Source organism: Nostoc sp., from assembly GCF_036917755.1.
In the GTDB taxonomy this organism is placed as follows: Bacteria; Cyanobacteriota; Cyanobacteriia; order Cyanobacteriales; family Nostocaceae; genus Nostoc.
This window is the reverse complement of record NZ_JBALFC010000122.1, coordinates 1-42,906: the sequence shown is the minus strand read 5'-3', so window position 1 is coordinate 42,906 and position 42,906 is coordinate 1. Positions and strand designations below refer to the sequence as shown.

The window sequence follows — 42,906 nt, the reverse complement described above, 5'->3', positions numbered from 1 at the left end:
ACCCTCAGAAGGTCAACGTCCACCCTCAGAAGGTCAACGTCCACCCTCAGAAGGTCAACGTCCACCCTCAGAAGGTCAACGTCCACCCTCAGAAGGTCAACGTCCACCCTCAGAAGCTCAACGTCCACCCTCAGAAGCTCAAATAGCAATATTTAACAGCAAACCACTGCTTTTAAATGTTTCTATACAAATGGTATTTCTACCCTAAAGAGAGGTGATTTCCAAATGCAGACAAAGTACAATCGAAAATAAACTTCACAAGCTGTTTATGCAATGGGGTAATTTTCTAGCCAAAGAAGCTGCTACTCATGGCTTATCTCTAAAGCAAACCGCAGCTTTTATAAAATATTTTAAGACTGAAAATTTAGGTAAAAATGATGCTCAACTTGCCAGCGAATTAAACGTTGAAGTTGCTGCTTTTAGAAAGTGGATGAGTGAGGTATACGACAAGTTCGCCCAGAATTATCCTGAGTTAGCTATTTCCAACAGTCGGGGCAAACTAAAAAAGTTACAAGCTTACCTGAGCGCGAAATATAATAGCGAATTGGATGTCCTCAAACCATTGGCGGCGATGAAATTATTAAAATCGCTGGTGGTTCGGGAACGACTGCAACAAGAAGCTTGGGTTGCGAGAAGAATTTGTAAATTTTTGCAATATTTGCCTTTAGCTTTAGAGTTAGTGGGGCGATATCTGGATAAAATGCCAGATTTGTCTCTGGAAACACTGCTGAAACGACTAGAGGAAAAGCGACTGGAACATGAAAAACTCCACCCACAAGGGGATGGAGTTTTTGGGCATGGGGAATGGGGGATGGGGCATGGGGAAGAGTCACCAATGCCCAATGCCCAATTCCCAAAGTCGGCGGGCGACTATCCCTCTCCACCCACAAGGGAATGGAGTTTCCCGCCAACTTTTAATGAAGCAGTAGTCAATGCTAACTCATTGATGGATTATGAATCCGGTCTAGCTGAAGCATTTGAATTGAGTTGGGAACATCTGGATGAGAATGCCCAAAACTTTGGCTGTTTGCTAAGTTTGTGTGCATTAGCTGACATTCCCTTATCTCTTGAGACGATACAAGATGAAAAAAAACAACAACTCAATGAGAAAGCCATAGCCGATTTACTAGAATTGCATTTGCTACAACGGAAAAATAAAGAAACTTATCGTTTAAATCCACTGATTCGGCAACTTATCCAGATGAAGTTGGATAAGTCAAGTGAGGCGGATGAAACAAAAACTAAATTTGCAGCAATGATGCTAGAGGTAGCAAAGTTAATTCCGCAACAGCTTAACCCTGAAGATATTCTCAACCTCACTCCACATATCCCGCACATTACAGAAGTTGCAATCCACCTATCCCAGTATCTAAGCGATAAAAATCTAATTACTTTATTGACCAAATTAGCCTGGTTTTATCAAGGTCAAGGACTTTATCAGCAAGCAGAACCTTGGTTGCGACAGTGTGTAGAAATCACTCAAAATCCTCTTGGTTTAGAACATGCCGATGTCGTTGCTAATCTGAACAATTTAGCATTACTCTACGAATCTACAGAACGCTATAGTGAAGCGGAACCTTTGTATCAGCAAGCTTTAGAACTCAGCAAACGTTTGCTGGGAGATAACCATCTTGATGTCGCCACTAGCCTGAACAATTTAGCAAGAATCTACGAATTCACAGGACGCTACAGCGAAGCTGAACCCTTGCTTGAGGAAGTTTTAGAACTGAGAAAACGCCTGCTGGGAGAAGAACATATCGATGTCGCCACTAGCTTGAGCTATTTAGCATTACTTTACGAATCTACAGGGCGCTATAGCGAAGCCGAACCTTTGTATCAGCAAGCTTTAGAACTGTGGAAACGCCTAGTGGGAGAAGAACATCCCAATGTCGCCACTACCCTGAATAATTTAGCAGCATTGTACTGTTATACAAAACGATACAGCGAAGCCGAACCCTTGTTTGAGCAAGCTTTAGAACTGAGAAAACGCCTGCTGGGAAAAGAACATATCGATGTTGGCACTAGCCTGAATAATTTAGCACAACTCTACGAGTTTACAGGACGCTACAACAAAGCCGAACCCTTGTATCAGCAAGCGTTAGAACTGAGTAAACGCCTGCTGGGACATAACCATCCCGATGTCGCCATTAGTCTGAACAATCTAGCAGCACTCTACCGTAATATAAAACGCTACAGGAAAGCCAAACCCTTATTTGAGCAAGCTTTGAAAATTTGTGAACGGACTTTAGGTGTAAATCATCCTACTACGATGACAATTCGGGCAAATTATGCGAGCTTTTTAACAGAAGCATATCACTAGCGATCGCTGCGCGTAATTCGTAATTCGTAATTCGTAATTAGTTAAAATAATATCCCCCTCTCCACCAGCAAAGAAGAGGGGTTAGATTCTACTTACATCCTAAAGACTCACGCGTATTTACACCAGTTTTAGAATTGACACCACTAGCCTTAACACAAAGTTTTTTCACTTGTATTCCATCTAAAATGGCATTCGTAAAATCAGCCCCTGTAATATCCACGCCATCAAAACTAGAACGCAGCATCATTGCATCAGTCAACACAGCATCACTTAAATCAGCATTCTTAAACCTGGTTAAATAGGCTATGCCTTCACTAAAATCAGCACCATGCAGATTTACTCCCTCCAATACGCTACCGTTAAACACGCCACCACGTAAATTAGTATTGCTAAAATTAGCATTCTCAAATTTGAGATTGGTAAACTCAGTACCAATTAAACTTTGACCAGAGTAATCTTTGCCCTTGAGTTGATCATTAGCTACAGAACGGGTAATACTTGAAGAACTTGCAGCTTGCGCCGATAGGGGAAACAAAAAAAGAACCGTAGCTAAGACAAAGCTAACTAAGAATCGCCAATATTTCATAATCTCTTCTTAATAAATCTCAACACTTCTACCATTAACTATTAAAGCTTACAGAAGAGGAAAAGAGAGTGGGGAGTAGGGAGTAGGGAGTGGGGGAGGAGGGGAGATGAGGGAGATGAGGGAGATGAGGGAGATGAGGGAGAATAACTAATGCCCAATGCCCAATGCCCAATGCCCAATGCCCAATGCCCAAATTCGATATACAAGTCTGTAAAAGGGGAAAGCATCTCGTAGGATGATAGATGTTGAGGTGCGATCGCAAAATAATTACCTGTGGCTAATCAAGAAGACAACGCCCAATCTTTGGCGCGAACCCCTTTATATCAACTAGGTGTAGAACTCAAAGCCCGCCTTACCAGCTTTGGCGGCTGGGAAATGCCCGTGCAATTTAGCGGCATTAACCGCGAACACGAGGCTGTAAGAAATACAGCCGGAATGTTCGATATTTCCCACATGGGCAAATTTACCCTCCAAGGTAAAAACCTCATTTCCCAACTCCAGCCTCTAGTCCCTTCAGACTTGAGTCGTTTGCAACCCGGTCAAGCACAATACACCCTATTGTTAAATCCCCAAGCCGGAATTATTGACGACATCATTGTTTATTATCAAGGTGAAGACGCCACTGGGACACAGAGAGCATTTATCATAGTCAATGCGGCAACCTCCAGTAAAGATAAAGCATGGCTATTGCAACATCTTGACCTAGATAAAGTGCAATTCCAAGACCTTTCACCAGATAAAGTCTTAATTGCCGTACAAGGCCCAAAAGCGATTAAATATCTCCAGCCCTTAGTGCAACAAGACTTACAACCAATCAAAACCTTCGGACATTTAGAAGCAACGCTACTAGGTAAACCTGCCTTCCTGGCCCGCACAGGTTACACCGGCGAAGATGGCTTTGAGGTAATGGTAGATCCAGATGTGGGAGTAGAATTGTGGCAAAGTCTCCATAATGCTGGTGTTATCCCCTGTGGACTCGGTGCGAGAGATACCCTGCGGCTAGAAGCGGCGATGGCACTTTATGGACAAGATATTGATGACACCACCACACCTTTAGAAGCCAGTTTGGGGTGGCTAGTTCACTTAGATACCAAAGGCGAATTTATTGGTCGGGAAGTTTTAGCACAGCAAAAAGCTACTGGAGTGCAGCGCCGATTGGTAGGTTTACAAACCCAAGGACGCAACATTGCCCGTCACGGCTATCAAGTGTTATCCGCAGGTAAAATTATCGGAGAAGTTACCAGTGGCACTCTGTCACCCACACTTGGTTATCCCATTGCCTTAGCCTACGTTCCCACCCAGCTAGCAACGGTTGGTCAGCAGCTAGAAGTCGAAATTCGCGGCAAAGCTTATCCAGCAGTTGTAGTTAAACGTCCCTTTTATCGGTCAAAAAATCGTGTCGCCAACTGATAAGCGCCGAGGTTTTTGAGGAATAATGTGTTGTAAGTTACTCAATCTACAGTCAGGTTCATTACCAGTAGACTTACGCAAAAGTACACCCTGTAGGGGCAATTCATGAATTGCCCCTACCTGAAAATCATCCTTTTCGGCTATTGTTTGCGTAAGTCCTGACCAGATATGGGTTGGATGACTGTTGGGGTAATAATTTTTTGATAAGGGAGAGGAAGTGATATGTCTTTTGAATATCCTCAAGATTTCAGATACCTGGATTCTCATGAATACGTGCGACTAGATGGCGAAATTGCCACCATTGGCATTACAGAGTTTGCCGTACATGAATTGGGTGATATCGTCTTTTTGGAACTGCCAGAAATTGGTGACGCTCTTACCAGGGGAGAAAACTTTGGCACAATTGAATCAGTGAAAGCCGTTGAAGAACTGAATTCACCAATAACAGGCACAGTTATAGAACGCAATGAAGCCTTAATTAATTCTCCCGAACAAGTATCAGAAGACCCCTACGGGGAAGGGTGGTTTTTGAAAGTGCGCGTCAATGACTCTGCCGAAGTTGAGGATGCTTTGACAGCAGATGAGTATCGCGCCCTGGTAGAAGGGGAGTAGGGAGTGTGTAGAGACGCGATTAATCGCGTCTGTAGCAAGTAGGGGAGTAGGGAGTGGGGAATGAGAGGAATAAGAGGGACAAGGTAAAATTGTCTCCCTCATCTCCCTCATCTCCCACTCCGCCCAAAGATAAGTCATGAAATTTAGATGAACTGAAAAGTTACATCTACTTATTATGAGTATTTATTGCAAAATATTAAATAGTACCATCTGGAGAGTAATTTGTGGTATCACACGCCCCGATTCTCAAGTCTAATGAGCAGCAAGTGCTGGACGGAAAAAGTCAAAAGTTAAGTAGTTTTGCGCCAAGACACATTGGCCCTAACTCCGATGACATCCAGCAAATGCTTAAGGTTTTGGGGTTTCCCAGCCTGGATGCCCTAATTGACCAAACAGTTCCACAGACAATCAGGCTGAAGCAACCGCTAAAGTTACCAGAAGCAGAAAGTGAGTACGCAGCACTGGCATCATTAAAAAAAGTTGCTGCCAAAAATCAGGTTTTCCGCTCATACATTGGTATGGGATATTACGACTGCATCACCCCACCTGTGATTGGGCGTAACATTCTAGAAAACCCCGGTTGGTATACTGCCTACACTCCTTATCAGCCAGAAATTGCTCAAGGGCGATTGGAAGCGCTGCTGAATTTTCAAACCCTGATTATCGATTTAACAGGTTTGGAAATCGCCAATGCCTCGTTACTCGATGAAGCCACAGCAGCAGCTGAAGCGATGAGCCTAAGCTATGGTGTCTCCAAAAATCAGGCAAATGCCTATTTCGTCTCTGGTGATTGCCATCCCCAAACTATTGACGTGTTGCAAACACGGGCGAAACCATTAGGGATTAAGATCATTGTCGGCGATCATCAAACATTTGATTTTGATCAACCAATTTTTGGGGCTGTTCTGCAATACCCTGCAAGTGATGGCACCATTTACGACTACCGCGCTTTTATAGAAAAAGCCCATGCTAAGGGTGCATTGGTAACGGTAGCAGCAGATCCTTTAAGTTTAACTTTGCTGACCCCTCCTGGGGAATTTGGCGCTGATATTGCTGTCGGCAGCACCCAGCGCTTCGGTATTCCGTTGGGGTTTGGGGGACCTCACGCGGCATACTTTGCTACGAAAGAAGAGTATAAGCGACTGGTTCCAGGGCGAATTGTCGGAGTATCAAAAGATGCTCAAGGTAAGCCTGCATTGCGTCTCGCCTTGCAAACCCGCGAACAGCACATCCGCCGCGAAAAAGCTACTAGTAATATCTGTACTGCACAGGTGCTACTGGCGGTAATGGCGAGTATGTACGCGGTGTATCATGGCCCGGTTGGACTGAAACAAATTGCTGAAAATATCCACTCTTTGACGGTGTTGTTAGCAGCAGGACTGAAGCGTTTAGGTTACAAAGTCGTTTCAGAATCTTACTTTGATACGCTGCGAGTAGAACTGGGAAGACGCAATTTAAAAGATATTCTGGCAGCTAGCGAACAACTTCAAATTAACCTGCGAGTTTTTGATGCAACTGCTGTTGGTATCTCGCTAAATGAAACAACTACACCAAAAGACTTAATTGACCTCTGGCAGATTTTTGCTGGTACAGATGATTTACCCTTCACACTAGAAGAATTAACTTCTCCCTCTCTTCCCCATCTCTCCCTTTCCCGCACAAGTACATATCTCACCCACCCAGTCTTTAACCGCTATCACTCAGAAACTGAGTTATTGCGCTATCTGCACAAGCTAGAAAGCAAGGACTTATCGCTAACTACATCGATGATTCCCTTGGGTTCTTGCACAATGAAGTTGAATGCGACTGCTGAGATGATTCCGGTAACTTGGGAGGAATTTGGCAAGATTCATCCATTTGCACCTTTGCCCCAAACACAAGGTTATCAAATCCTGTTTAGGCAACTTGAGGCATGGTTAGCTGAAATTACTGGTTTTGACGGAATTTCTCTGCAACCAAATGCTGGTTCTCAAGGGGAGTATACGGGACTTTTGGTGATTCGTCAGTATCACGAAAGTCGGGGTGAAGCACACCGTAATGTTTGTTTGATTCCCACCTCGGCACACGGGACAAACCCAGCGAGTGCGGTGATGTGCGGGATGAAAGTAGTGGCAGTTGCCTGTGACTCACAAGGTAATATTGATGTTGATGACCTGAAGAGTAAGGCAGAAAAACACAGCAATCAACTCGCCGCCTTAATGGTGACATATCCCTCAACTCACGGTGTTTTTGAGGAGCCAATTCAGGAAATCTGCGCTGTTGTTCATAGTCACGGTGGACAAGTTTACATGGATGGGGCAAATATGAATGCCCAAGTGGGAATTTGCCGTCCTGGGGATATTGGCGCGGATGTCTGTCATTTGAATCTGCACAAAACCTTCTGTATTCCTCATGGTGGCGGCGGCCCTGGTATGGGACCCATTGGCGTTGCTTCTCATTTGGTGCCATTTTTGCCCGGACACCCTGTTGTGGGGAGTGGAGAAGAAATTTCTAATTCCCAACGTATTGGTGCGGTTGCTGCCGCGCCTTGGGGTAGTGCTAGTATTTTGGTGATTTCTTGGATGTACATCGCCATGATGGGTGCTGCTGGTTTAACCCAAGCAACTAAGGTGGCGATTCTCAACGCTAACTATATCGCCAAGAAACTGGAATCGTACTATCCGGTTTTGTATCAGGGGAAAAATGGTCTAGTTGCCCATGAATGTATTTTAGATTTGCGATCGCTCAAAAAATCAGCTGCGATCGAAATTGATGACGTTGCCAAGCGTCTGATCGATTATGGTTTCCATGCGCCGACTGTCTCCTGGCCTGTAGGGGGTACAATCATGGTGGAACCTACAGAAAGTGAATCTAAACAAGAGTTAGATCGTTTCTGTGATGCGTTGATTTCTATTCGCCAAGAAATCTCCGAAATAGAATCAGGTAAGGTGGATATCCAAGATAATGTTTTGAAGAACGCACCCCACACTGCCGAAAGTCTCATCACTGGAGAATGGCAGCATCCTTATTCTCGTGAACAAGCTGCCTATCCTGCACCTTGGACTCGTGAGTATAAATTCTGGCCGGCTGTTGGTCGCATTGATGCAGCGTTTGGCGACAGAAATTTTGTTTGCTCATGTCTGCCAATGGATGCTTATTAGAGGATGTTTGTAAAGATATCAAGTTGTATAAAGATTCCTCCTAACCTCCCTAAATTTGAGGATGTTATTGAGAGTTAAAGTTGTAATTACTTGATAATTTTACAATCGTGCCTATCCCCCAAGAACCCCGACTTCTTAAAGAAGTCGGGGTTCTGAATGATATATATGATTAAAGATGAGAAATTATGGAAGAAAACAGGCCATGATTACTAAAGAAGAAATTACTATCAAAGTTCCCTCTGAGGTAGCAGAGGCATACCGCAATGCCACGGAAGAAGAACCGGAACAATTGCAACTTAAGATTACGGCAATTATGCAGTCTCAATTTACAACGAAAAGACTTGAGTCGATTGCACATTTGAGAAACACAATGGATAAAGCTAGTCTTGAAGCACAAGAGCGAGGATTAACGCCTGAAATATTAAAATCGATTTTGAATGATGACAAATAATCGACGGTGCGATCGCATGAAATAATCATGTAATGGAAAAGTTTATTTTCTCCATATATCCCCTTTAAAATGTTGGGGATATGAATACTGCTTATTCAAATACTCTACAAACTGGTATAAAGTTTAACATCACTAAACTTACGAAACTTTTTTAAGAAACAAAGCTTATGGTGGGAATGCGTAGGCGTAGCCCGTCGAAGACATAGCTTTGACCCCTAGAAAATAAATCAAGTGAGAAATCTGATTCTTTCCTTAATACATTAACTAAGGTTTTTATCAAGAGTAATTTAGATGCGTTTATCGTGATAGAACTTACGCAAAATTACAACATATAGGGCAATACAGTTCAGTTAAGCATTTCTTCCTTCTCTTCCTTCTCTTCTTTGCGTCCTTTGCGCTCTTTGTGGTTCGTTAAAAAAATGACTTTTACAAAGAGTTTTAGCCTTAACTGAACCGTATTGACATATAGGGGCAATTCATGAATTGCCCCTACTCACTCCTAACTCTTCTAATTCTTTTTGTAAAGATAAAGGCTGATAACCCAATGCAAATGCTTTGGAACTATCTAAAGAAACATCTACTGGTCTAGGTGCTGCCATTTTCACATCTTGTTGTCGGCAGGATTTAAGTCCGGTGGCGGGAAGTTGAAATACTTCCACTAATAGCTGTCCAAAATCATAACGCGAAATCCGCTCTTTGCCACCTAAATGAATGATGCCGTTAACTTTTTCTAATGCTAATAAAAGTCCTTTGGCGGCAGTTGTTCCACTTACTGGTGTGCGAAATTCATCTATAAATAAACTTAGTTCTTTTTCGGCTTTTAAAGTTTGAATAAATGGCTGAATAAAGCTTTTAGCTGTAGGTGTTGCTGCACCAAACATCAACGGCATTCGACACACTGCGGTCATCGGATATCTTTCTAGCATATCTGCTTCTGCGATCGCTTTCTGCTCACCGTAAAGATTCACAGGACACACGGCATCTGTTTCTCGATAGGGGGCATTTAAACCATCAAAAACTAAGTCGGTTGAGGTAAAAGCACAAGGAATAGAATTATCCGCGCAAAGTCCGGCAATATTGCAGGATGCTATAACGTTAATTGCGTGCGATTCTTCGGGGTGGGTTTCACAAAAATTTGGTTGCGAATGTGCAGCAGTATGAATAACTGCTGTTGGTTTTATATCATTAAATATACGCTGCAATTCCTGAAAATCTGTTAAGTTCACTTTTAGCATTTTGATGCCAGGAATCTCTAAAGGATGGGATAAATAAGTGCCATAAATCTCCCATTCTTGTCTTGCAAGCTGGCAAAGATGCCATCCTAAAAAACCACTTGCTCCGGTAATTAACAATTTTTTCATGTCTAATTGTAAACCGCTCAATAAAAAATCCTTGTCACAGCAAGCTTATATTCTACACTGAGTGGTGATGACAAAATACTATTGCAGTAATTCCTGAAAGCGCTTTTCACTACGCACTTTGCTAAAGTCTGGGTCAGTTTTTGCTAACTTCTTGTATTTATCAGGAACAAGCTGGATTGCTTTGTCTAGGTTCTCAATTGCTAATTCCAGATTGCTTTGTAAAGCATAAGAGCAAGCTTTATTATAATATACTTGGTGCAAATCTTGCTTGATAGCGATCGCTCGATCATAAGATGCGATCGCATCTTGGTAGCGGTGCAGCTTTGTCAAAGCAATACCTCGGTTAATTAAGGCTTCATATTTGTCGGGTTTGATGGCGATCGCTTTGTCGTAAGATGCGATCGCGTCTTTGTAGCGTTGCAACGATGTTAAGGCTATGCCACGATTATACCACGCTTCATATTTGTCCGGTTTGATGGCGATCGCTGTATTGTAGGATGCGATCGCGTCTTTGTAGCGTTGCAACGATGTTAAGGCTATACCACGGTTAATCCAAGCTTCAGAACTCTCAACTTTGATAGCGATCGCTTTGTTATATGCTTTTATGGCATCTTCATAACGTTGTCCATCTAATAAATGATTGCCTTGATGAAAGAAATCTTCTGCTTTTTGTGTAGCCTTCGCTTCTCTCAAAAGTTGGGTTACATTACTTTCTTGCACAACTTGCGTAGTATTTTCTGTCCATGAGTTTGCCCCACCACTACAGCCAAATCCAAAGAAAGCTATTAAGCCAGATGCCACTAAGCAGCGCCGAAAAACCATACTCTACCTACAAAACTTATAAAATGATGTTAAAAGTTGTTCATTTTTTGAACATTATCAAAATACACTAGTTTTTACCCATTAATTTCTTTATTTTTTGAGAAATAACTTTGCTGACGATGCATAGAAGCTTCTGAAAATCAAGTGTACGTTACATTATCATATTAAATAGACATAAAGCAATTGCTTAGAGTCTATTTCAGCCAAAAAACGATTATTGGTGTTGCTATATAGGTAGACATCCCACTTGTGTGGTAATTTTCTCTCCAAGTAACAAGGGTGCGATCTGAGACTTTGTTCAGCCTTTAACTTTAATATAAACAGATTTTTACGTAACATTTACTTTAATAGAGTTTAATTTAGAGCAGTTTTGATGTAGAGACTAATAAAGTATAGGACTTACGCAAAATATCTCTGAAACTCTGATTTCTCCCTGTACTCTGCGCCTGGAGCGGTTCGTTATTCCGTAACTCGTGCGTAAGTCCTAAAGTAGTTTCATTGCACGAAGCCTGTAATCTTAAGATGGGCTATATAAAGATTTATAGCTAAATTTCCAGAATTCCTGGAACTTAAGTAAAATACTTAATTAAATTTCGTGGCGAATGAAATTAGGTAAAATTCTGCGTTACTCCGCGTTTCAAAACGTTACGATTTTACGCAAAGCTGTAATAAAACTAAATTTCAAATAAGAGTATTGTTGCAAATGATATCTAAAGGATTGTAACCATGAAAAAAAGTTTTTTTGCACTAGCATTAACCCTATCAGCGCTTCCTATATCTATTTCTACATCAATTAATCCTGCGATCGCACAATCAACTCCTGTTGAATCAACTGTTTCAATACGAGCATTTAATCTTCCTAGCTTCTATATTCGTCATCGCAATTTTCTTGGCGAAATTAGCCTTATTTCAAGTTCTCTAGACAGAGCAGACGCAAGATTTAGAGTAAGGTTGGGGTTAGCGTCTTCTAATTGTGTTTCATTTGAATCCTCAAATTTTCCAGGATACTACTTAAGACATCAGAATTTTAGGATTAGATTAGATCGTAATGACAATACTGCACTGTTCAAAAATGATGCAACCTTTTGTATAAGACCAGGTTTAGCAAGTTTAACAAATGTTTCTTTTAGGTCATATAATTTTCCTGGTTACTATATACGCCACAAAAACTTTGAGCTTTATATTGACCCGTACAGCACTGATAGTGTGTTTTTAAATGATGCCACTTTTACATTACTAGCACCGTTCAATCCCTAGTTAGAGTAGCTATAGCAATCCGATCTAAGTTGCAAAAATTACTGTTTTTAACGAACCACAGAGAGAAAAATCAACATAAATTTTTACAAATCATTTAGGACTGCTATCACTGCTATATAGGCTTAACTAATCCCAAACACCGACTCGACGGTTGACTTAATCGAATCGCGTGCATCCTTCAAAGTTTGACTAATAGGATGTTTTGCCTGCAAAAATGCGCGCGCACAATTGCGTCCCGGCATTCCCGAAATCGAACCACCTGGATGAGTCCCTGCACCAGTCAAAAATAGATTATCAATTGGCGTTTTGTAGTTCGCTATTTCTGGCAAGGGACGGAAAAATACCATCTGATCTAGAGTCATGTCAATATGGTAATAATTCCCTTTGTATGCACCTAATCTTTCTCCTAGTTCTGCTGGACTTTCTACACGACGGGCGATAGTTGCATTCTTGACATTCGGTGCATAGTCTGCCAACTTATCAATCACCCGATCTGCAACTTTGTTTTTCAATTCATCTGTCCAACCAGTACCTTTCAAACCTGTCCCCTCTGCACCCGCAATTTGATAAGGGGCGAAAAACTCAATCCATACGGTGTGCTTACCTGGAGGTGCTAACGTGGGGTCTAAATAACTAGGCATCACTAGATACATTGATGGATCAGCATCAGGAATCTCTCCCAAGGTACATTTACTATGAGCCTGTTCTACATGAGCCACGGAATCTGCAATCAAGATAGAACCGACGAGATATTCATCTTTGTGGGCGTGGTGTGGAAAGTGCAGTGGTTCGTCTAAAGCCAAATCTATTTTGAGGATGGTTTCGTTGTTGTTAACGATGCGGCGTTCTAATCTTTCCCATAAATTTGGATCGGCTCCATCAACATCGCTTTTATCAGTCATTTGCAAAAATAACCGCTTGGCATCAATATTAGAAATAACCCCGTATTTAGCTCGATATTCTTTACCGCCAGCAACCCGCACACCCACAGCTTTCCCATCATCAATTAAAACTTTTTCAACATGCTGATCTGTGAGAATAACGCCACCTTTACTTGTGACTAAATTCACCAAAGCTTGCACAAGTGCGCCAGTTCCGCCGCGAGGTCTGGCCATCCCCGGATTATGACGCATTGCCATCATAATTGCACCAATGGCAAGGGTTTTTTGTGATGGCGGCGCACCAAGTTCTGCTGCTAGTCTGGCTAGTGGCGCTTTCAGAAATTCTTCATCAAACCACTCGTTAAGTAAATCTTCAGCGCTGGTTAACATGGTGCGAATAAAGTCCAGCGTTTTGTTTGGAGAACCAATAACCGAAAATAAATCTTTCAGTTTGGTGATGTCGTAGTTACCAAGGATGTCTATAATTGATTTTGGCGGTGCATTAAACATGGGAATCATTGCACCTAGCGATCGCTGCCAAAAGTCTACAAATTCGGCGTATTTTTTGGCATCACGTTCACTATAACGGGCGATTTCTGCACAAGTCTTTTCTACCGACTTATGTGCTAAGAAATACTTGCCATCAGGATGAGGACAGAAAACAACTGGATCGCACTCCAAATAATGCAAGCCGTATTTTTCTAGTTCTAATTCCTCAACAACTGGCCCCAAATGAATAAATTCATGGTCAATAGCACACAAGTTAAATTTAAATCCTGGAGCTTCTTCGGGTAAACATTCTTCAGTTGTTGCTGCACCACCTGGAACAGAACGCTTTTCTAATAAGAGGACGCTATAACCAGCTTTTAGCAAATAAGCTGCACAAACGAGGCCATTGTGTCCAGCACCGATCAGGACAACATCATACTCTTGCATACGTTGTTATTTTGAAATAAATAAGTAACTTTCAAAAGCTTATAAAACTTTTAATAAATTTACATCACTCCCTAGTTACAAAAATTATCTTTTACTCCTGTCAATACTACTAAGGAGATAGTATGTCTGACGATGATGGTATTTGCTTCACTTCAGTTTGTACCATAGGTATTAAACTAGCAATTTCTAATTTTATATCTTTAGTAGAAAACGTTATATAGCAATCCTATCTGAGTTGTGAAAATTACTGTTTTAACGAACCGCTCCAGGCGCAGAGAGCGCAGAGAGAGAAATCAACATAAATTTTCACAAATGATTTATGACTGCTATATCCTCCGATTCAAAATATGCTACATTCATCAGTTGTTTGGTTACTCACCGGACAACTGGAAGTCGCGCCCCAGGTGCATCAAGTCGGGAAGCCCGCTCTTACCGCCTGGCTCCCCAACGCACTGGCTTGGCTACACAAACAAAACCCCAACTCTTGGAGACGCTACGCGAACGGGGAATTCAAAATTCAAAATTCAAAATTCAAATCCCCATAATTACAGCTATTTTCAGGTAAATAGACCACGCGGTAGGGGCACAGCATTGCTCATTGGTGTCAACTTAACGTGAAAGCCAGTCTATAAGCAGCTTTTAAGATTGTCTCGTTTGTCTCGTTCCCAGTCTCTGACTGGGAATGCATTCCGAGAGGCTCCGCCTCAAGACTTGCGGCAGAGCCGCAACGATCTGCATTTCCAGCCAGAGGCTGGAAACGAGGTTTGAAAAGGGTTTTGGCTTAAGTTGACACGCATGAGCATTGCTGTGCCCCTACGATAAATGTGGTTCAAATACATGATTTCTGCTGTAAAGCATAGGTAACTTTTGACATCCGCCTTGCGGTACTAGTACAGCACGGCGTAAATAAGCCATCCCAACGGGAAAGCCAGTCGCCTGGGTCGGGAAACCCTCCCGCAGCGCTGGTTCACCATTTGTAATGTCTGAAACCCTTGCTAAAACGTAATTACGTTCGCGTAGCGTGCCGGAGGCTCTATTACGAATTACGAATTACGCGTTCGCGTAGCGTCTCGTAGAGAAGCGGTGCTAGTGGTATCTAGCGGTTCCCCGGAGTACTATAGTTTGATATGACTGTAATTGTCCAAACAGGGGAGTACGGATAAATCCTGATGTTTTTTGAGTAGTTAAAATTGCTTCGGTTTGGACAGTAGTTGGTGGATTCCCGATAGCTAGGTTGATAATTGGTACCAGGAAGCTCAGTTTGACTGTATTTCCTCCAAGGTCAGGGTTTGGTGGTTTGCTAATAATTATCGTCACTAGTGTACCGATATCAGTAGCTAATGTCTGAATTTGATCCCCACTGAAATGCTTGGAAATGTTTTGAGTTTTGTAATCAAGCTGTGGAACTCCATTGACAATTGAATACTTGATGTGAGTACCTTCGCCCTCAAGTTCAAACTCATTTGGTCGTTGTACAACAATTGCTTGTGCTGGCTTTGTGGATTTGGTCATCAAAAAAGATACCAGCGATGTCGCGGTTAAGCCAGTCACAAAGGTGAGAGCAGTTTTGAGAATTTGACGGCGGGGCAAATTTGGTAATTTCATAATATATATATAGTGTTTCTCGTTTGTATGCAATAGATTTTGACCTCACTTCCATTCCTCTCTCCTAAAAGGAGAGAGGCTTTGAATTTTACTCCCCTTGCCGGACAAGGGAAGGGGTTGGGGGTTAGGTCTCTTGAGAAACGGTATAGATGGGAGTTGAAAATTTGCTGAACGCAACCATCAACCCCCCGAAGCATTAAGCAGTGGTTGTCTGTAGGATGGAAGACTTCACCTGACGTTGACTCTTGACAACCATCTGGATGGGACGATCTGGGCCTGTGATCAAACCACGGCGTTTAGGTCGCACTTCACTATTATCAACTAACTCTAATTCGAGGCTGGAAAGGATTTTAGCAAGTGCTAGCTTCATTTCCAACTGGGCAAATGCTAGCCCAATACAGCGCTTTGCACCACCCCCAAAGGGCAAATATTCATAGGGAGAAAATTGCCGTTCTAAAAAGCGTTCTGGCTTGAACTGCTTAGGTTCTGGATAAATATCTTCTCGCTGGTGGGTCAAATAAATAGAACCAAGTACGACTGTACCCGGTTCTAGTTCGTAACCGCCCAGTGATATGGGTGTTCTTACTATTCTGGGAAAGGTGAATATAGCTACTGGGTAAATGCGTAATGTCTCGGAGCAAACAGCGTTGAGATAGGGTAACTTGAAAATGATGCTGGGGTCTGGGTCATCGCCCAAGCTATCTAATTCTTGTAGTAGCTTTTGGCGCACTGATGGTAGTTTGTGAATCCAGTATAATGCCCATGCTAGCGCTGTAGCTGTGGTTTCGTGACCGGCGACTAACAGAGTCATCAATTCATCGCGCAACTCTTCATCGGTCATGGGTTGATCGGCTTCATCCCTAGCAGCCATGAGTAAGCTGAGAATATCTGTGCGTGATGAATCTGCTTGTTCTCGACGTTCCCGAATTTCCTCGTAGATGAGTTCGTCAACTTCTTGCTGACGGCGCATCTGTTTTCCCCAGAAGTTAATCGGGCCAAAATCCCTTTGTAAAGCTGGAAAATAAGTCAAAGCCACACTTAACCGAGAACTAGCCTTTTCTAAAAGATCACCCAGAAATTGCTGTAGTTTTTCGGCGCGAGTCCCTTCATGTAGCCCAAACACAGCTTGCATGATCACCCGCAGGGTAATAACTTGGGTGGCAGACCGAATATTAAAGGATTTACCTATCTGGTATTGGCTGATAACTTGCTTGGTGACATCGATAATCACTTGGCTATAGTTTCGCATGCTTTCGCCGTGAAAGGGAGGCATTAACAACTGGCGTTGACGCTGGTGTTCTGCGCCGCTAATGGTAATCACAGAATGCTTGCCCAGCAAACGTTCAAGCCGCGGATCGCCAGGCGCTTCTAATTGCTTGGTATCATTTGTCAAAATTTGCTGTAGTGCTTGGGGGTTGCTGACAACCACCATAGGAGGAGAATTTCTCTCTAATTTAATAGTAAAAATCTCCCCATAGCTTTTGGCGCAAGCCTCCATAAATGTCATCGGATTGGTGATCCAGCGCACCAGCTGTAAAAGTGCTGGGATTTGCGCTTCATTTGGTAATTTCATAATTTTTTTTGCTACTGAAACTAACTGAAATTTTGCTGGCGTGACTATTTAAATTACTTATTCTAACGTTGTAAAAAAGCAATAAACTGTTACAACCTCGAAGATGTAAAATTTTTGTTAAATTCAACAAGCATCTACAGTTTCACTTAATCGTCAAAAGGTACTCAGCATGACTGCAATCTCCCCAAAGGCATCTTCAGCGCTTCCCGATTTTTCGGAAGGGATTCAATATTTTGGTGAAGCGTTACCAGATTTTGAAACTTATGGTGCAACACCTGCTATTGAGTTGGGCAAAATAGCGATCGCATCTCCCACAGATTCCACAGCTGTATATCAAACTTTACTTGCTGCCGATGCCCTCCGCTACCTGACTTTGCAAGTTACCGCGAGTAAGGCTTCTGGGCATCCCGGCGGATTCGCTAGCCAAGCAGAAGCTTACGCATCTCTTGTCATGCTGGGATACAAGAACATTATTACTGAAGTCGGACACCACGCCCCTGGATTTTATAGTGCCATGTTCTTGGATCGATCGCTAGAGGATATGGGAATTTTTACAGTCCAACAATTGCGCGATCGCTTCCGAGAAAAGCACGGACTCTTAGGACATCTTTCTGGTTTTATCCCCGGTATTCTCGCACCTGCGGGGCCTTTGGGACAAGGACAACACTTTGCAATGTCGGCTGCACTGTTACACAAAGATAAGTTGTTCCCCTTTACAGTTGGTGATGGTGGATTGGGTGAGCCTTATATTGTAAGTGCGATCGCGCATTTCCATACTGCTTATCCTGCTGTCACCAACTTTTTGCCGGTGTTGGTGTGGAACGGTTACAGCCAAGAACATCACAGTATGGTTTCCCTAAAAACCAATGAACAGATGCAAGCATATTGGCAAGGTAATGGTTTTGATGAAGTCGTGTTAGTGGATGCCAAAGATTTCGACGATCAAAACCAACCAGGGAATTTCGTTGATAGTACTGCCTTTTCCTTCGAGAAGCGGCTAGCATTTACTCAAGCAGTACTTTCGGGTGTAGATCAAGCCGCGCGATTTGCACTGGGCGGAAAACTTACCGTCTTCATTATTAAACAACTTAAAGGTGCAGGAGTCCACGCGCGGGGTGCAAAATCTCACAACCTTTATCCCAAAGATACGCTAGATGCACCTCATATTGTTAGTGCATTGCAAACCCGTGCTTTATCAGCCGAGGCTTGGCAATTAGTCAGAACAAATGCAGAACGCGCTGGCGGTGGGCCAGCAGCAAAAACTGTGGTGACAGAATTTGAGTTCCCATTACCAGAATTAGGCGAATTACCTTTAGAAGAATATCCAGTTGGAGGTGAACCCAAAGTTTCCACAACCGCAATGGGACGATTGGTAGGAATAGTTGGAAAGAAAGATCAAAATTTCCTTGTCACCAACGCCGATGGTAACGAAGCATCAGGAATTGCCAACATCAACCAAGCATTAAAAATTATCCACCCCACAACCGACGATTTATATTATCAAGCACCAAATGGACAAGTTTATGAACCATTGAGTGAAGATGCTTGTGCCGGTTTAGCTGCGGGTTTGGCGTTAATGGGTGCGAGAACTTTGTGGTGTTCCTACGAATCTTTTGCTATCAATGGATTACCAATTTGGCAAACTGTTACCCAAGCAATGGCAGAATTACGCCGTCAAACTCCCTCGACTATTACTTTATTCACAGCAGGCGCATTAGAGCAAGGGCGCAACGGTTGGACTCACCAACGTCCAGAAATTGAAGCTTACTTTGCTTCGTTGATGCGAAATGGAAATGTTTTTCCATTATTTCCCCCTGATGCTAACAGTATTCAAGTCTGTTATGACTGGGCGTTGAAAACTAAGAATAAGGGAATTGTGATTACTGCAAGTAAATCGCCGTTGCCAATTCGCACAACTTTAGAACAAACTCGCCAAGGGTTACGCGATGGTGCGGTGCTGTTACATGAAGTCGCTGGTGATAAACAAGTTGTATTTGCTGTAATTGGCGATTTAACATTAATACCAGTATTTGAAGCTGCTGCTTTCTTGGAAACTGAAGGTATTGGCGTGAAGATAGTTACTGTGATCAATCCTCGGCAATTGTACCGTAGTCACGATACTGCGTGGGAGACTTGTTCCCAAGCGGAAGGCGGTTTCTTGGATGATGCGAAATTTGCCGAATTATTTGATGGTGATGCGTTAATTGCGGTGACGGGTGGTGCGGCGGCGATGCTGGAACCAATTTTGTTACGTAGTACAGCCAAGCGTGATACTTTTGCGTGGAAGCGTGGGGAAACTACAGCCAGTGCTGGTGAGTTGATGGCGTTTAATGGATTGACTGCTGAGGCGTTGACAAAACGTGCGATCGCGTTAGTGCATTAAAGGTAAAATTGTTTCTACTTTTATCGCATTTATACGTATATTAACGCTGAAAATGGCGTTGGAATGCGTATATTTGCGTTTTTTTTTTGAAGAGAACTTAGCAGACAGAAAAATGGGCGTAAATTTGCTGAAATCCGTTAACAAAAGTTAGTTTACGAGTCGCAAAAGCTGGTTTAGAAGTCGCAAAAGCTGGTTTAGAAGTCGCAAAAGCTGGTTTAGAAGTCGCAAAAGTTAGTTTAGAAGTCGCAAAAGTTAGTTTAGAAGTCGCAAAAGCTGGTTTAGAAGTCGCAAAAGTTAGTTTAGAAGTCAGAAACTTAGTTTACAAGTCGCAAAACTTGATTTTTGAGCTAGAAGCGGGATACTTTTATCTGGAAGCGTGGGGAAATTACAGCGTGACTAAAGTATAATTTAAAATATATATCTTTTATTTATGGGTGTCTAATTTTGCTAGAAAACATCCAGATATCTGAACTACCATCAGTTTATTTACTTGACAAAGATCGTCTTCCTAATTGTGCAGCTATTTACTTTGTATTTGACAGTAAAGGTCAGATTATTTATATAGGTAGAACTCTTAATTTAGTTGAAAGATGGAAAGCACATCATAGATTTAATCAGCTAAAAAGATTTAATCGAAAAAATACCCTTAGTATTAGTTGGTTTACTTGTAGTAGTGATATAGGAAATCTATCAAATCTCGAAAATGAGTTTATCAAGTTATACAAACCACCCCTTAATTGGTCTAAAGTAGTAGTACCAATTAGAAAAATAACTCCAACCGAAACTGCTTTACAGCAAAGTCTTCAGCAGCTAGCCAAGTTTAATGTTATGATAGTTGGTTTTGATCCAATATCAGATGGAGAACCACCAACAATATATTTAGTATATCCTGTTTATGGGATGAAAGGATTTTCTGGAAGTATTAGAACTGCATTAAAAAACATTAATAAAAAGGCTAGTTCGCTAAAGTGGAAAGAATACAAAACTTATCCTAAATCTTTAGGTAAATTCGGTTTTTGGGAGACTGAATACAACGGTTTAAGAATAGATTTATCTCCATTTGATAGTTTAGTTTACTTCATGGAACATTCAAACCGTCGGACTCTAGCTGGAATAGAACTTATGGCATTTAGTGGGGAACAGCTAGAATTAATTTTAGATAAAAAAGAAGAAAACGATGAGAATACATCAGGTTTAGAAGCATTAGAAGATGATCCTATTCCAGTAGAAAATGTTTATAAAAATCAACCTTTAAATAGTAATTACAAAAATAAAGTTGAAGTTGAACCTTGGGAGGAATTAGAACCAATGGCTGAAGGTGAAGTTAGAATAATGACTCGTCAGTTTGTTTATGTGGATGATATAGAAATAGAAGTATGTACTAACGACAATGGAAAGCATTTTGTTAGACACAATGTTTACTGGTGGATAATGCACAATCAGAAAAATCCTAGTCCTGAGTATAACAGAATAATAGAAAATACCAAAAATTCAGTTGATAGACTACCTACTATCAGATGGTCTGGTTATAAATTTAGATTTGAGATGATTAGGTTTAGTGAAGATGATGTAGAAGTTGAGAGTATATTATTTCCACTAGCTATGTTTGAAGACCTAATGAAAGACAAGTCAAGGTTTAATAGTCAAGTTCTAGAACAAATTTTAAAGGGTGAGTATATATCAACTCACCATGACAAAGGAAGTATAAAACTACTTGTATGGCTACAATCTAATTCTATATCTTCGCTGCTTAAAACCAATAATAGTAAGTAGATTGAGTTGAGCAAAGCCAACAATATAATGATTCATATTCCCAACTTCTAAGACGGAGATTTTTTCATGACATTAGCATACATGATTACAAAAAGTAATAAAGATATAGAAATTTTACAGAAATTACTGCCGAAACATCTGAGTCAAGATATCAAATTTATCGCAGGTGAAAGTTCTTACAGAGCGCGTTCTTTAGGTACTTCACTTCTTGCTGCTCATAAAACACCTGTTGCTCTTGTCTTAGATGCAGACACAGATAACGAATCTCAAATATTTGAAAAACGTGATTTAATTAATTATGTCTTAAGGCAAGTATCATCTGGAATTCCCTTTCAAGTATTTCTTGGAGTTCCCCAATTAGAAATTGTATTTCTCCAAAATAAATCATTAATTGAGAAAATAGCACAACGCCAATTTAATGATTTAGAATGGCAGTTATCTCAAAGTAAACCTAAAGAGTTTTTAGAGACAGTATTTGGTAATAATCAAGAAATAAACGCTAGAATATTTAGCAATATAAATGATGAAGAAATTAGGATACTACAACGACATCCATTAATCCAAGAAATAATTACTTTCTTATCATCGTTGATTACGTCTTCTGTTGTAATTAATTAGCCATCAATATAGGATTAATTTATTAGCTGCGATCGCGCAATTTATTTTCTACCAATGGGACGTATTTGTATGCTGTGGAGTGAAACAACTGCCACAGTTTTCCCATCTAATATGACAAATTCAACCTCATATCCTTTGCCACCCTGATGTACTAAAACAACTGTGCCTATATCACCCTGTTCTAAACTATATTCTGGAAGATCACTAGTTAGAATAACCCTATCAAGTTCTTGAATCATTGTTCTCTCCGTTTTAGTGGGTATGAAGTAACAAACTCTTTTTGAGCGTTATATTTATTCTAGACCTCAACTATCCAAGATTAATTTATTATGAAATTTCAAGTAATTTTTACCTTTGATGCAGAATATGAAGGCTATGTTGCTGAGGTTCCTGAACTTCCAGGCTGTGTGAGTCAAGGCAAAACACTAGATGAGGCAATTAAAAATATTAAAGATGCCATTACGGGATATCTCCACGTTCAAGCTAAACATGGCAAATCTTATATTGTTAAGGAGTCGCAAGTGTTTATCGGGGAAGTTGTAGTATAAATGGGACGTTTATCAAATATCTCCGGTAAGGAAGCTCTGAAGATTTTTGAAAAATTTGGTTATGTATTAGATCACCAAACGGGAAGCCACATGATACTTTGGTGTGAATCAAAACCAACTTTATCAATTTCCGATGATTGGGAATTAGCACCTGGGTTACTTATAAGTTTGATTCGACAGGCAGGAATTACAGTTGATGAATTCCTCAAAAACAAATGAACTCAGAGACAACCATCATTATATTAGTCAGAATAACCCTATGAAATTCTTGAATCATCGCTGTTAATCTTACAGCCTCAGCCAACTATAATGTACTTAAGATTTTACACAAGGATGCAACCATGACTGACTCTCAAAGGATGGTTCGCTTAAACTTAGATTTGTCACCTGAACTAAATCAGATATTAGACGAACTAGCAAAGAAAATAGGCACAAATAAAAGTGATGTTTTGCGTCAGGCTATAACCTTGATGCAAATTATGGTTATAGCTAAAGAGGAAACCAAAAAATTAGGAGTCCCAGAAGCAAATCAATTGATAGCGAATGAAATCATTCTCTCATCTGAGCAGCAGCCAAAACCGCATCCACTAGACACATTTATAGAAACCTTTGGAACGTGGGAAGATACACGCACCGCAGAACAAATTGTTGATGAAATATATTCAAGTCGGACTGTAAGCGATGTCTGACGACAAGCCGCTTTGCGTCTACGCAATTATTTGTGAACTATTTACTTGACTTATAAACATAGCAAAAGCAATTGATGAATACGAATGCACATATTTCGACTTCACCAATCACCTTACTCAGGTTTAAAATTATTCTATAATAGGGTAATCCCGAAAAATTTCCTCAATTAAGAAGTTAATTATGGTAATCAAATTTGAATAAATATAATGACTTTAAATATTTTTGTCCGATTACTTAAAGGTATTCCTAATTTTGAAACCTGCGTTTGTGTAGCGTTCTGAAAATAAAGACAGGTTTTGTTTGTATCGCCGCGATTTCAATCGTCAAGTACTTTGAGGAAGTGCATAGATGGGTAGCGGCTTGAATTTTAATGATCAAAAAGGTTCAAAATATCTATAATTGTAAAAGTTTTGGATTAACACAGTAAATTATGACATTGAAAAACAGCTTTGGTGAATATAGTTTTGTCACTAAAGTAGACGTTACGAATCTGGAAGCTAGTGTCCAGTGGTACAAGTCCAAGCTCGGATTAGTTCCTGAACAAAAATATGACACTCCTAGCTGGAGGCAGTTTAGTCTCCCTGATATTGAGCGCGTTGCAATTGGACTGAACTTAAGTAACTCAGTTGAACCAGGTAGTACTGTTAGTACCTTTGTTGTAAACGATATAGTTACTGCTCGTCAAAGCCTTATTGAAAAAGGAGTTGAAGTTGGGCCAATTACAGATGTCGGTCATGGAGTGCAATTATCTGTTTTCAAGGATATTGACGGAAACTTGTTGGGGCTTCGGCAGAATCCGCAGTCTTAACCATTAGCTGCTGAAATCGGGGATTAGGCAGCAACTAAATTCATGTTGCTGCTTCTACCGTTCACACGCGATGCCATAGAACAAATCGCAAACTGCGCCATGATGCCCGCGAATCTAATTATTCAAACCCTGAGATTTTGGACGTTATACTTGGTGAAAAGAGTTTGTCGAGTGCCATTCGCTTTAATTAAATCGGCTGCTTTTTCGCCGATCATAATAGTGGGTGCATTCGTATTTCCCGTGGTGATTGTTGGCATAATTGACGCATCGACGACACGCAACCCCTCAACCCCATGTACCCGTAATTCCGGGTCTACTACCGCCATTCGGTCAGTCCCCATTTTGCAAGTGCCGACCGGATGCCAAACAGTACTGCAAGCGTCCCGGATGTAAGCTGCGATCGCATCATCACTCTGAATGTTAACACCCGGAGCGATTTCCTCACCGCGAAACTCATCAAAGGCACTGGTTTGAAACAATTGGCGGATCAGTTTAACTCCCTCAACCAGCTTTTGCACATCAGATTGACTTTGCAGATAGTTCATCCGCAACATCGGTGGATCTTTGGGGTCAAGCGATTGCAAACTGACACTACCAATGTTTTGGAGACAAGTCAAACTGACTGCACCCGTGAATCCCGAATCAGGGTGGGCATAACCAGGAGGTGCGAATATAATCGGACCAAAGAAGAACTGTAAATCTGGTGCAGCCTCCAAATTGCCCTGACTATGCAAAAACAATCCGGCTTCGATCCCATTACTGGCGATCGCAGGATGTACATCTTGAGCGGTCTGTTGAACTACAGTAACGAGAATGTGGTCTTGGAGATTTTGACCGACACCCGGCAAATCAGCGACTACAGAAATCCCCATTGCTTGCAGGTGTTCTGCATCACCAATGCCCGAAAGCAGCAGCAGCTTCGGCGAATCAAATGCACCGGCACTTAAAATCACTTCCTGGTTGACTCTGACCTGGTGCTGCATACCCTCGTGCAGATATTCCACCCCAACAGCCCGGATACCCTCAAACAGCAACCGAGTCACTAATGCACCTGTCGTTATAGTCAAATTGGGACGCTTGAGAATGGGCAGTAAGAAGGCAGCAGCAGCACTGTGCCGTTTACCATCCTTAACCGTCAACTGATAGAACCCCGCTCCTGACTGCTGTTTACCGTTGAAATCAGAATTGTAGTCATATCCCATTGCTACACAGGCATCTACAAAACGTTGAGATACTACAGCAGGGGAACTGATATCGGTGACGCTCAACTCCCCATCAACTCCGTGGTATTCGGAGACACCGCGTTGCTGATGCTGAGATTTCTTGAAATAGGGCAAAACATCCTGGTAGCTCCAGCCGGGATTCCCTAGTGCCTGCCAGTGGTCATAATTGTGAGGATTGCCTCGGACATACATCATGAAATTAATCGAACTGCTGCCCCCCAGGACTTTCCCACGGGAACAAAACATTTTGCGATCGCTCAGGTATGGTTCTGGCTCAGAGAAGTATGCCCAGTCCACTTCGGAGCCTAGTAAGCTGAGGCATTTCGAGGGGATTTGAATCTCCGGTTTAGTATCTGGGTTGCCAGCTTCGAGTAATAACACAGTTGTTTCACTGTCTTCTGTCAAACGGTTGGCGACAACGCAGCCTGCCGAACCGGCACCAATTACAATGTAGTCATATTCAGTCATGACATCCTCCTTTGCGATTGTTTGATTTCAACACGCTGATACCTCCCCGTTAACCAAGATGTTGAGCCTGCTGATTTTCCTGCTAGTTTTTTCATGATGATGAGTGCTGTGGTTGTTGAGTTTGCAAGAGCCATCCGAAACAGGTTGCGAAACCGTTACTCCATTGCTTTTACAACCTCATCTGTAGAGAGAACGCCATTGGCAATATACCGAAAGTTGATCAGTGCTGCCTTGTAGCCGTCGCCCAGATCGGGATGCCGAGGGGCAGCCGTTGCATCCTTGATGACGACCACCTCGAATCCCTGTTCGAGTAATTCGCGTAGGTGAGTTTCAACACAAAGATTTGCCAGCATTCCCAGCAGAATGACTTTGCTGATGTTGCGTTTACGCAGTTGTAAAACGAGGTCGTTGCTTTGCGGTCCATAGACTTTGTGGGGACTGGCCACGATCGTCTTACCATCCTCAATGAAGGGCTTGTAGCGATCGAGCCAGTCAGCACCCGATCCCAGGAATCCATCGAGGCTTAATGGTCCACTGCGAACAAACTCCTTAACCTCAAGCATCATCTGCTCCAGGGTTCCGGCAAATTTCCATCCATAGTCGGTGGGGTAGTAATAATGGGGGGAAATGAAAACCTCAAAGCCGTTCTGCTTCGCGGCTTTGAAGACTCGCTCGATGTTCTCCACGGTGTTGTTATCCTTAACACTGTCACCCACCAAATCCCAGGAAACCCCTTTTTCACTCAAGACATCGTTTTGCGGATCGATGACGACTACTGCGGTATCATTCTTGTTGATGTTCATGGTTTTTCTCCTTCATGCTTGAACCGGGCTACTTAAGCGATAACTATTTTGCCTTTCCTCTCTAAATAAACGCAGCACGAATTCTCCAGCAGTAGTTTTTCGTAACTCCTAATAGCAATCGCACTGATTTTTCGCCATTGGGAAGAGTAATAAGCCAATGAAAACCCGGCACATGACGCTCTTCGCCAAGAGGAATACTTAGCCTTTCTAATACCCATCGTGCTTTTTCACAGTCATGACTGACCGCAAAAGCGATCAGGCGGGTAGATTTTTCCTGGGAATTAGACTGCATAATTCAACTGCTCATTGGTAGTTGGTAAGTCGTTGGGTCTGCACTTGCTGCCTCCTTACAACTTTGAAAACAGCATATTTAACCCTTCGGTCATCGTGGGATGAGTCAAAACACCATCGCGCAGAACGGTGTAGGGCATCTGAGCTTGCATCACCATCTGCACCGTCGAAATCACTTCACCCGCTTCATGACACAAGAGAGAACACCCTAGAATACGACTTGTCTCGGTATCCACGATCGCCTTCAGTAGTCCATCGGTTTGACCAAGTGTTTTCGCTCTGGGAATGGCTGACGCATCCAACTTCGCCACTCGGATAGCATACCCTTGTTGCCGTGCTTCGGTTTCGGTCAAACCTACATGAGCCAGTTCTGGATCAATAAACAGACAGGATGGAACCAGCCTATCGCCTGTACTACGTTGGCGTAGCCTCTCCTTTGGAGAATCGCCCCCATCAATCAGATTCGCTTTGACAATGCGATAATCGTCGAGGGACACATGGGTGTATTGCGGACCGCCATTGATATCGCCTAACGCCCAAATACCGGGTATGTTCGTCTCCAGGCGATCGTTGACTTGAATAAATCCGCGTGTATCGGTTGCTACACCAGCAGCAGCTAAATTTAAGCTATCGGTGTTGGGCGCACGACCAACGGCTACGAGCAAATGCGACCCCTGGAGGCTCATTTGCCGATCAGCGACTTGGATTTGCAGGATGGTTTCATTACCAGCGCCATCGACCCTTAACACCTTCGTCTTCAGTAAGAATTCAATCCCGTCTCCTTCCAGTAGCCTTTGAACCGCGATCGCTATATCTGGATCTTGCTGTGATAGGATTTGGTTACTTTGCCCAATCAGGGTGACGCGACAGCCAAAGCGCCGAAACATCTGGGCAAACTCCAAACCAATGTAGCCACTACCGAGAACGATCAGGTGTTCAGGCAGATGTTCTAGCTCCATAATCGACTCACTGGTTAAAAACTCAACTTCTGTGAGTCCGGGAATGGATGGAATTAACGGTCGTGTGCCTGTATTAATAAATAAGCGTTCGGCGGTAAGTAAGCGATTATTCCCCTCAGTTGTCGTTACTGTGATCGTTTTGGGAGCAACAAACCTTGCTTCGCCAGTGATCAAGTTGTTATCCAGAGCCGTTTCTAAATTGTGCAAGTTCATTTCACGCGCAGATTGCACAACTGATCGTTTTCGTTGGATCACCTCTGCTAAATTAACGATGGGTGTATTGGCTTTAACACCATAAGCGGCACTGTTTCGCACTGTGTTTGCGACATTGGCACTCGCCACCATAGTTTTAGTAGGAATGCAGGCAATATTAATGCACCCGCCACCAATCATGTTTAAACTGCGTTCAACTAGAGCGGTTTTACGTCCGTCAGCGACCAGCGCTGGTGCAAGTGTTTTACCCGCTTTACCGCCGCCGATAATAATGTCGTCGTCGTATTGGGTGTTCACTTCCATCTCCTTTGAGTTTGATGAATACGATGTCTAGAAGGTGTTATGAACTTCAAAAAAGACTGGCTTCTGAAGAGGGTTTTAGCGATCGCGCATTTGGCGAGGGTAACTCAAGATGCTTGCCCAAGCGCAATCCAATTCTCAAAGATTGAGGTTGGACAATCCGGGATGATCATCGGGACGACGACCAAGTATCCAGTGATATTTGCGATTGCTCTGGTGAATTGGCAGGTCGTTGATGCTGGCAATACGCCACCGCATAAATCCATGTTCGTCAAACTCCCAATTCTCATTGCCGTAGGAACGGAACCAGTTGCCGGAATCATCATGCCATTCGTAAGCAAACCGGACAGCAATTCGGTTGTCCCGAAAAGCCCAAAGCTCTTTAATCAGACGGTAGTCCAATTCTTTAAGCCACTTACGTGTCAAGAACTGGACGATCGCCTCACGACCAGATAGAAATTCTGAGCGGTTGCGCCAAACGCTATCCGACGTGTAAGCGAGTGATACTAGTTCAGGGTTACGTGTGTTCCAAGCATCCTCTGCGATTCGGACTTTTTGGATGGCGGATTCATGATCGAAAGGCGGCAGGGGTAGTCGAGGATTTTCGGGGTTGTTCATAGTATGGAAGTGGTAAAATGGCGATCGTCTCATACCAATTCTGTATGAACATGCGCTAGACCATATTTACAGCAGTTTTAATCTGCTTCTTTACTAGAGGCGTAATTCACGACCACTGCTGCACCTTCGGCTGCCAGATATTTGGCAATTGAAGCACCAATTCCTTTAGATGCCCCCGTCACAACTGCGATTTTTCCGTCTAGTTTTTTCATGATGGTTTCTTAGGATCGGGGACTGTGAAACTTACCGTTTCACTGGTGATTACTTTGTGCGTGGGGTCGGCTAGTTCAATCAGCACTTTGTGCGGGCCAGGTTCCAGTCCGACCAGGATCAACGTTTCGCCGCTAGTATCGACAAAGTGCCACGGCGCATCGTCGACGGTGACGTGGATATGGCCAATGCGCGGCGATACTTCGAGGGCATCTTTGCCAAACACTGGCAACACACGCAGGTTCTCCGTCCGATACTGGATGAAGACGCGTCCCTGTGCTAGCGGTTCGGGAAGCGGTGGATCAACAATCAGCTTGGGTGGTGCTTCGTTTTCGATCGCAATCAAGGGTGATGGTCCGATAATGTCCCTAGCGCTCGGTGTGTGAGTGTTCATAGCAGGTAAGTACCTGAGAGTAGTTTATAATATAACGATCCATTTGAAGGTGAAACGGCGCAGAGTCATCGCTCCAGAAAAGCCATTAACGTTTCTTTGATGCGAGTTCCCAGACCGCAGTTGCGAATGCTTTAGGATCTTCCTGGGGCAGGTTATGACCGACGTTTGGAATGACCCGATGCTGACGTTCGCCGCTAAACTTCGCTGCCGTCGATTTTCCATCGGTTGCTGGCACGACACCATCTGCGTCCCCGTCCAGCGTGATCGTCGGCACCGTAATGGTCGGTTGCGCGGCGAGTCGCTGCTCAAATTCCTCATACATGGGATAGCCGGCAGCAAGTCCAAGGCGATGGCGGTAGGAATGAATCACGACCTCCACATAATCGGGGTTGTCGAAGGCGCTGGCGTGTTGATCGAGCGTTGCTTCGTCAAAGGATTGATTAATGAGGCGATTGCACAAAGCACTGTGCTGAAGGCAACCGCCGAGCATATTCCCCTTTTCCCCTACGCTAACTCGGTAAGCAGGAAAGCGATGGAAGAGCGTCTTTTCCCTTCCCCAAAAACATTGATCGCATCCTATTGCAGATGTTTCTTCAGTTCGGCAGCAGCTTGAACAAACAGAGAACGGGTTTCTGGCAATTCGGCTAAACCATTCAATAGTCCGAAGTCATGAATCATGCCGTTGTACTGCACAGTTGTCACCTCGACCCCAGCTTCATCGAGCTTGCGTCCATAGGCTGTGCCCTCGTCATGCAAGATATCGCTCTCTGCAACCACAAGTAACGCTGGAGGCAAGCCTTTGAGTTGCTCAACCGTCGCCTGTAGGGGAGAAGCATAGATGTCTTTACGCTTTTCTGGGTCAGCGATGTACATGTCATACATCCACTTCATCGTTGGTACAGTCAGAAAACGCTGATCGCCAAATTGGTGATAAGAATTCGTTTCAAAATCAGCATCTACAATGGGCCACATCAGGATTTGCAACTTGATGTGTGGTCCTCCTTTTTCTTTCGCCTTCAAAGCAGTGACAGTTGTCATGTTACCGCCGACACTGTTGCCAACGACTGCCAGATTCTTGCCATCCACCCCAATCTCCTCACCATGCTCGGCAACCCATTTGGTCGCAGCATAAATCTCATTGATCGCCTGTGGGTACTGAGCGTCTGGAGTGCGAGTGTAGTTGACAAAGACAGCCGCAAAACCTGAAAGCACGACGAGATCGCGAACCATCCGCTTGTGTGTTGGATAATCACCGAGTACCCAACCGCCGCCATGAATAAAGATGAAAACAGGCAATATGCCTTGAACACCTGCTGGTCGCACGATATTGAGCGTGATTGGATAACCGTCAGCAGTAATTGTCTTCTCAGACTCGTCAATGCCTGAAAGATCAACTTCAACGGCAGCCTGTGCATCCACGAGTACTTGACGCGCTTCGAGTGGAGTTAACGTCTCTAAACCCACACCTCCTGAATTCAGCAATTTCAAAAATGCCTTCACTCCTGTAGAAAGACGCGGATCATCTGCGACTTCCAAAACTTTTACTGCTGGCGATTTTACTTGACTAACCATAATGGTCTCCTTTTGTTGATAAGGGTGAATGATCTGTTGAAGTGGTACTGTTAAACCACCTGCTGGCGCGATCGTGGAATGGCAATTATCCACTATCTAGATCGAATGGCACTAAGAAAACGTGAAACCTCGTCTGGGCAGGGTGTTGGGGGTAGGGTGTAGTGTTAATAAACATTCATTTCTCAGATTTCCTCCTTATAGATTTGTTTACTTTCTGAAAGCTTCTTGTCACTCTTTAGGAAGAGACCAGAGTTTGATGGTTTTGTCGGCACTGCTGCTGGCTATCATGTTTCCATCCGGTCTGAAAACTACTGACCGCACGCCTCGCTCATGCCCGATCAAATTCTCCAAGAGTTTGCCTGAAGGCAACCCCCATAACTTGATAGTGCTATCATTGCTACCACTAGCTAATCTCTTGCCATCGGGGCTGAAAGCCACTGACCACACAACTCCATCATGTCCAATTAGGGAGTGCAACAATTTACCAGTGGGCATGTGCCAGAGTTTGACTGTCCGATCAGCACTGCCACTCGCTAAAGTCCGTCCATCAGGGCTAAAAGCCACTGAGCGCACGGCTTGTGAATGAGCATTCAGGGTTTTTAGAACAGCACCATCCATGAGCCGCCAAATTTTGAGTGTACCACCCTCATTCCCACTAGCTAAGGTCTGCCCATCTGGACTAAAAGCAACAGTTCTTACCCACTTTCCATTCGATAACTGATGAACTTGTACGCCAGTCTGCACGTTCCAGATGCGGATGGTTGTGTCAGCACTACCACTGGCTAACCACTTTCCGTTGGGGCTGATGGCAACGGCTTCTACATCATCTGTATGGCCATCTAGGGTCCGAAGCAGTTGCCCCGTCTCTAAATTCCAGAGTTTAATCCGGTTATCCCAACTGCCACTAGCGAGCAGCTTGCTATCTGGACTGATGGCAAGGCTGACTACTGCATCGCCGTGTCCTTCTAAAGTATAAAGTAAGGTGTTACTAGGCAGATCCCAAATTTTAATTTTTTTATCGTAACTGCCACTGGCGAGGAAGCGTCCATCAGGGCTGATTGCGATCGCGTAAACCCAAGTTGAATTTCCTTGGACAGAACGTAAGGGTTGAGTGGTTGCAACAGAGATATTAGCAACACTCTTCCTTCGGAAGGAAGACAATAAGCTAGCACAACTACTACTACCAACCAAGATCGTTAGGGTGCTGATTGCCAATGCTGCTGAAGATTTCCACATAATTTGTTTCGATCTCATAACAGGACATTCCTTGTGCGAGTCGGAGAATAATCTGACTTGCACCCACTGCGTAATGGTGTCGGAGACTAGCGGTACTATAGAGTAATTTTTTCTGGAATTTGAGATGAGAACGCTTTTCCTTTCGCTTTTTGTTGTTTATTCCGATGTTCAATCCAGCGTCCCATCAGAAATAAAAGGGTTGTCGTGACAATCCCTACTAGCCCAATCGGGGTTAAATAGCTCCAATGCTCTAACATTTTGTCCCAAACGTGCCAAGTGAGCAGGAACATAGCTAAGTAAGTCAGGGTATGTAATCGCTTCCAATTTTTTTTCAGTCTTTTGACACTCCAGTCATTAGAAGTAATTGCCAATAGGGTAAAAATTATAAAGGTAGATACACCTTGGATATAAATCCAATAGGTATTGGGATCTAAAAAATCAAGGTCTCTCTTTTTCACTAAGAGGAAAGCGTGAAGCAAAGCCAAACAGAAAGCCAGAATACCGATAAGTCGTCGATATTTTAACAGCCATTTGGGAAGCTTCGCTTGTTTAGTTTCAGGAAAAATGATTCTGAGATTCGTGGGCATTAAAGTGAGAATATAAGCTCCTAAAGCTAGAAATCCCAGGCTGTTTTCTAAGGGTGCTGTATCGATTGCTGCCATGACCAGTCTTCCTTAATTTTTCAATAAAAGCCACTTAAATGTTACCGCAGCTTTTTTAGGTACAGCATAGATGAATGACTCAGAACCAAATGCCTGTAATAATTACGGAGCATAGCTTAGAGCTTTTCTTAGTGCCATTCCTATCTAGATCAAAATCGAGATCAAAGTAGGTTGGCATGATTTTGATTACTCAACATCAGTTGTCAGCGAAATTTTGGCGTTTTACAGTCGCTCAAACTTTCGATTGATTAGACAGGGATGGTTTGCAGGCGTGACGTGAGAAATTGAGCGATATAGTTTGTGATCGCATCTCCTTCCTCTTCCAGGGCAAAATGTCCGGTATCGAGTAAATGAAATTCAACGTCTTTCAGGTCGCGCTTGTAGGGATAAGCACCGTCGGCAGGGAAGATGTAGTCGTTCTGACCCCAAACAATCAGGGTGGGTGGTTGATGTTTGCGGAAATACTCCTGCCATTGCGGATATAATGGTGGATTAGTGCCATAGCTATACAACAGCGCCAGCTGAATCTCATCGTTGCCGGGGCGATCGAGGAAGAGTTGATCCATATTCCAGGTATCAGGGCTGATCGCTTCCAGATTGCGAACGCCGTTGGTATACTGCCACTTTGTAGCTTCCAGGGTGACAAGGTGTTTGAGCTTGTCCGCATTCTCAGGCGAACGGTCTTGCCAGTACGCCTTGATCGGGTTCCAAAATTCGCGCAGACCTTCATCGTAGGCATTCCCATTTTGGACGATGAGTGCTTCCACTCGCTCTGGATATTTAGCCGCAATCCGATAGCCAATGGGAGCGCCATAATCCATGACGTAAAGGCTATATTTCTTGAGATCGATCGCGGTAATAAATTTCTCCACGATCTCGGCTAGGTGATCAAACGTGTAATCAAACTCATTCACAGTTGGCATTGAACTATTGCCGTAACCCGGATAATCGGGTGCAACCAGATGGAAGCGATCGCTAAGGGCAGATATCAGATTGCGGAACATGTGAGATGAGGTCGGGAAGCCGTGCAACAGCAAAATTGTCGGATTATTGCGGGAACCAGCTTCTCGATAAAAGATATCTAAACCATCGATGGAAACCGTGCGAAATGTGGTCATGACTTTACTCTTTGTAAGGTTACATATAGAAGGCTTAACTCTTTGTCAAAGTCAATTTTTTTAACGAACCGCAAAGGACGCAAAGGAGAGGCAGCGCGTTGCGGGGGTTCCCCCCGTTGTAGCGACTGCCGTCGCAAAGGAAGAGAGGAAAGAGAAGGAAGAAATCCTTAACTGAACTGTATTGACATATAGGACTAGTATTTGATTTTTGAAAAAAAATCAGTACACCCCGAAAAGGCTTCTTCTGCACTCCCCACTCCCCACTCCCTACTCCCTGTCTACGCAAATAATTTCAAAAATCAAATATGATTCCTATACCTATATAGGTGAAGGTGAAATGGAATATTCAATCCAAAATCCAAAATCCAAAATTTAAAATTCGGTCAAAAGGTCTACTGACCGATTGCCCTTACCTACTTACTTCTGGAAATAGTCGCGCCAACTTTCGGGTAAGGCTTCAAGTTGAGCAGCGCGGTGAAGTAACTCTGGATTGTCTTGCTCACGCACATAAAGTTGAGTGATATCGGCAACCGTGATGTTGTGATCATCCCGGCTCACTAACTCTAGAGTGTCTCCGACTCCGACTTCACCTTCTTGCAAAACACGGAAGTAAAATCCGGTTCGACGACTTGCGAGAAATCGTTTAACCATATCAGGTCTTCCAAAGCGAATCCCCAGTTTGTAGCAGGGTAGGCGAGGTTGTGTGACCATTAACGTGACATTGCCGATACGAAAGCGATCGCCAATGTTCACTTCTTCTTCTCTGAGTCCAGTGGTCGTGAAATTTTCACCAAATATACCTAGCGGCAGTTGTGTGTCAGGCAATTCACCTCGCCAGTACTCGTAATGCTCGAACGGGTATAAATAGACTGCTTTATCTGCTCCTCCATGAACGGTTAAATCAGCCTGTCCATCACCGTCTAAATTAAGCGATCGCAGCATGACGCGATCGCTAACTGGCTCTTTGAAAATTCCAGTGCTAACTGTTTTCCCTTTCCAGGTAACTTCACGTGGAAGTCCGACGTTGACAGAGATGAGTTTCATCTTTAACTCCAAACTTTTGGACGGCATTTTGAATCTTTAATCCAAAATTTAAAATCTTAAATTCGCTGATGGGTATTTTTAAAGCACTTCAAATCTGTGCCATACCACCATCGACAAACAGCTCGATGCCGTTCACAAAGCTGCTGTCGTCTGAAGCGAGAAAGACAACGGCTTTGGCAATCTCATCGGGTGTGCCTACTCTTCCCAACGGGATGGTGCTGACTTGGCTGGTCACGAATTCCTGCACCTGCTCATCACTCAGTCCCAAGAGATTGTAACCAGGAGTAGGAATCACGCCAGGACTAATGGCGTTAACCCGGATCTTGCGCTCTTTGAGGTCGAGTGTCCAATTACGGGCAAACGATCGCACGGCGGCTTTGGTGGCGCTGTAAACACTGAAGGCTGGAGTGCCTTTGATAGAAGTAATGGAGGCGTTCAGAATAATGGAAGCACCCTCTGGCAACAGAGGCAATGCCTTCTGCACGGTGAACAGCAAACCTTTGACGTTAGTGTTGAACGTTTTGTCAAAGTGTTCTTCGGTGATTGAACCGAGTGGGGCGAGTTCTCCACCGCCAGCATTGGCGAAGATCACATCAAGATGTCCTTGCTCTTGTTCGATGGTGGCGAACAGGCGATCGATATCTGCAAGATTTGACAGATCACCCTGAACAGCAGTGACATTTTCTCCAATCTTCTTCACCGCCGCATCAAGTTCGTTTTGACGACGACCAGTGATAAAGACGTAAGCGCCCTCTTTTACGAACCTCTGCGCTGTCGCAAGTCCAATCCCACTGTTACCACCCGTCACCAGTGCGATCTTACCTGTAAGTTTACCCGCCATAAAATTTCTCCGTTTGTATGAATTTTGTATTGACGAACGATACCATATAGTCTCCCATCCATAACCGACCGGAACGAGTAAAGAAATGATCAAAGATGCAACTCCATGATTTATCCGCAGAGTCAGTTGTTTATCGGAGTGCTTGATTGATTAAAGGTGCAATGACAGCAATGTTCTCAACCAACTCATCGGAGAGAGAAAATCGCTGTTTTAAGTAATTGGGATCGTTGTAACTCAGCCACACCTTGCTGTCAGCCGCTTTCCATGCCAGTACTTTCAGGGGTAAATCCAGAGCGATCGTCGGTTCTGCCACCATTAAAGGAGTTCCGGCTTGGGGGTTGCCAAACAGCAACAACTGCGTCGGAGGTAGGCTTAGTCCGACTCTTTCGGCTTCAGCCTGTTGATCAATGCGGGCAAAAATGGTGATGCCTTTTGCCTGAAGGACAGCTTCTAATCGATCAATGGTCGCAGGGACTGAATACGGGCTGGGTTGGTTGATGATGCCGTTATTTTCATTCATGGTGGTGAACTTCTCAACGGTTTCGGTGATATCTATATTTGACTATGAGATTTGGAACTATAACCAGTGACTTCTGCTAACTATTAGCTTTAGATAAAGAAGGGTTTATGCGATCAACGTCAGAGAGGAAAGTTTCGCTCGCGGCAATATTGTTGTCCTTGAGTCAACATCCCCTCATGCCGAGGGTAAGGCTCCGGGCGGCCCCAGAATTTCGTCGCCAATCTCGGTGGAAATACGCTCAAACAGCGCCATGTCAGGTGTTTCATTCTCATCCAGTGTACCAACTGCTGCGACTAGCCGAGCAAAGCTGCTTGGCGCAGCGACGACCAACCCACGGGCTGGCTGATCGCTGAGGGCGGCGACTACGTGGGGTGTACCAGCAGGAATCAGGAAGCTTTCACCAGCATTCAGCACAGCTTTATTCTCACCCGCCCAGACTGTAAACTCTCCTTCCAGCACATAGAGTTGTTCCGAATAGCGCGTATGGCGATGGGGGGGTGTTTGTGCGCCGGGAGGGAAGTAGCCTTCGATCAGATCGTACTGACCTCCGGTAGTGGTGTGATCGGCAATGATGTTGAGGCGAGTGCCAAAAAGCCAGAGAGATTCTGCCATCAGATTGCTCCTGTTGATTAATTGCTTGCGTAATAAGCAGTAATTTTGCTTGTGTGGTTAAGAATCAGAAAACTTAATGATTTGCAGTAACAATAGCTGCCATCAACTGCTCAATGTTCCAGCGATCGCTATACCGAATTCCATTAATAAACAGTGCTGGGACAGCCGTTACTCCACTGTATAATCCACTTTGAATATCTTCATTGATGCGATCAACGTACACTTTTTTGGATATATCTTGGAGAAATTGAGAAATATCAAGTCCTAGATTATTGGCATACTCTACTAGATAGCCGTTTCCCAACTCTTGTTGATAAGTGAACAGCATTTCATGCATCTGCCAAAATTGACCTTGGACAGCTGCCGCTTCAGCCGCTTCAGCCGCACGTTGAGCATGAGAATGGATCTGTATCTGTGGAAAATGACGGAAGATGAAGCACAAATAATTCTCCCCCAAAGAAACACTAAGCTGTCGCGCAATGACTTTAATCAGCCTGTAAACGTCCGCACTTTCTTGACATTGATAGTCCCCATACATCACCAGCACTGCGATCGCACTCAGCACACCTTTTATGTGATCTTGTGTTGAAGGTGGGACAAATAACGAACTCCGGTCACGATCAAGGCTCACTGATACCTCCGACGGTTGTATGCTCATCGCCAGTGCTGAACATACAACCCTCTTTCTACTTTATTCGTGTAAAGCAAACTTAGATATTTAGCACTTACGCACGAGTTACGGAATAACGAACCGCAGAGGCGCAGAGAAGCCAGTGCGTTGGGCGGGTTCCCCCCGTTGTAGCAACTGGCGCGACACGGAGAAATCAGAGTTTGAGAGATATTTTGCGTAAGTCCTAATATTGCAACTAAATTGCTATGAATGTTTGCTGAATTAAATATATGCAATTAACTCTAACTTGTCATCCACTAAAAGTTGAAACTTTTGCTCAATTGAATGATTGATAAATCAGTCCATATAAAAATGGAAGGTTGGCTCCAACTAAAGTTGGAATCCGAATTTCAACTTTAGTATAACTTCCTTACAAATTGACAATCCCTCGTTTAACAGCAATAATCACGGCTTGAGTGCGATCGCTCACTCCCAATTTACTTAAAATTCGATTAACGTGAGATTTGACGGTGCTTTCACCGATACTCAAACTAGTGCTAATTTCTAAATTACTCATTCCTTGCGCCATTAAACGCAGTACATCAAGCTCTCGCTCACTCAGTTTTGGATTGCTCATCCTCTGCACCAGTTTTGCCCCAACTTCTGGTGGAATATACTGCTGACCGAGATGAATCATGCGAATGGCACTCAGAAGTTCGTTAGGTTTAGCATCTTTGAGCAAATATCCTTTAGCGCCTGCCTGTAATCCACGATAGATATCTTCATCACCATCGTAGGTAGTTAGCACAACAATTCGAGCCGCTTTAAATTCAGCACAAATAGCAGTAATGGCTTCAACTCCTGCTATCTGCGGCATTCGTAAATCCATTAGCGTTACATCTGGTTGGTATTCACGAAAGAGAGCGATCGCCTGTTGTCCATCTTCTGCTTGAGCAATCACCGTCATCTCTGGATCACGGTTAATGATGGTTGCCAATCCTTGTCTGACAATGGAATGATCGTCAACAATTAGAACCCGAATAGTTGTTGATTGGCTCATAATTATTAAGAAATTGAAAGTACAAACTTAGTGCAGCATTTGATTAATTCGTAGCAAATTAAATTTGGCATTGCATTGCTGTGTTAATGCGTTCCGCTACAATGCCAATGCATCACAATACAATGCCAATGCGTTCCTCTGCAATGCCAATGCGTTCCTCTGCAATGCCAATGCATCCCCCTGCAATGCCAATGCGTTCCTTTGCAATGCCAATGCGTTCCCCTGCATTAAAAACGCTACGCTTTTACGCAAAACTGTACTTAGAAATTAGGGCTTATATCATGTCCGCCAAGTTATCCATAATAAAAGAACCCCACCCCCAACCCCTCCCCGCCTACGGGGAGAGGAGCTAAAGCGCAGCTTTGGCGGGGTGGGGTTCCGGGTATTATGCTTAATTGCCCGGACATGAAATATATATAACGTAAAAAACCACATCTATTATCGTAGGGGTTTAGCATGGCTTTTCCCCTACAGCATTGTCTATTTACGACCAAAAGATAATTAAGAAAAGCCTGAAACAAACTATTTTCCTTAACGCACATCACGATGAATTTGTACAGTGCGTAAGTCCTAGAATTATTTTAATCTCGATTTACAATCACAACAATTTCTGTTCCTTGTCCAGGTTGACTCGCAATTGTCAGTTGTGCCCCAAGGTGTTCTGCCCGCTCGCTCATTCCCAGCAATCCAAATCCGCCTACAGATGGAATCGTAGCAACCCCAAAGCCCCGTCCATCGTCTTTAACGCGCAGGATACATTGGGCATTGTCATACACCAACTCAACACGAATTTCGCCAGCATCAGCATATTTTATGGCATTGGTTAATGCTTCCTGTCCAATTCGTAGTAAGTTATTTTCAACCTCGGCTGGCAAGGAATAGGCTGTGCCTTTGATTTCGTAGATCAGGACTGTATCAGCAGCCGCTCTCATTTGAGTCACAAGGCGATGAAGGGCAGTTTGTAAATTGCCATCTTCCAAGAGATGAGGACGTAGCGCTGCTACGGATCGACGCGCCTCAGCAAGCCCTGTTCGTGCCAGTTCATCAATCATTTGCAGCATTTCCAGATGTACCTGGGTTGCTTCCATATCGTCCGCTAGCACTTGTGTTGCCGCTCCGACTTGGAGCAGAATGCCTGTGAAGGACTGGGCTAGCGTATCGTGAATTTCTCGCGCCATGCGGTTGCGTTCTTCCAGAATGGAGGCGTGTTCGGCTCGTTTGCGTTCACGTAGTGCAGCGTTTCGCTGTTCACTAATATCCGTGATCAGACTGTAGAAGCCTTTCACTTGAGCATTGCAATCGCAATCGGGGATCAAGGTACCACTGATGCACCTTTTACCCAGTGAAAAGGGAATTTCTGCTTCCAGGGTTACAGTTTGCCCTTCAAACACTTGATTGATAAACGGCTCAACCCGTTGATAAACCGTCTCACCCAGGAGTTCATGAACATACTTGCCCAAAATCTCATCTCGACTAAGGTTAAACCAAACCTCATAAGTGCGGTTGACAAACTGATAGCGCCTATTTGTATCTACATAGCTGATAAGAGCTGGTAGAGCGTCGGTGATTAGTCGTAATTCTTGTTCGCGTAAGCGAAGCTCGTCGTAGACATCGCGCAGTGCGGCTTCGCTTTTTTGTAAAGCCGCAGTTCGTTCAGCTACCTGTTGCTCTAGAGTGCGGTTGTAATTGGCTAAGAGGTGTTCTGCTTGTTTGCGCTCCGTGATGTCTTGAACGGCTGTAATCGAATAAGCCACGTTGCCCTGCTCATCAAATACTGGAGTTCCCCATGCCTCAACTGGAATTGTTACGTTATTTCGGCGAATTTCTGAATCGTCGATCCTAGTATGTTCGCCGCTCAACGCCCGCATTACTGGCAATTTCTCAGTTGGATACTTTTGATCCGTTCCTGCTAAATAAATTTCATAAATCTCTGAGATTTGATCCAGTGTTACAGAAGGATCTATCCCTTTGCCCAATAGCTGAATTGCCCGTTGATTGAAGTAGTAAGGACGACCTACCGCATCCATGATTCCAATTCCTATTGGAATCGCTTCTAGAAACTGAGCCATCTTACTTTCGCTTGCACGGAGCTTTGAATAGAGTTTAGCATTTTTAATCGCAATAGCTGCCTGGGATGATAACAAATTCAAAACTTGCGTTCGCGTAGTGTCTCCGAAGGAGACTCGCTCTGGTGTAAATGCCCCAGCCGCTAATTTATTTTCTAGATACAACACGCCGACTAGCTTACCTTGATTGAGCAGAGGCAAACATAAGATTGATTGAGTTTGATTGTGTTGAATATATAGCTCATTAATAAAATTACCTTCACGAGTAGCATCATTTAAGATGACAGATTCATGAGTACGAATCACATAATTAATAATTGATTCAGGTAGATGATTTGCAGTTGGGATAGATTGCAACACTTGTGTTGTATAGACATTCTCACCCTCATTGAGTTCACCAGACGCTTCAATTACCCATTTTCCTGAGTTTTCCAAAATCAAAAATCCGGTTTGTGCGCCAGCATTCTCGATTAATATCTTCATTAAGGAACTAAGTAACTTATCCAGTTCAATTTCACTAGAAATCGCAAGGGAAGCTTTCATCACTGCTGCTAAATCGAAAGCGATGGGTGAGTGATTAGAGGTGGTTCCAGAAGTTTTGTGGATTGGCGCATAAGCCATGCCCGACGATTGAGGAAATAGCTGGGGATGGCGAGTTTCTAAATCTTTGACTTTCGCATATGCTCCCCATCGTTCATAGCAGTAATGTGCTTCCTTCATGTAAGTTTGGGCGATTTTTTCTCTACCTCTTGCCAGATAATGTTTAGCAGCTAATTCATAAGCTAATGCTTCTTCTTGCAAATAGTCGTTGTCTTTAGCCCCTTGAATGGCTTGCTCGTAAAATTCTTCTGCCTCAAGCAACTGACCCAAAACTCGTGCAGTCTCTGCTTGCACTAAATGATATTTGTGCAAATAATTCATTGGCGCATAATATGCCCATTGCTTCATTTTCTCCTGGCTAACAGCAACGTTTTTGAGGATTTCTGACTGCGCTTGAGCGCTGCTTTCGGGATATGTTGCGAGTCTTGCTAGAGAGTTATAAAAGTAGTATAAAGGAACGAGAGGTGTTGCAATGACGCGAATCACATAACTTTCGGCTATGGCTGCGTTCTCAGATGCCTGAACATACTCAGAAAATAGATAACATAGGATAAGTTTGTTGAGATGTACCAGAAAGAGTATCACTGCATCTATTTCATGGTATGGCAGTCTATTCTCCTCATTGTAGGATTCGCCAACGAGACGGGATGGATTCACCGAGCATCCCATCAAATTTAAGACAGACTGCTGAAATATTTGAGTCCAATTGAGTGATGTTGTCTGTTTAATTTGATGGATTGCTTCACAGTATTTTGCCATCTCGTGTTCAACCTCCACAAGTTCCTTTCCAACGATAAAAAGTTGGAGGCAGTAAGTGAAAGCACAATAGGCAGCAAACTCTAAATCTCCAGTTTCCAGACCACTTTGATAAGCTTGCAGGAATGGCTTCGATGTTTCCCTAATATGCTCTTTCCAGTGGATGATGAAGTTAGTTACCATGAACAATGTTCTAGCTTTAAGTGAATGGATTTTCAGATGGGGTAACAGCCTTAATACAAGCTGCCCAAACTCATAGCCAGCCTCAATGTTTCCGACCATTCCACAAAGAATTAACCCAAAGTTGGCATAGGCAAAGGGAGATACAAATGTATTACCATACTGGATTGACAAGTTGACCTGTTTAAACACAAGTAGAGGCACCAAATCAGGAGCCGCATGATAGGCAACGAGCGTTATCCTTGAGAGGATTCGCATTGCTGCCAGCTTCTCTGGTTTAGCCATTTCTGGCAATTGGATCAAGTCTTGGATCGGTTTGTTGTCAAAGCGAGATATGATTGTGTCTAGTTCAAGCTGAATATCTGACTGACTCAGCTTTTCGGAAAAACTGATCCCCAGTTGCTGCAAAACTTGCAATCCAGTGTTGATTGCTTCTAATAGTTGGTTCTGCGCGATATAGGTTTGAATTTTGACTTCGTAAACTTTCACGATGTCGAGAACAGTTTTGGCTTCTTGTAAAACGATCGCTACCCAACATTCTACCTGCTCAAAATCGCCACACAAGTACGCTAATTCTGTTGTTTCTAAATATAAATCTAATGTCAGGTCATAGTTTGTCTGCCAGCTAGAAGCTGCTAGCCAAACTCTTGCTGTGGCTAAATATTTTTTAGCCATACTATAGGCGATCGCAGCTTTTGCTTTCTGTCCTGCGATTAAATTTAATCTCGCAATTTCATTGCGTTCTGATTGATCTGCAACAAGCTCAATCCCATGAT

41 protein-coding genes and 1 pseudogene are annotated in these 42,906 nt (G+C 43.4%); 16 read left to right on the top strand and 26 right to left on the bottom strand.

Annotation, left to right across the window (positions count from 1 at the left end; genetic code table 11):
* Together V7L05_RS27315 and V7L05_RS27310 are read left to right on the top strand one after the other, a co-directional pair.
* A partial coding sequence (locus tag V7L05_RS27315; RefSeq protein ID WP_335168831.1) for a hypothetical protein occupies positions 1 to 208 on the top strand: 208 nt, incomplete at its 5' end.
* A 60-nt stretch (positions 209 to 268) separates the two neighbouring features.
* Complete coding sequence (locus V7L05_RS27310; RefSeq protein WP_335168830.1) at positions 269 to 2,320, top strand: tetratricopeptide repeat-containing protein; 2,052 nt, start codon at positions 269 to 271, stop codon at positions 2,318 to 2,320.
* An 88-nt stretch (positions 2,321 to 2,408) separates the two neighbouring features.
* On the opposite strand, the gene V7L05_RS27305 is transcribed toward V7L05_RS27310, so the two are convergent.
* The gene (locus V7L05_RS27305) at positions 2,409 to 2,906 is read right to left on the bottom strand and encodes a pentapeptide repeat-containing protein (RefSeq protein WP_335168828.1); all 498 of its coding nucleotides are present in this window, start codon (positions 2,904 to 2,906) and stop codon (positions 2,409 to 2,411) included.
* A 273-nt stretch (positions 2,907 to 3,179) separates the two neighbouring features.
* On the opposite strand from V7L05_RS27305, the gene gcvT reads away from it, so the two are divergent.
* The 4 genes from gcvT (at position 3,180) to V7L05_RS27285 (ending at position 8,519) form a co-directional block, all read left to right on the top strand.
* Positions 3,180 to 4,316: a glycine cleavage system aminomethyltransferase GcvT gene (gene gcvT / locus V7L05_RS27300; protein WP_335168826.1), complete on the top strand. Its 1,137-nt coding sequence runs from the start codon at positions 3,180 to 3,182 to the stop codon at positions 4,314 to 4,316.
* Between the two features lie 222 nt (positions 4,317 to 4,538).
* Positions 4,539 to 4,928, top strand: a complete 390-nt coding sequence (gene gcvH, locus V7L05_RS27295) for a glycine cleavage system protein GcvH (RefSeq protein WP_335168824.1) — start codon at positions 4,539 to 4,541, stop codon at positions 4,926 to 4,928.
* 224 nt (positions 4,929 to 5,152) lie between these two features.
* Complete coding sequence (gene gcvP / locus V7L05_RS27290; RefSeq protein ID WP_335168822.1) at positions 5,153 to 8,068, top strand: aminomethyl-transferring glycine dehydrogenase; 2,916 nt, start codon at positions 5,153 to 5,155, stop codon at positions 8,066 to 8,068.
* 175 nt (positions 8,069 to 8,243) lie between these two features.
* A complete protein-coding gene (locus V7L05_RS27285) occupies positions 8,244 to 8,519 on the top strand; it encodes a hypothetical protein (protein ID WP_335168820.1) in 276 nt (91 codons plus the stop codon).
* 476 nt (positions 8,520 to 8,995) lie between these two features.
* Here V7L05_RS27285 and V7L05_RS27280 read toward each other — a convergent pair whose 3' ends face one another.
* Positions 8,996 to 9,880, bottom strand: coding sequence for an SDR family oxidoreductase (locus V7L05_RS27280; protein WP_335168818.1), 885 nt, complete (start codon positions 9,878 to 9,880; stop codon positions 8,996 to 8,998).
* A 78-nt stretch (positions 9,881 to 9,958) separates the two neighbouring features.
* Entirely contained in the window at positions 9,959 to 10,702 is a 744-nt protein-coding gene (locus V7L05_RS27275; RefSeq protein ID WP_335168816.1) for a tetratricopeptide repeat protein, read from the bottom strand.
* Between the two features lie 726 nt (positions 10,703 to 11,428).
* Between V7L05_RS27275 and V7L05_RS27270 the strand changes: the two genes are divergently transcribed.
* A complete protein-coding gene (locus V7L05_RS27270) occupies positions 11,429 to 11,959 on the top strand; it encodes an AbfB domain-containing protein (RefSeq protein ID WP_335168814.1) in 531 nt (176 codons plus the stop codon).
* A gap of 122 nt (positions 11,960 to 12,081) precedes the next feature.
* Here V7L05_RS27270 and crtO read toward each other — a convergent pair whose 3' ends face one another.
* Entirely contained in the window at positions 12,082 to 13,776 is a 1,695-nt protein-coding gene (crtO, locus tag V7L05_RS27265) for a beta-carotene ketolase CrtO (protein ID WP_335168812.1), read from the bottom strand.
* A 319-nt stretch (positions 13,777 to 14,095) separates the two neighbouring features.
* Between crtO and V7L05_RS27260 the strand changes: the two genes are divergently transcribed.
* Entirely contained in the window at positions 14,096 to 14,341 is a 246-nt protein-coding gene (locus V7L05_RS27260) for a hypothetical protein (RefSeq protein ID WP_335168810.1), read from the top strand.
* Between the two features lie 521 nt (positions 14,342 to 14,862).
* Here V7L05_RS27260 and V7L05_RS27255 read toward each other — a convergent pair.
* Together V7L05_RS27255 and V7L05_RS27250 are read right to left on the bottom strand one after the other, a co-directional pair.
* Complete coding sequence (locus V7L05_RS27255) at positions 14,863 to 15,381, bottom strand: hypothetical protein (protein ID WP_335168808.1); 519 nt, start codon at positions 15,379 to 15,381, stop codon at positions 14,863 to 14,865.
* A gap of 196 nt (positions 15,382 to 15,577) precedes the next feature.
* Entirely contained in the window at positions 15,578 to 16,954 is a 1,377-nt protein-coding gene (locus V7L05_RS27250) for a cytochrome P450 (RefSeq protein WP_335168806.1), read from the bottom strand.
* 169 nt (positions 16,955 to 17,123) lie between these two features.
* Between V7L05_RS27250 and V7L05_RS27245 the strand changes: the two genes are divergently transcribed.
* From V7L05_RS27245 to V7L05_RS27235, 3 genes are all read left to right on the top strand, one after another.
* On the top strand, positions 17,124 to 19,337 hold the full coding sequence (locus tag V7L05_RS27245; RefSeq protein WP_335168804.1) for a phosphoketolase: 2,214 nt from the start codon (positions 17,124 to 17,126) through the stop codon (positions 19,335 to 19,337).
* A gap of 444 nt (positions 19,338 to 19,781) precedes the next feature.
* The gene (locus V7L05_RS27240) at positions 19,782 to 21,110 is read left to right on the top strand and encodes a GIY-YIG nuclease family protein (protein WP_335168803.1); all 1,329 of its coding nucleotides are present in this window, start codon (positions 19,782 to 19,784) and stop codon (positions 21,108 to 21,110) included.
* A 66-nt stretch (positions 21,111 to 21,176) separates the two neighbouring features.
* Positions 21,177 to 21,728 carry a hypothetical protein gene (locus tag V7L05_RS27235; RefSeq protein WP_335168801.1) on the top strand — a complete coding sequence of 184 codons (552 nt, stop codon included), beginning with the start codon at positions 21,177 to 21,179 and terminating at the stop codon, positions 21,726 to 21,728.
* A 41-nt stretch (positions 21,729 to 21,769) separates the two neighbouring features.
* On the opposite strand, the gene V7L05_RS27230 is transcribed toward V7L05_RS27235, so the two are convergent.
* Entirely contained in the window at positions 21,770 to 21,967 is a 198-nt protein-coding gene (locus V7L05_RS27230) for a DUF4926 domain-containing protein (protein ID WP_335168800.1), read from the bottom strand.
* 90 nt (positions 21,968 to 22,057) lie between these two features.
* Here V7L05_RS27230 and V7L05_RS27225 point away from each other — a divergent pair, with 90 nt between their 5' ends.
* From V7L05_RS27225 to V7L05_RS27210, 4 genes are all read left to right on the top strand, one after another.
* Positions 22,058 to 22,276, top strand: a complete 219-nt coding sequence (locus tag V7L05_RS27225; RefSeq protein WP_335168799.1) for a type II toxin-antitoxin system HicB family antitoxin — start codon at positions 22,058 to 22,060, stop codon at positions 22,274 to 22,276.
* On the top strand, positions 22,277 to 22,495 hold the full coding sequence (locus tag V7L05_RS27220; RefSeq protein WP_335168798.1) for a type II toxin-antitoxin system HicA family toxin: 219 nt from the start codon (positions 22,277 to 22,279) through the stop codon (positions 22,493 to 22,495).
* 122 nt (positions 22,496 to 22,617) lie between these two features.
* On the top strand, positions 22,618 to 22,965 hold the full coding sequence (locus V7L05_RS27215) for a CopG family transcriptional regulator (protein ID WP_335168796.1): 348 nt from the start codon (positions 22,618 to 22,620) through the stop codon (positions 22,963 to 22,965).
* 431 nt (positions 22,966 to 23,396) lie between these two features.
* Positions 23,397 to 23,774 carry a VOC family protein gene (locus V7L05_RS27210; RefSeq protein WP_335168794.1) on the top strand — a complete coding sequence of 126 codons (378 nt, stop codon included), beginning with the start codon at positions 23,397 to 23,399 and terminating at the stop codon, positions 23,772 to 23,774.
* Between the two features lie 122 nt (positions 23,775 to 23,896).
* On the opposite strand, the gene V7L05_RS27205 is transcribed toward V7L05_RS27210, so the two are convergent.
* From V7L05_RS27205 to V7L05_RS27120, 18 genes and pseudogenes are all read right to left on the bottom strand, one after another.
* Complete coding sequence (locus V7L05_RS27205) at positions 23,897 to 25,465, bottom strand: GMC family oxidoreductase (RefSeq protein ID WP_335168792.1); 1,569 nt, start codon at positions 25,463 to 25,465, stop codon at positions 23,897 to 23,899.
* 155 nt (positions 25,466 to 25,620) lie between these two features.
* Entirely contained in the window at positions 25,621 to 26,268 is a 648-nt protein-coding gene (locus V7L05_RS27200) for a cysteine hydrolase (protein ID WP_335168790.1), read from the bottom strand.
* 61 nt (positions 26,269 to 26,329) lie between these two features.
* On the bottom strand, positions 26,330 to 26,560 hold the full coding sequence (locus tag V7L05_RS27195; RefSeq protein ID WP_335168788.1) for a hypothetical protein: 231 nt from the start codon (positions 26,558 to 26,560) through the stop codon (positions 26,330 to 26,332).
* A 55-nt stretch (positions 26,561 to 26,615) separates the two neighbouring features.
* Positions 26,616 to 28,034, bottom strand: a complete 1,419-nt coding sequence (locus V7L05_RS27190; RefSeq protein ID WP_335168786.1) for a mercuric reductase — start codon at positions 28,032 to 28,034, stop codon at positions 26,616 to 26,618.
* A gap of 135 nt (positions 28,035 to 28,169) precedes the next feature.
* Positions 28,170 to 28,682: a nuclear transport factor 2 family protein gene (locus tag V7L05_RS27185; protein WP_335168784.1), complete on the bottom strand. Its 513-nt coding sequence runs from the start codon at positions 28,680 to 28,682 to the stop codon at positions 28,170 to 28,172.
* Positions 28,683 to 28,735: 53 nt separating this feature from the next.
* Positions 28,736 to 28,861, bottom strand: a pseudogene (locus V7L05_RS27180) (SDR family NAD(P)-dependent oxidoreductase); the annotation flags it as partial.
* Positions 28,858 to 29,253 carry a DUF6130 family protein gene (locus tag V7L05_RS27175; RefSeq protein WP_335168782.1) on the bottom strand — a complete coding sequence of 132 codons (396 nt, stop codon included), beginning with the start codon at positions 29,251 to 29,253 and terminating at the stop codon, positions 28,858 to 28,860. The gene V7L05_RS27175 and the pseudogene V7L05_RS27180, both read right to left, overlap by 4 nt.
* Positions 29,254 to 29,338: 85 nt before the next feature.
* Positions 29,339 to 29,743 (bottom strand): alpha/beta fold hydrolase, encoded by a 405-nt coding sequence (locus V7L05_RS27170; RefSeq protein WP_335168780.1) that lies wholly within the window; start codon positions 29,741 to 29,743, stop codon positions 29,339 to 29,341.
* Between the two features lie 86 nt (positions 29,744 to 29,829).
* Positions 29,830 to 30,825 carry an alpha/beta hydrolase gene (locus V7L05_RS27165; protein ID WP_335168778.1) on the bottom strand — a complete coding sequence of 332 codons (996 nt, stop codon included), beginning with the start codon at positions 30,823 to 30,825 and terminating at the stop codon, positions 29,830 to 29,832.
* Between the two features lie 228 nt (positions 30,826 to 31,053).
* Positions 31,054 to 32,079: a WD40 repeat domain-containing protein gene (locus V7L05_RS27160; RefSeq protein WP_335168777.1), complete on the bottom strand. Its 1,026-nt coding sequence runs from the start codon at positions 32,077 to 32,079 to the stop codon at positions 31,054 to 31,056.
* A gap of 77 nt (positions 32,080 to 32,156) precedes the next feature.
* Complete coding sequence (locus tag V7L05_RS27155; protein WP_335168775.1) at positions 32,157 to 32,723, bottom strand: ferric reductase-like transmembrane domain-containing protein; 567 nt, start codon at positions 32,721 to 32,723, stop codon at positions 32,157 to 32,159.
* A gap of 248 nt (positions 32,724 to 32,971) precedes the next feature.
* Entirely contained in the window at positions 32,972 to 33,841 is an 870-nt protein-coding gene (locus V7L05_RS27150; RefSeq protein WP_335168773.1) for an alpha/beta fold hydrolase, read from the bottom strand.
* A 417-nt stretch (positions 33,842 to 34,258) separates the two neighbouring features.
* Positions 34,259 to 34,885, bottom strand: coding sequence for an MOSC domain-containing protein (locus tag V7L05_RS27145; RefSeq protein WP_335168771.1), 627 nt, complete (start codon positions 34,883 to 34,885; stop codon positions 34,259 to 34,261).
* An 88-nt stretch (positions 34,886 to 34,973) separates the two neighbouring features.
* Entirely contained in the window at positions 34,974 to 35,726 is a 753-nt protein-coding gene (locus V7L05_RS27140; RefSeq protein WP_335168770.1) for an SDR family oxidoreductase, read from the bottom strand.
* 130 nt (positions 35,727 to 35,856) lie between these two features.
* Positions 35,857 to 36,246: a DUF302 domain-containing protein gene (locus V7L05_RS27135; RefSeq protein WP_335168768.1), complete on the bottom strand. Its 390-nt coding sequence runs from the start codon at positions 36,244 to 36,246 to the stop codon at positions 35,857 to 35,859.
* 174 nt (positions 36,247 to 36,420) lie between these two features.
* Positions 36,421 to 36,858, bottom strand: coding sequence for a cupin domain-containing protein (locus tag V7L05_RS27130; RefSeq protein ID WP_335168766.1), 438 nt, complete (start codon positions 36,856 to 36,858; stop codon positions 36,421 to 36,423).
* Between the two features lie 73 nt (positions 36,859 to 36,931).
* On the bottom strand, positions 36,932 to 37,516 hold the full coding sequence (locus V7L05_RS27125) for a DsbA family protein (protein ID WP_442937125.1): 585 nt from the start codon (positions 37,514 to 37,516) through the stop codon (positions 36,932 to 36,934).
* Between the two features lie 382 nt (positions 37,517 to 37,898).
* Positions 37,899 to 38,528 carry a response regulator transcription factor gene (locus tag V7L05_RS27120; protein WP_335168762.1) on the bottom strand — a complete coding sequence of 210 codons (630 nt, stop codon included), beginning with the start codon at positions 38,526 to 38,528 and terminating at the stop codon, positions 37,899 to 37,901.
* Between the two features lie 86 nt (positions 38,529 to 38,614).
* Between V7L05_RS27120 and V7L05_RS27115 the strand changes: the two genes are divergently transcribed.
* On the top strand, positions 38,615 to 38,881 hold the full coding sequence (locus tag V7L05_RS27115; protein WP_335168760.1) for a hypothetical protein: 267 nt from the start codon (positions 38,615 to 38,617) through the stop codon (positions 38,879 to 38,881).
* A 228-nt stretch (positions 38,882 to 39,109) separates the two neighbouring features.
* Here the strand turns inward: V7L05_RS27115 and V7L05_RS27110 are convergent.
* Positions 39,110 to 42,906, bottom strand: a 3,797-nt coding sequence (locus tag V7L05_RS27110; protein ID WP_335168759.1) for a PAS domain-containing protein, incomplete at its 5' end; no start/stop codon positions are given.

Coding starts and splice junctions, on each gene's coding strand:
- V7L05_RS27310 (WP_335168830.1), top strand. CDS start 269: ATGCAATGGGGTAATTTTCTAGCCAAAGAAGCTGCTACTCATGGCTTA.
- V7L05_RS27305 (WP_335168828.1), bottom strand. CDS start 2,906: ATGAAATATTGGCGATTCTTAGTTAGCTTTGTCTTAGCTACGGTTCTT.
- gcvH (WP_335168824.1), top strand. CDS start 4,539: ATGTCTTTTGAATATCCTCAAGATTTCAGATACCTGGATTCTCATGAA.
- V7L05_RS27285 (WP_335168820.1), top strand. CDS start 8,244: ATGAGAAATTATGGAAGAAAACAGGCCATGATTACTAAAGAAGAAATT.
- V7L05_RS27280 (WP_335168818.1), bottom strand. CDS start 9,880: ATGAAAAAATTGTTAATTACCGGAGCAAGTGGTTTTTTAGGATGGCAT.
- V7L05_RS27275 (WP_335168816.1), bottom strand. CDS start 10,702: ATGGTTTTTCGGCGCTGCTTAGTGGCATCTGGCTTAATAGCTTTCTTT.
- V7L05_RS27270 (WP_335168814.1), top strand. CDS start 11,429: ATGAAAAAAAGTTTTTTTGCACTAGCATTAACCCTATCAGCGCTTCCT.
- crtO (WP_335168812.1), bottom strand. CDS start 13,776: ATGCAAGAGTATGATGTTGTCCTGATCGGTGCTGGACACAATGGCCTC.
- V7L05_RS27260 (WP_335168810.1), top strand. CDS start 14,096: ATGACTGCTATATCCTCCGATTCAAAATATGCTACATTCATCAGTTGT.
- V7L05_RS27255 (WP_335168808.1), bottom strand. CDS start 15,381: ATGAAATTACCAAATTTGCCCCGCCGTCAAATTCTCAAAACTGCTCTC.
- V7L05_RS27250 (WP_335168806.1), bottom strand. CDS start 16,954: ATGAAATTACCAAATGAAGCGCAAATCCCAGCACTTTTACAGCTGGTG.
- V7L05_RS27245 (WP_335168804.1), top strand. CDS start 17,124: ATGACTGCAATCTCCCCAAAGGCATCTTCAGCGCTTCCCGATTTTTCG.
- V7L05_RS27235 (WP_335168801.1), top strand. CDS start 21,177: ATGACATTAGCATACATGATTACAAAAAGTAATAAAGATATAGAAATT.
- V7L05_RS27230 (WP_335168800.1), bottom strand. CDS start 21,967: ATGATTCAAGAACTTGATAGGGTTATTCTAACTAGTGATCTTCCAGAA.
- V7L05_RS27225 (WP_335168799.1), top strand. CDS start 22,058: ATGAAATTTCAAGTAATTTTTACCTTTGATGCAGAATATGAAGGCTAT.
- V7L05_RS27220 (WP_335168798.1), top strand. CDS start 22,277: ATGGGACGTTTATCAAATATCTCCGGTAAGGAAGCTCTGAAGATTTTT.
- V7L05_RS27215 (WP_335168796.1), top strand. CDS start 22,618: ATGACTGACTCTCAAAGGATGGTTCGCTTAAACTTAGATTTGTCACCT.
- V7L05_RS27210 (WP_335168794.1), top strand. CDS start 23,397: ATGACATTGAAAAACAGCTTTGGTGAATATAGTTTTGTCACTAAAGTA.
- V7L05_RS27205 (WP_335168792.1), bottom strand. CDS start 25,465: ATGACTGAATATGACTACATTGTAATTGGTGCCGGTTCGGCAGGCTGC.
- V7L05_RS27200 (WP_335168790.1), bottom strand. CDS start 26,268: ATGAACATCAACAAGAATGATACCGCAGTAGTCGTCATCGATCCGCAA.
- V7L05_RS27195 (WP_335168788.1), bottom strand. CDS start 26,560: ATGCAGTCTAATTCCCAGGAAAAATCTACCCGCCTGATCGCTTTTGCG.
- V7L05_RS27190 (WP_335168786.1), bottom strand. CDS start 28,034: ATGGAAGTGAACACCCAATACGACGACGACATTATTATCGGCGGCGGT.
- V7L05_RS27185 (WP_335168784.1), bottom strand. CDS start 28,682: ATGAGACGATCGCCATTTTACCACTTCCATACTATGAACAACCCCGAA.
- V7L05_RS27175 (WP_335168782.1), bottom strand. CDS start 29,253: ATGAACACTCACACACCGAGCGCTAGGGACATTATCGGACCATCACCC.
- V7L05_RS27170 (WP_335168780.1), bottom strand. CDS start 29,743: ATGCTCGGCGGTTGCCTTCAGCACAGTGCTTTGTGCAATCGCCTCATT.
- V7L05_RS27165 (WP_335168778.1), bottom strand. CDS start 30,825: ATGGTTAGTCAAGTAAAATCGCCAGCAGTAAAAGTTTTGGAAGTCGCA.
- V7L05_RS27160 (WP_335168777.1), bottom strand. CDS start 32,079: ATGAGATCGAAACAAATTATGTGGAAATCTTCAGCAGCATTGGCAATC.
- V7L05_RS27155 (WP_335168775.1), bottom strand. CDS start 32,723: ATGGCAGCAATCGATACAGCACCCTTAGAAAACAGCCTGGGATTTCTA.
- V7L05_RS27150 (WP_335168773.1), bottom strand. CDS start 33,841: ATGACCACATTTCGCACGGTTTCCATCGATGGTTTAGATATCTTTTAT.
- V7L05_RS27145 (WP_335168771.1), bottom strand. CDS start 34,885: ATGAAACTCATCTCTGTCAACGTCGGACTTCCACGTGAAGTTACCTGG.
- V7L05_RS27140 (WP_335168770.1), bottom strand. CDS start 35,726: ATGGCGGGTAAACTTACAGGTAAGATCGCACTGGTGACGGGTGGTAAC.
- V7L05_RS27135 (WP_335168768.1), bottom strand. CDS start 36,246: ATGAATGAAAATAACGGCATCATCAACCAACCCAGCCCGTATTCAGTC.
- V7L05_RS27130 (WP_335168766.1), bottom strand. CDS start 36,858: ATGGCAGAATCTCTCTGGCTTTTTGGCACTCGCCTCAACATCATTGCC.
- V7L05_RS27125 (WP_442937125.1), bottom strand. CDS start 37,516: ATGAGCATACAACCGTCGGAGGTATCAGTGAGCCTTGATCGTGACCGG.
- V7L05_RS27120 (WP_335168762.1), bottom strand. CDS start 38,528: ATGAGCCAATCAACAACTATTCGGGTTCTAATTGTTGACGATCATTCC.
- V7L05_RS27115 (WP_335168760.1), top strand. CDS start 38,615: ATGCGTTCCGCTACAATGCCAATGCATCACAATACAATGCCAATGCGT.